The 51,622-nt window shown below is 52.0% G+C and carries 46 protein-coding genes and 1 tRNA gene (1 of these 47 running past the window's edge); 9 read left to right on the top strand and 38 right to left on the bottom strand.

Features of this window, described 5'->3' with window-relative positions; all coding sequences use genetic code 11:
* Positions 1 to 402 precede the first annotated feature (402 nt).
* The 10 genes from DQG13_RS04670 to DQG13_RS04630 all read right to left on the bottom strand — a co-directional run bounded on the left by DQG13_RS04670 (position 403) and on the right by DQG13_RS04630 (position 10,715).
* Entirely contained in the window at positions 403 to 2,727 is a 2,325-nt protein-coding gene (locus DQG13_RS04670) for a peptidase G2 autoproteolytic cleavage domain-containing protein (protein WP_181592577.1), read from the bottom strand.
* Between the two features lie 99 nt (positions 2,728 to 2,826).
* Complete coding sequence (locus tag DQG13_RS04665) at positions 2,827 to 3,222, bottom strand: phage tail fiber protein (protein ID WP_113018569.1); 396 nt, start codon at positions 3,220 to 3,222, stop codon at positions 2,827 to 2,829.
* A gap of 2 nt (positions 3,223 to 3,224) precedes the next feature.
* On the bottom strand, positions 3,225 to 3,770 hold the full coding sequence (locus tag DQG13_RS04660) for a distal tail protein Dit (RefSeq protein ID WP_113018568.1): 546 nt from the start codon (positions 3,768 to 3,770) through the stop codon (positions 3,225 to 3,227).
* A 2-nt stretch (positions 3,771 to 3,772) separates the two neighbouring features.
* On the bottom strand, positions 3,773 to 7,852 hold the full coding sequence (locus DQG13_RS04655; protein WP_181592576.1) for a phage tail tape measure protein: 4,080 nt from the start codon (positions 7,850 to 7,852) through the stop codon (positions 3,773 to 3,775).
* A gap of 4 nt (positions 7,853 to 7,856) precedes the next feature.
* Positions 7,857 to 8,072, bottom strand: coding sequence for a hypothetical protein (locus DQG13_RS30660; RefSeq protein WP_181592575.1), 216 nt, complete (start codon positions 8,070 to 8,072; stop codon positions 7,857 to 7,859).
* Between the two features lie 77 nt (positions 8,073 to 8,149).
* Positions 8,150 to 8,539 carry a hypothetical protein gene (locus DQG13_RS04650; protein WP_113018566.1) on the bottom strand — a complete coding sequence of 130 codons (390 nt, stop codon included), beginning with the start codon at positions 8,537 to 8,539 and terminating at the stop codon, positions 8,150 to 8,152.
* A gap of 65 nt (positions 8,540 to 8,604) precedes the next feature.
* Positions 8,605 to 9,132 (bottom strand): hypothetical protein, encoded by a 528-nt coding sequence (locus tag DQG13_RS04645; RefSeq protein ID WP_113018565.1) that lies wholly within the window; start codon positions 9,130 to 9,132, stop codon positions 8,605 to 8,607.
* A 21-nt stretch (positions 9,133 to 9,153) separates the two neighbouring features.
* Complete coding sequence (locus DQG13_RS04640) at positions 9,154 to 9,528, bottom strand: minor capsid protein (RefSeq protein WP_113018564.1); 375 nt, start codon at positions 9,526 to 9,528, stop codon at positions 9,154 to 9,156.
* Positions 9,529 to 9,690: 162 nt separating this feature from the next.
* Entirely contained in the window at positions 9,691 to 10,302 is a 612-nt protein-coding gene (locus DQG13_RS04635) for a hypothetical protein (protein ID WP_113018563.1), read from the bottom strand.
* Positions 10,299 to 10,715 (bottom strand): sigma factor-like helix-turn-helix DNA-binding protein, encoded by a 417-nt coding sequence (locus DQG13_RS04630; RefSeq protein WP_113018562.1) that lies wholly within the window; start codon positions 10,713 to 10,715, stop codon positions 10,299 to 10,301. The genes DQG13_RS04635 and DQG13_RS04630 overlap by 4 nt, the downstream gene beginning before the upstream one ends.
* Before the next feature lie 669 nt (positions 10,716 to 11,384).
* Between DQG13_RS04630 and DQG13_RS04625 the strand changes: the two genes are divergently transcribed.
* From DQG13_RS04625 to DQG13_RS04615, 3 genes are all read left to right on the top strand, one after another.
* Positions 11,385 to 11,470: transfer RNA gene (locus DQG13_RS04625), tRNA-Leu, on the top strand.
* Between the two features lie 358 nt (positions 11,471 to 11,828).
* A complete protein-coding gene (locus DQG13_RS04620; protein WP_258525456.1) occupies positions 11,829 to 12,494 on the top strand; it encodes a tyrosine-type recombinase/integrase in 666 nt (221 codons plus the stop codon).
* A 181-nt stretch (positions 12,495 to 12,675) separates the two neighbouring features.
* Positions 12,676 to 13,533 (top strand): Rpn family recombination-promoting nuclease/putative transposase, encoded by an 858-nt coding sequence (locus DQG13_RS04615; protein ID WP_113018561.1) that lies wholly within the window; start codon positions 12,676 to 12,678, stop codon positions 13,531 to 13,533.
* 508 nt (positions 13,534 to 14,041) lie between these two features.
* On the opposite strand, the gene DQG13_RS30655 is transcribed toward DQG13_RS04615, so the two are convergent.
* Positions 14,042 to 14,206 (bottom strand): hypothetical protein, encoded by a 165-nt coding sequence (locus DQG13_RS30655; protein ID WP_181592580.1) that lies wholly within the window; start codon positions 14,204 to 14,206, stop codon positions 14,042 to 14,044.
* 71 nt (positions 14,207 to 14,277) lie between these two features.
* On the opposite strand from DQG13_RS30655, the gene DQG13_RS04605 reads away from it, so the two are divergent.
* On the top strand, positions 14,278 to 14,643 hold the full coding sequence (locus DQG13_RS04605; protein ID WP_113018559.1) for a VOC family protein: 366 nt from the start codon (positions 14,278 to 14,280) through the stop codon (positions 14,641 to 14,643).
* A 143-nt stretch (positions 14,644 to 14,786) separates the two neighbouring features.
* Here the strand turns inward: DQG13_RS04605 and DQG13_RS31725 are convergent, their stop codons facing one another.
* The 4 genes from DQG13_RS31725 to DQG13_RS04580 form a co-directional block, all read right to left on the bottom strand.
* Positions 14,787 to 16,247, bottom strand: coding sequence for an NTTRR-F1 domain (locus tag DQG13_RS31725; protein WP_146767103.1), 1,461 nt, complete (start codon positions 16,245 to 16,247; stop codon positions 14,787 to 14,789).
* Positions 16,248 to 16,422: 175 nt separating this feature from the next.
* Complete coding sequence (locus DQG13_RS04590) at positions 16,423 to 16,626, bottom strand: hypothetical protein (protein WP_113018558.1); 204 nt, start codon at positions 16,624 to 16,626, stop codon at positions 16,423 to 16,425.
* A gap of 134 nt (positions 16,627 to 16,760) precedes the next feature.
* Entirely contained in the window at positions 16,761 to 17,723 is a 963-nt protein-coding gene (locus DQG13_RS04585) for a 2-hydroxyacid dehydrogenase (RefSeq protein ID WP_113018557.1), read from the bottom strand.
* Positions 17,724 to 17,817: 94 nt separating this feature from the next.
* Positions 17,818 to 18,420 (bottom strand): GNAT family N-acetyltransferase, encoded by a 603-nt coding sequence (locus DQG13_RS04580; RefSeq protein WP_113018556.1) that lies wholly within the window; start codon positions 18,418 to 18,420, stop codon positions 17,818 to 17,820.
* A 585-nt stretch (positions 18,421 to 19,005) separates the two neighbouring features.
* Between DQG13_RS04580 and ybaK the strand changes: the two genes are divergently transcribed.
* On the top strand, positions 19,006 to 19,512 hold the full coding sequence (gene ybaK / locus DQG13_RS04575; protein WP_113018555.1) for a Cys-tRNA(Pro) deacylase: 507 nt from the start codon (positions 19,006 to 19,008) through the stop codon (positions 19,510 to 19,512).
* A 139-nt stretch (positions 19,513 to 19,651) separates the two neighbouring features.
* Here the strand turns inward: ybaK and DQG13_RS04570 are convergent, their stop codons facing one another.
* A complete protein-coding gene (locus DQG13_RS04570; protein ID WP_113018588.1) occupies positions 19,652 to 20,488 on the bottom strand; it encodes an AraC family transcriptional regulator in 837 nt (278 codons plus the stop codon).
* A 173-nt stretch (positions 20,489 to 20,661) separates the two neighbouring features.
* On the opposite strand from DQG13_RS04570, the gene DQG13_RS04565 reads away from it, so the two are divergent.
* Positions 20,662 to 21,762, top strand: a complete 1,101-nt coding sequence (locus DQG13_RS04565) for a glycoside hydrolase family 88/105 protein (protein ID WP_397333927.1) — start codon at positions 20,662 to 20,664, stop codon at positions 21,760 to 21,762.
* 86 nt (positions 21,763 to 21,848) lie between these two features.
* Here DQG13_RS04565 and DQG13_RS04560 read toward each other — a convergent pair whose 3' ends face one another.
* From DQG13_RS04560 to DQG13_RS04515, 10 genes are all read right to left on the bottom strand, one after another.
* Positions 21,849 to 22,760, bottom strand: a complete 912-nt coding sequence (locus tag DQG13_RS04560) for a class I SAM-dependent methyltransferase (RefSeq protein ID WP_113018554.1) — start codon at positions 22,758 to 22,760, stop codon at positions 21,849 to 21,851.
* 109 nt (positions 22,761 to 22,869) lie between these two features.
* Entirely contained in the window at positions 22,870 to 23,286 is a 417-nt protein-coding gene (locus tag DQG13_RS04555; RefSeq protein WP_113018553.1) for an RrF2 family transcriptional regulator, read from the bottom strand.
* Between the two features lie 250 nt (positions 23,287 to 23,536).
* Positions 23,537 to 25,138: a stalk domain-containing protein gene (locus DQG13_RS04550; RefSeq protein WP_113018552.1), complete on the bottom strand. Its 1,602-nt coding sequence runs from the start codon at positions 25,136 to 25,138 to the stop codon at positions 23,537 to 23,539.
* Positions 25,139 to 25,378: 240 nt separating this feature from the next.
* Positions 25,379 to 26,599 (bottom strand): MFS transporter, encoded by a 1,221-nt coding sequence (locus DQG13_RS04545; protein WP_113018551.1) that lies wholly within the window; start codon positions 26,597 to 26,599, stop codon positions 25,379 to 25,381.
* A 113-nt stretch (positions 26,600 to 26,712) separates the two neighbouring features.
* Positions 26,713 to 28,032, bottom strand: coding sequence for an APC family permease (locus tag DQG13_RS04540; RefSeq protein ID WP_113018550.1), 1,320 nt, complete (start codon positions 28,030 to 28,032; stop codon positions 26,713 to 26,715).
* A gap of 303 nt (positions 28,033 to 28,335) precedes the next feature.
* A complete protein-coding gene (locus tag DQG13_RS04535; RefSeq protein WP_113018549.1) occupies positions 28,336 to 29,985 on the bottom strand; it encodes an extracellular solute-binding protein in 1,650 nt (549 codons plus the stop codon).
* 35 nt (positions 29,986 to 30,020) lie between these two features.
* Positions 30,021 to 30,920, bottom strand: coding sequence for a carbohydrate ABC transporter permease (locus DQG13_RS04530; RefSeq protein ID WP_113018548.1), 900 nt, complete (start codon positions 30,918 to 30,920; stop codon positions 30,021 to 30,023).
* Positions 30,921 to 30,934: 14 nt separating this feature from the next.
* Positions 30,935 to 31,894, bottom strand: a complete 960-nt coding sequence (locus DQG13_RS04525) for an ABC transporter permease (RefSeq protein WP_113018586.1) — start codon at positions 31,892 to 31,894, stop codon at positions 30,935 to 30,937.
* Between the two features lie 265 nt (positions 31,895 to 32,159).
* Complete coding sequence (locus DQG13_RS04520; protein ID WP_113018547.1) at positions 32,160 to 34,436, bottom strand: AraC family transcriptional regulator; 2,277 nt, start codon at positions 34,434 to 34,436, stop codon at positions 32,160 to 32,162.
* A 330-nt stretch (positions 34,437 to 34,766) separates the two neighbouring features.
* Positions 34,767 to 35,072 carry a hypothetical protein gene (locus DQG13_RS04515; protein ID WP_113018546.1) on the bottom strand — a complete coding sequence of 102 codons (306 nt, stop codon included), beginning with the start codon at positions 35,070 to 35,072 and terminating at the stop codon, positions 34,767 to 34,769.
* A gap of 175 nt (positions 35,073 to 35,247) precedes the next feature.
* On the opposite strand from DQG13_RS04515, the gene DQG13_RS04510 reads away from it, so the two are divergent.
* A complete protein-coding gene (locus DQG13_RS04510; RefSeq protein WP_113018545.1) occupies positions 35,248 to 35,502 on the top strand; it encodes a helix-turn-helix domain-containing protein in 255 nt (84 codons plus the stop codon).
* A 304-nt stretch (positions 35,503 to 35,806) separates the two neighbouring features.
* Here the strand turns inward: DQG13_RS04510 and DQG13_RS04505 are convergent, their stop codons facing one another.
* Entirely contained in the window at positions 35,807 to 37,033 is a 1,227-nt protein-coding gene (locus tag DQG13_RS04505) for a glycoside hydrolase family 130 protein (RefSeq protein WP_113018585.1), read from the bottom strand.
* A 129-nt stretch (positions 37,034 to 37,162) separates the two neighbouring features.
* Here DQG13_RS04505 and DQG13_RS04500 point away from each other — a divergent pair, with 129 nt between their 5' ends.
* Entirely contained in the window at positions 37,163 to 37,993 is an 831-nt protein-coding gene (locus tag DQG13_RS04500) for a helix-turn-helix domain-containing protein (RefSeq protein ID WP_113018544.1), read from the top strand.
* Positions 37,994 to 38,001: 8 nt separating this feature from the next.
* Here DQG13_RS04500 and DQG13_RS04495 read toward each other — a convergent pair whose 3' ends face one another.
* The gene (locus tag DQG13_RS04495; RefSeq protein ID WP_113018543.1) at positions 38,002 to 39,507 is read right to left on the bottom strand and encodes an FAD-dependent oxidoreductase; all 1,506 of its coding nucleotides are present in this window, start codon (positions 39,505 to 39,507) and stop codon (positions 38,002 to 38,004) included.
* Between the two features lie 108 nt (positions 39,508 to 39,615).
* Positions 39,616 to 40,524 (bottom strand): helix-turn-helix domain-containing protein, encoded by a 909-nt coding sequence (locus DQG13_RS04490; protein WP_181592574.1) that lies wholly within the window; start codon positions 40,522 to 40,524, stop codon positions 39,616 to 39,618.
* A 161-nt stretch (positions 40,525 to 40,685) separates the two neighbouring features.
* Between DQG13_RS04490 and DQG13_RS04485 the strand changes: the two genes are divergently transcribed.
* The gene (locus tag DQG13_RS04485) at positions 40,686 to 42,215 is read left to right on the top strand and encodes a sulfatase family protein (RefSeq protein ID WP_181592573.1); all 1,530 of its coding nucleotides are present in this window, start codon (positions 40,686 to 40,688) and stop codon (positions 42,213 to 42,215) included.
* A gap of 142 nt (positions 42,216 to 42,357) precedes the next feature.
* On the opposite strand, the gene DQG13_RS04480 is transcribed toward DQG13_RS04485, so the two are convergent.
* From DQG13_RS04480 to DQG13_RS04435, 9 genes are all read right to left on the bottom strand, one after another.
* A complete protein-coding gene (locus DQG13_RS04480; RefSeq protein ID WP_113018540.1) occupies positions 42,358 to 43,374 on the bottom strand; it encodes a hypothetical protein in 1,017 nt (338 codons plus the stop codon).
* A gap of 103 nt (positions 43,375 to 43,477) precedes the next feature.
* Positions 43,478 to 43,678, bottom strand: a complete 201-nt coding sequence (locus tag DQG13_RS04475) for an immunity 17 family protein (protein WP_113018539.1) — start codon at positions 43,676 to 43,678, stop codon at positions 43,478 to 43,480.
* A gap of 395 nt (positions 43,679 to 44,073) precedes the next feature.
* Positions 44,074 to 44,805 (bottom strand): YwiC-like family protein, encoded by a 732-nt coding sequence (locus tag DQG13_RS04465; protein WP_258525453.1) that lies wholly within the window; start codon positions 44,803 to 44,805, stop codon positions 44,074 to 44,076.
* Positions 44,806 to 44,873: 68 nt separating this feature from the next.
* Positions 44,874 to 45,884 carry a GTP 3',8-cyclase MoaA gene (gene moaA / locus DQG13_RS04460; RefSeq protein WP_113018537.1) on the bottom strand — a complete coding sequence of 337 codons (1,011 nt, stop codon included), beginning with the start codon at positions 45,882 to 45,884 and terminating at the stop codon, positions 44,874 to 44,876.
* 21 nt (positions 45,885 to 45,905) lie between these two features.
* Positions 45,906 to 46,391, bottom strand: a complete 486-nt coding sequence (locus tag DQG13_RS04455) for a molybdenum cofactor biosynthesis protein MoaE (RefSeq protein ID WP_113018536.1) — start codon at positions 46,389 to 46,391, stop codon at positions 45,906 to 45,908.
* 44 nt (positions 46,392 to 46,435) lie between these two features.
* Positions 46,436 to 47,116 (bottom strand): respiratory nitrate reductase subunit gamma, encoded by a 681-nt coding sequence (narI, locus tag DQG13_RS04450; protein ID WP_113018535.1) that lies wholly within the window; start codon positions 47,114 to 47,116, stop codon positions 46,436 to 46,438.
* The gene (gene narJ / locus DQG13_RS04445) at positions 47,116 to 47,778 is read right to left on the bottom strand and encodes a nitrate reductase molybdenum cofactor assembly chaperone (RefSeq protein ID WP_258525452.1); all 663 of its coding nucleotides are present in this window, start codon (positions 47,776 to 47,778) and stop codon (positions 47,116 to 47,118) included. Before narJ ends, narI begins: the two co-directional genes overlap by 1 nt.
* A gap of 33 nt (positions 47,779 to 47,811) precedes the next feature.
* Positions 47,812 to 49,281 carry a nitrate reductase subunit beta gene (gene narH / locus DQG13_RS04440; RefSeq protein WP_113018534.1) on the bottom strand — a complete coding sequence of 490 codons (1,470 nt, stop codon included), beginning with the start codon at positions 49,279 to 49,281 and terminating at the stop codon, positions 47,812 to 47,814.
* Positions 49,271 to 51,622: the 3' portion of a nitrate reductase subunit alpha gene (locus tag DQG13_RS04435; RefSeq protein ID WP_113018533.1), read on the bottom strand. 1,329 nt of this gene lie beyond the right edge of the window; only the last 2,352 of its 3,681 coding nucleotides appear in the window; the start codon falls outside the window, past its right edge; the stop codon is at positions 49,271 to 49,273. The genes narH and DQG13_RS04435 overlap by 11 nt, the downstream gene beginning before the upstream one ends.

The following is a 51,622-nucleotide window of genomic DNA, read 5'->3' as shown; positions in this document are numbered from 1 at the left end:
AATAGTACACTCAGTATCTCATGGTGTTCTACTCTTTTGAAGGTGGTCTCAGTTTGACGCTTACGTTAAATGCGGATTGTCCAAAGGCACTACGGTTAAACATTTGCGCTCGTCTCCTCGAAAAAAGATAGCACCCGGATACCCATCCAGGGGCATAAAAAATACGCCTATGCGGCGTGGGCCTTACTCGGCATCCGGGATAGGATTTCCGTCTTGGTCCAGGTCCAGCGACAAGAGATAAGCGGGGACGGACTCTTGTTGTCACCCCCCTCCAAAGGAATGGGACCCAATGGAGTAGCCAATCGGTTACGCATGGAGCGCTGCTTAAAACTGCTGGAGGATCAGCGCTGCCCTTCCGGCTACGTGTAAGCAGCCCAGGCTACGCAACTTTCGCTCACCTACTCACTTAATAAGCACTTGTATAATGTTTTCGGAAACACGCTTCAACACACGGTATCCTTTTGCAGAAGCGGTGGCTACACCCTCATCGTTGGAGGATACACGTCCATTTACTTGTGCAGTTCCATCATCGCGCACAAGCAGCTTTCCGATCATTCCGACAGGGGCCCATTCTGGTCTGTGTTCCCGGCTAACATACTCTTGTTCAGGATTCCAATCAGGATTAAGGACGGGGACGATATCATAGTGCTCCGGAGAAACTTCGATTTCCTCCTCCGTTTCATTCCCTTCGGAATCAATATTGGTAATAGTGTTTTTGACAGCAGGGATAAGAATCTCTTGATACTGAATCCGTCCCCACTCGTCAGTTACATACTTTTCCTTCCATGCTTCATAGGCATCACCTATGATAGCAGGGGTGGCGGACACAATCCCCAGGATATCGTCATCCTCAGATGTCGCTTTCCGGATATTTTCTCCATCCAGGGCAACAAAGAATCCTACGCGATCTTCTTCCTCAGTATTACCATCTAACCACTCGAAGTATTCCGCGTAGTCAGCACCAGTGGAATTGTAAGCTCCATCTGCGTAAGTTGTTCCGTTGAATAAGACTTTAAAGGCATTACTTTTTGCGTATATTGTACCATTGCCTATAATTAATGCTTCTCCAGAAGCATTGTATGCAGTATCTGTTATTGTAGTTGATCCAATATTGAATATACCAATAGCAGTTTGTGCATATCGTGCCTCTGTTCCAAGTCCACCTGCATGAGAGTAATTTCCTGTTGCTCTTGTAGAACCGTTTTGAGCATGAGAAGAAATTCCTGATGCGACTGAATTATCTCCCTCTGTATGAGAATTTGACCCAGAAGCTCTTGTTGAATCGCCTTCTGAATGTGATCTATGACCTAATGCCTCAGAAAAATTTCCTTCTGCATGAGAAAAGTTACCATATGCTTGTGTATAACTTCCTTCTGCATGTGATGCTGTTCCTAACGCCTTACCTCCACTTCCTTCTGCGTGTGACCCCCATGCAGAAGCTAGTGTATAACTTCCCTCTGCGTGTGATGCTTCCCCTCTAGAGGTAGTCAATATTCCTTCTGAATGATTTGCAAGTCCTAATGCAATTGTCGTTAATCCTTCGGCATGAGCACCTTTTCCAAATGCTCCGCATCCCACACCTTCTACATGTTGACCTCTTCCATTTAGATAATCATAAGATTCGTTATATGGTATTATGATCCCATATCCACCATCAGCATTTGCATTTGGTAGTCCATCAGCAATAATTACTGTATTGTCTTCTGGAAATGATACTATTGTTGTTCTAATACACGTAGCAATTGGATCAAATTCAGAAAGATAAGTTACTACAACATCTTGACCAATTGTGTATCCTTGTACTTTATAGGTGTCTTCACCCACTATAGTAAGATAACATTCATTATAGGCATTACCAATCCTTAAAGGCTCCCCTATTTCTCCATTTGCAACTATATTGGCTGCACCTTCTGCATGAGAAGAATGGTCATTGATATAATTTCCTGTACCTTCTATATGAGAATATCCACCGTTAATCTCTACGCTATTTAAGCGTCCCTCTGCATGGGTGGCGGTTCCTTTATTAAAATTAAACCATCCTTCCGTATGAGAATACGGGCCTGTTGATATATTTCTAGACCCTTCCACATGGGAAGCTTCTCCAATAGCTTGGTTATCCGCCCCTTCTGCCAAAGAAGCTGCTCCTGACGCTATATTATTAGTCCCTAAAAGAGTCGAATTGGCGCCTGTTCCCGAAGGGACTCCAGCAGCATATTGAGTAATAGCAGCGCGAACAAAAGCAGCTGACGCAGCGGTGGTATCATTTGTGGATGTACCAGCTGTGGGCACTTTAGGGGAGCCAGTGAAAACAGGAGAATCCAAATTAGCTTTTACACTAAGGGCGCTTTGTACAGATGCATCGACATAGCCCTTATTGGCAATATCGGTAGCATCTGAAGGAGTTGCTGCCCGGGCCCGGCCGTTGGCGTCTCGTTTGACCAGCGTTCCAGCCGTTGCTGCGTTGGTGGCTGCATCGACTGGAGCCAGCCGCGCTTCATGATCTGCAATATTTCCGCGGAAGGCGTCATGGTCATAGGCGGTGAAGTACCGCGCCACTTTCGTTCCCGGACTCCATGCTCTTGCTGTTGTTCCGTTGAAGCCACGGGTGACCCCGGTCAAGCTGTTGCCGGATTTGCCCGTATACAGGATGGTTTCCGGCATTTCATCCGTTCCGATGGTCGCCAGATTCGGAGCCGCAGGAAGGAGAGCCGCATTCACTACATCCATTGATCCGTCCGTTTCCGTAATCGCCGCGCTTAGTTCCGTCCGCGGACTGTTCGGTATTGCCGAATACATCGTTGTTTGCGCCATGGTTCAATGCCCTCCTTAACTAAGCGTCAGTGTCAGATTATTGGCTGATACGGTCAGTCTATCGTTTGTCAATATAGTTCTTGGGTTATCAACGGCGCCGAAAAATAATAAATTTCCGCCGGTTGCCGCATCCTTCAATCCGATATGTGTCACTGTTCCCCAATCCGCCGACGCAATCCCAAACTGTACTTGTGTGCTGTTTTTGAGAACCTGCTTACCCCCTTCAGCTGTTGGGGCAGCGAAAGTAACCGCAAGTCTTGCATAGCCGCCTCCGCTTAGCTCAGTGCCGGTGTCTGCCGCCGTAGGATTGGACGTATATAACGCCACATAGACTGTAGACGGCCGTGTGTATGCGGTGTTCCGAAACACTTGATTCAGAAGCGCAGAAGCCAAATAGTTGGAAATATTCATTGTTACTCCACCTCATATTCGTTTGTTATGGTAAAGCCTGCGAGAGGGCTTGCGCTGATATTGGTCAGCTCGTAAATGGGCGGAGTGGCCTCCATGCCGTCGGATTCAGCGTTGATTACGAACGGAGACGCCGTTAGGACCGTCTCGATAATCCGTTCGGGCCCATAGGCAAACGGATCGGCACATTTGAACGTCAACGTAAATTCTCCGTACCTGCCGAATTGCTCAGCGCCCAGAGAGCCGGTTATTTTGGCATAATAGGTGCGGTCCGGCACATCCGAAAAGATGAGCGGAGAGTATCCAATGGTCGGCTTCAACCAGTTATATATAGCGGATTGGCGTTTTTTGAACGGATCATTGTCCGGAGTAACATCAATGCGCAAGGTAAGGGTACGTTTCCTCCACTCGGTGCCGTAATCAATGACACCCGGCCTGCCGTCTATGTCCTCTTCTGTCTCTCGAAGCTCTGGAGAACCAACCGCATAGGACAGCAAATTAACCCCGAAATCCGTACATCTGCGCGACCGGTAAGTAAAGATATACGCCATGCTTACGCCCCCCCTCCGGTTAGTTGCTTGCGCAGCAGCTCGGCAGTTTCAAACCCGGATGCGCGGACAGTCTCTGTCCAGTCGGTGCCGTCCTCGAATGTTGCGCCGTTCATTTCGATGATTTTTCCGATATGCACCGTTGTAGGGCCAACGCTGGTGCCGGAGCTTACCACTTCAATCAGCGATTTAACCTGCGCCGGCGTCAGCGTTACCTCACCCTGGCGGAGTATGGCAGTCAGTTCATCGGGCATAAGCGTTAAAGCGCTGCGGAAGCTTTGGATGCCGGCAATGCCTCCGCTATGGAACAGCGGCATACCGTTTTTGTACCATGCTCCGTCTACGTAGACTGCGCCTATTTTTGCCCCGAGAGCTTGAGATTCCTTCTGTAAAACGAGCTTCTGGTTAGCATCGGCAGTCCACCAAGCGCTGGCATTTGCTTTCATTTGTGCAATTGCCCCCACCTCTGAAAACGGTACAGTCTGCGTCAGCATGCTGTCAGCCACAGCCATCTCCTGTTTAAAACGCGCCATCTCCGCCATGATCTTGGCATTTGTCGAGACAAAAGCGGCAAAACGGACATCTTCGGTGGCGGCATAGATGGATTGGACATCGCCGTTAAATCCCTCAATGGTCACCTTGATATCGTTATACCAGGATTCAATGTCGTTTTTGCGCTGCTCCAATTTGTTCAACTCCGCGTCACGCGCTTCTTCCAGTGCGGATTTCTGGTCTTCCACGTCCATCTTGCGAAGCTCTTCCGTCAATTCTGCATACCGCTTCTGACCGGCTTCACTTGTTGCCAGATGGTATTTCTCCGCTTCGGCCTCTAATTCCGAACGGCTGCGCTGGCGTTCCGACGCTTCGATTCCTTTGAGCCGCTGATCGTAATAGCTGGCTACCGCCTTTTTTTGCTCATCCAGAGCGTCAAGCTCGGCTTTTTTCTGCTTATCTATGTTGTCAAGCAAGGTCTTGGTGGCATTCCGCGTGCGCTCCTGATGCTCCTCTTCAGCTTCCTTGGCGGCGGATTCCGCCTCCTTGATCAGCTTCATGCGGGCATCATACATAGCCTTATCCGCAGCTTTATACTCGGCGGTATCCTCTTTATAACGGACTCTGACGCGAGTCCAGGCATCAAGCTGCATCTGCGCGATCTCGGATTCAGCCGCTCCTTTTTCCCGAAGACGGCGCTCCTCCATGTCGATCCAGTTGGCAGACACGTCGTACTCAGCCTTGGCTGCCGCTTCTTCATCCTTCAGCTGTTGCACATGAAGCGCCTTTAACTGAAGCTGAAGGGAGCGTGCGTTATCAATACTCTCTTGCAGATATTGTCCATGCTTTTCTTTAATCTGCTGGAGCGCTGCAATTTGTTGCTCTGCAGACTGGTCATACATCTCCGCTTCAAACCGCATGGTGGTCATAGCGGCCTCAAACTGTTCTTTTCGCAGCTCGGCGGCAATTTCTTCCGGAGTTTTACCCGATCCATTGGGATTCAGATTATTGTCCGGTATGGGTTTGTCTGCTTTTGTCGGGAGCTTAAGCTCCTTGTATGTGCCCGATGTGATGGAAGCAATTAGACGGTCAATATCTGCCAGTGTGGTCTGCAGGGTCATTTGCTCATTGACTGCTTCTTCGATATTCTTGTTGGCGCGGGCAAACTGCTTCTCGGTTATGAGATCGTCCACAGACAAACTGCCGGACTGGGCAATCTGGTCCATAGCGGTTTCCAAGCGCTTATAGGAGTCAACCCGGGCTTGCACATAGACAAGCTGCGCTGCTGTTGTATTCCGCAAGTTTTCGAGAAATGCCTTGTTGGAATAGGCGGCAACGGTCACAAGCTCCTTTTCCGCCTCAATCTGCTGATTGACGATACTCATATTGTTGATACGGACCATGCCTTCTTCATCCATTTCGCCAATCAGGCTTGGATACTCCGCTTTTAACTGCTTATAGATCGACAGCGTCTCTTCTTTTTGCGAGTTGTTCAGGGACTCTATGTTCGACAGCTCAACATACCTGTCCCGCAGCTCCTCCATCCGGTCAATATGCTGCACCTTTGCCGACAACGATTCCAGCTCCGCCCGTTTTTCGGACAAAAGCGCAGGCACAGACTCTTCAATTGCGCGAGTCAGCTTCACAATTGCTTCCTCCGCCTTCTCAGCGCCCTGATAGCCCATATCCCGAAGCTTGGCATCGGCCTTCTCCAATTCTTTGTCGAATTCGCGGAGTTCGGACATGGCCATTCCCATTGCACCTATGCCAATCCCTTTCGGCTTAAACGCGTCAATCTTTGCCTGAATATTCGCCCGTTCCTGAAGAACCTGCGTCGTTTCCGAAATTTCCGCACGCATTTCCTCAAGGTCGCCGGCTGTCCGTTTGAGCGGGGACTCATTGAGAGAGTCATTTAATGCTTTATTGGCTTCGGCAAAACGTTTTGTCGCTTCCGCAGCCTCCTGATATTTGCCATGCAAAACGGCAGCCCCTGCGGCCAGTGCGCCGACAGCCAGTGAAATTGCGCCGATAAGCGGAAAAGCGGCATTCGTTGCAATTCCCAACCCCGTTATGGCTACCTTTGCAGCCTCCAACGCCGTCTTCAGCGCCAAAAACGCCACCACTCCCCCGGCAACCAGCGGAGCTATCGTCGTAAAGGCGATAATGGCGCTCTGCAACGACGGGCTAAGAGAATTAAACCCTGACAATATGTGCGTCACGGCCTCTGCTGCCATGCGAATCGCCGGAGCAAATTGATCGCCTACTGTAATGCCGACGCTCTCCAGCGCCCCCTGCAATTGCTTGGTCGACCCCGACAATGTGTCCATCTGGGTTCCGGCCACCAGCTTGGCCGTCCCTCCGGCATTCTTCAAGCTTTCGGTATAGCTGTCAAAGGTGGTGCGTCCCTGGTCAATCAGGGCGATCAAACCGCCGGCGGCGGCATGCCCGACAAGAGTGGCGGCGGCATCCTCCTTCTGAGCTTTCGTCAGGTTGGCAAATGCGCTCTGCAATTGCCCAATCACATCGCCCAGCGGCCGAATGGAGCCGGAGGAATCGGTTGCGGAGACATGGAGCTTTTGCAGATACTCCGCCGCTTCCTTTGACGGCGAGGACAGCGACTCCAAAATAGAGCGGAGAGAGGCGCCGGCGCTTTCTCCCTGGATTCCCGCATCCGATAGTTGTCCGATAGCCGCAACCGCTTCTTCAAGGGATAGCTTCGTGGTCGCAGCAACAGGGGCCACGTATTTAAGCGCCGTTCCCAGGCTGGTTACATTGCTGTGAGTGTCCAGCGACGATTTCGCCAGAACATCCGCTACACGCGCCGTATCTTCCGAAGCTAACCCGAAGCCCTTCAGCGCAGCGGAGGTAATGCCCGCAGAGAAGGCAAGATCGGTTTGGCCGGCAGCGGCCAGGGTCAATACACCTGGAAGGGCAGCCACTACATCCCGGGTCTTCAGTCCGGATTGCGCCATAAGCGCCTGTGCTTCCGCCGCCTGTCCCGCCGTAAATTTCGTGCTTGCTCCAAAAGCAAGCGCCTGATTCCGCAGCGCTTCAAACTCTGTGCCGGTTGCCTGCGAAACTGCCTTGACCTTGGCCATGGATTGCTCGAATGCGGCGGAGGAGGCTATGGATTTTTGGATAAGCGCTGCCATTCCTTTGGCCAATGCCGTATAAGCCTCACCCAAGACGTCGACTTCCGTCCTTATCTTGGACAGGTTTGCCGCCGGCTTTTCGAATTCCTTCATTAGTGTGGCTATATCCCCCTCAGTGGCGCCAAGCTTGCGCATTTCTGCGGTTACATTGGCCAACTGGGCGCGCAACACCTCCGGATTTGCCTTAAGCAAGGCTTCATTGATCCTGTTGATCTGCGCGGCTGAAGCACCTGTGGCAGCCAATGCGGCATTCAGCTTGTCAAACGATGCTGCAGTCAGCGCGCCGTTCAGCTTGCCAAACGACAGCGACGCTTCTTTCCCGGCAACGGAAAGCTCGCGGGCCTTGGTTTTCGCCTTTTCCATACTGGCAAGAAACGAGTTGATATCCCGAAGGACCTTATCCGTCAGCTTTTCTATATTAATGATTTCCGTAATGCTCACCTCCCTAACGCAATGCCCTCCGCAACGCCTCAAAGCCCTCCTCGTCAAACTCCGTCCTGCGGGACTCCGTTGCGATTCCTGCACGCTGCTGGACGCTTTCGGTAAATCTGCACAATGCGGCGGCATCCGCCCCGTTGGACAAAAGGCCGATGCTTAGCTCTTCCAGGGTTTTGCCAGCTTCCATGCGGTTATGGGCTTCGATGACATCGAAGATATCCATAATGTAATACTCCGATTCAAACACCATTTGCGATTTGCCCAATTGGACCGCAGTTTGAATAAAGAACATATCAATGGTTATTGGCTGCCGGCGTCCGGCTTCGCCGGATTGATTCCCAACGGACCCAAGACGCCGCGCACGTTTTTTAGGAGCTCCGCAAAGTTATTCACCTTCGCCGTCTCCAACAGAAATGTGGCAAGCTCATCAAGAGCCCCATTCTGCTCAATCCATTCTTGCTCCAACCCTGTGAGCAGGGCGGTTATGCGTGTTACATCTTCAAGGGATTCCCGAACCGCCACGACAAAATATCCGGCCCGCTCCGACTGCGGCGCCGACAAAACACTGATGAGCAATTGCGGGAGCACATTAATAGTGCTGAACAGCTCGCGCCACTGCGCTATGGTAATTTTGCGCACCGGCACACGTTTCCCTCCGATGGTTACCGAATCCGACCGTACAAAGCGCATAGCTTCCTCTCCTCATGGCAAAGGGAACGGCAAGCCCGTCCCCTCTACGCTGATCTTCATGTGATTTAAGCCTGGGTAATGGTTTCGTCGCCCAGAATCAGAACAATGCCGTTCTCATCCGGAGTGGACCGGAGAGTAATGTTGGTGATGCGTTCATTTTCGTTATTGTACGTATAGGACAGGTCCGTCTCGGAATAGGCAAGGGGAATGGTGACCCAGTAGTCCTTGTCGGTCAGTCTGGCGATGGGCTTAATAACCGCCTTCTTCGCCGTATCCACAAGATTCAGGCCAACTCCCGTATTGATCTGGACCTTGGATTTATCGGCGTTGGTGACAACCGATGCGCCAACCATGATCTTCGGAATGATGGACAGCTCGTACTCCCCAAAGGGAATGGTGACGGAGACATTCCGCCCGGTAATCCGCTTGCCTACAATGGTTTCTCCCGTTTGATCCGTTTTTTGATCACGGTAGGTGGTTTCACTGGTCAGCACAACGCCGCCAATGGTCGTTTCAAACGATACCTTCTCGGCTCCTTCGCCATATTCTACAATACACGGTCCAAGTTCAATCTTATTAATATCCTGTGCCATTTCAATGGTCTCCCTTCGATTCTACATGGTTATTAAAGTAAAATTCAGCGAATACATAATGCGGTTGCTTTCGTCCTTGCCGGTATACCCGGGCGCGGATTGTTCCGCGGTGCATTTGACCACCCGCACTTCGCCAAGCATAAACTCCGACTTGCCGTGAAGTGCCGCATAAACGGCGTTCGCTGCCGCTTCAGCCGTAGCGGTGGATAGAGCGCGCACCACAATTTGAATGCCGGGCTCGGCTTTTTTCGTCCATTTGCTGGGAGCTTTGCCGCCCAATATTCTTGTATACGCACATTCCTCCGGACTGGCGGCGGCAAAATCATTGTCAACAAAGGCAATTTGCGGGACCTCTGTGCGCAAGTAAGAATTTATTTCCTCCACTGTCAACGCCATTTTATCGCCTCCCTGTGACAGCCTCTGCCTTAACGCTTTCTATGCCATCTGCTCACCTCCCTTCGCGCCTGCAATCGCAGGATCACACGCTTTGTCTCGGCAGGGCCGATCCGGCCGTGTCCCTCTCATAACGTATAGGCGCGAGACGGAGGAGAATATCGGTTATGTAGACAAAAAATTATTCAGTCGGCTTACATGGTAGATCACCATCTCTCCGGGGGTTGTATCCCGCATATATTGCGCCGATTGCCTCCGGTTGTGCTGATGGGCCTCCCGGTCACGAAGGCCGATATCCCGCTGGGGTCGCCGCTTCCGCGTAGGAAGTCGATAATCATGTCCGTCAACGCCCCTTTCCTCGGCAATTTTCAGAGCGAGTTCGCGTCTTCTGCGCGCCCGGAATTGAGTTTCCGAGAGGAACGGGTATTCCGTATGGGACACTTTGTACTCGTTCCTGTCCGTAAGCTCCTCATCCAGTATGGCGTTAGCCAATGCCTCCAGCAGGGCGGCATCGCCAGGCAGCGGGCGCGGCCGTTTGCCTTTGCAGCCATTTTGCATCCACTGCTCCATAGCGGCGGATACGCACGCAGAGTGGATCGCCGCGTAATCGGCTGTAATGGCGCGGATCACGCTTATGCGCTCCTCGCGACTGGCTATATCATAAGCTGCACCCTGATACATAAACCGGATCGTGTCGTCGTTCTTGCGCCGCTTCAAGATTTTTTGCAGTGCGGCGGCGGCAAGCTGCGCAGATTGGGCTGTATCATCCTGTGTCATATCGAAGCTTCCCCTCCTTCCACTTCGTTCCAAGAGGCGGCATGGACAACCACCAACTCCTCATAATCCCACCGGCGAAAAGAAGCGGCAATCCGTTCCAACGCCATATCCAGCAGCTCGCTGACGGTATTCTGGCGCACTCCCATAACAAGCGCCGCTTCCTTCTGCGAAAGCTGCCGGCTTCCATATACATAGGCCAGCGCCTTGGTTTGCCTCTCCGTTAGTCCCGCGGACCGGATCGCGCTGTCCAGATCAATGAGAATATCACTGGCCGCAGTATCGCCTTTATACCGTCTGCTGGCAATATGATACTGGTCACAAAGCAGCTCCCGGACGCCGGTTTTATCGTTTAACGCATACCTGGCGGATAATTTGCGCTGATCTTTTTCAATATCCACTTTTACCAAACCCATGACCTCATCTCCCATTGTGCAGAATTTGGATTCCACGCTGCGCAATTCATAAAAAATATATATTGCGCGTATTCACTCATTCTCTTAAATTTTACTCCGCATGGGAATGTATGTTCTGCTTTTTATAGATTCATTCTACCACGCTTGTATTTTTGCGTAAATAGCAATTTTTGCTGAAATGGCAAATGAAATTTGGGATTCTTGGAGGACTACTGCTCGCTCTTACTGCTGCTGCATCGGACTGGTCAAGAGAGGTGTTCGCCTCTGCTTCCCCGACCAATCTCGGTATAATCATATTTGCGGATACACTCCGCCCAATCCCCGCCAATCTCCTCGAAACAGGGATGCAAAAAATCCCACGTAGAGATTACGTAGGATTTGTGGTAAATAATGTGATAGGTAAACGTGTGGCTACGAATCCCTTGCGGATAGTTAACGCGGCTAATTTGACGGGATTTGTATGGCAAAGCAACGTGGAGATGCGAACGCTTAACAAATCGTTGACATATCGCGCCAGTTTATGATACGATATCAACCGTTGACGCTTACGAACAGGATTGAAACAATTGCGCAGCCCTTATAACCGCTGGCTTTGCGTTGTCAGACCGTATCCTGTGCGGTGATACGAATAAAGCGTAGTGAGAAGCGGTGAAACTCCGCAACAGCCAAGCCGGGATGGCGGAATCGGCAGACGCACAGGACTTAAAATCCTGGGGTGGGTGACCACCGTGCGGGTTCAAGTCCCGCTCTCGGCATACTTGATTTTCTTGGGTTCTGGAGGCTTTGACCAAAGTTGAAGCCTACCTGAACAGCCTATGGTTCTGTGTACCTGTAAGCTGCTTTTACGAGCGATTTCACTGCACAGAACTCCCTTGGAACGACTCCTTTTCAGTACTTGTCAAACACAAGTCTGAGGAGGAGTTTTTTCGTGGTACGGGTAAAAAAGATTAAGCAAATGACCGCGGTAAGCTGGCAGGATGCGTTAGGGCAGTTCCTGTTTTTTAAGAAAGCGATTTAAAACAAAACCTGTTTCAACACTTGGGGCAGGAAGATATCAAGCCCTGCACCTTTAATAACCGATTGGTCTATCTTCGGACGTTTTTCAACTGGTGTTTGGAACAGGACTACATTAGTGAAAACCCGCTGTTATCCATCAAGAAGAAAAAAGATGAAGGTCGAATCGTCAATATCCCTGCGGATGTTCTTAAGCATTTGCTTGAGCTGCCGGATAAAACAACCTTCGCTGGCTTGCGTGACCTCGGCCTTATCATGCTGACCATGGATACCGGTTTGCGTCCCAAGGAGGCTTTATTCTTGTCCATCGTTGATTTCAATCCAACCGCTCATGAAATCTACATTACTGCCGCTAACGCCAAAACAAGAGTGTCCAGAACCTTGCCCATTTCGTCACAAACTGTAAAAGTAATACGCTCACTAATCCAAGTCCGTCCTTTAGAATGGAATGAGGCGGTACCCATCTTCTGCTCCTGTGAGGGAAAAAAACTGAACAGGCATACGTGGGGTGACCGTCTTGAAAAGTACAGCGAGATGCTGGGATTCCACATACGCCCCTACGATTTGAGGCATTCATTTGCGTTAGAGTATATCCGCAATGGAGTCAATGCACTGGTACTGCAAAGGACTCTGGGTCACAGTGATTTAACAATGACGAAGCGGTATGTCGCATTAACCAATAATGACCTAAGAGAACAACATGCCGCTGCTTCTCCTTTAAGCAAGTTGCTTCCTGAAGTATCCAGAATTAAAAAGCTTAAGTAAGTCAGGTTCATTCCTACTACAAATTATTGCCGCGGCACAAATAGCCTACCTGCAAATGTGCCGCGGTCCTCCCTGCTTCCCTTCGCGAGACTCTATCCTCCTATCATCCCTAATCACTTAAACATGAATACGGCGTATATAAAGTATATAAACAATACGCTGCATGATATAATGAACTTGAATGGAGTTGATAACCATGGAATTTGAATTGCTCGATCCAAGAGTAGACGTAATTTTCAAGCGAATCTTCGGAAGCGAACATAACAAAGACGTATTGCTGGCGTTCTTGAACAGCACCTTTCGGGAAGCCGGGGAGCCGCCGCTGACGGAGATCGTGCTGCTGAATCCGTATTCGGAGCCAGACAGTCCTGGCGACAAATTGTCCATCATGGATATTAAGGCCAAGACGGCGAACGGGCAGCTTATTAATATTGAACTCCAATTGTTTAACCCGTACCATATGGAAAAGCGGACACTGTTTTATTGGAGCGAAATGTACTATCATCAGATTCCAAAGGGACACAATTACAATACACTAAAGAAGTGCATCACCATTAATATCTTGGATTTCACTCTCCTGAACAATGAGCGGTATCATAGCATCTTTCATCTGCGGGAGGATCATACCGGGATTCCGCTCACCGATGATATCGAGATTCATGTCATTGAATTGTCGAAGCTAGACGAGCATTCTGTGCCGCTGGAGGAAGGCGGACTGGTCAATTGGCTGCTGTTTTTGAAAGGCGTGGACAAATCCAATTGGGAGGTGCTGGCGATGAATGAGCCGATGCTGAAGAAAGCCATGGATACGCTGGAGTTCTTGAGTCAGGATGCCGCGGCCCGGATGGAGTACGAGGCCCGGATGAAGGCTCTAAGTGATGAGAAGTCGCGAATTGAGGGTGCAAGGCTGGAAGGCCAACGTCAGAAGGCAGAAGAAATGGCCCGTGAGTTGCTTGCTCTTGGAGTAGACATCTCTGTTATCTCAAAGGCATCCAAGCTTGTAGAGCAGGAAATCAGGAAGCTTATGCCGCTTCAATGAGTAAACCAAGAGTAGTTGCATTGAAGAAATGAAAAATAAGGGAGCTTCCCAATGCGGAGCTCCCTTGCTATTTCCCCCTCCGGAGATTTCTTTGGTGATTCCATATGGACAGGTCTTCACCAATAAATTTTTCGTAGACAGTCTGATTGAGGGTAGCGGATGCAATGATCGTTTTGATTTTCGGCAATTCCCGTTTGGAGACAAAGAAGATTGTATTACTTCCATGATAGTCTGATTTCTGGAAAGCTTCGGTCTCACGAGTCAGAAAATCAATAACCTTTGATTCAATCTTTACCTTGCCGCAGCTAACGAGTTCCAGCAAATCATCAGCAATGCCACTGTAGTTATATAGAAGGCATGGGATCGAAATATTCATTTCCGCATTCTTAATCATTGTGATTAGACTACTTAACGAATCTGCCTCCTTCAAGCAATAAGACTTCGCTTTATCCCCAAGTGTCTCCAGGTCAGTCAATTTGAATATAGAGCTCCAAGCAGCAGTAACCACTCACAAGCTTTGAGCGATATATGTAATCTTTTGAATGATGGACTGAATTTCATTGCTGTCTTTAATTGCAAACAAATAGTCCGCTTCGCCGCTTGTTGGCGGCAGCACAAATGTTGTTTTCCCGCTATGTGTTTTACCGACTGTAATGATGACTAATCTTTTCATAAGTGCAACTCCATTCTTACCTTAATGATGATATACTGGAAAAAACGGTTATTTATAAGGAGAGCGAAAGAATGATTGGCGAAGTAAGCTTGCTGACGAATGATGTGATTGCTCTCGCAAATTTTTATAAAACGATTCTGCAGATCGACAATGGCAGTAACGACCCTGTACATCAGTTTATCATTACTGAGGGAACTGCACTAACGATTTATAATGATGGAATCCATAGAGCCAAACATAACTCCAATATTGCATTGGCATTTACAGTGGACAATGTTGATGCCGAATACGAACGTTTAAAAAATAATCAAGTGGAGATTATTGAGCCGCCTACCACACGTCCGTGGGGAGCCCGCAACATGCACTTTGTTGACCCTGACGGCAATCATATTTACTTTAGAAGCTTTCCAACCCGTGACCAGGAATTCGACGTTTAAGACGTAAGCGGCTTATTGCTAACACAGCGGGATGAAATCGTGACATGGAAAAAAGCAGTCTCTAAAATGGACTGCTTTTCGCCAGTATGATTGAATTGTATCGGATGATGCTGGCGCTGAGTGGATAGAACTTATATATAGTATTAACGCTGGTCACTGATAGTTGCGCTGTTATTATACTGTGACAATGCCGTGGTGGGATCGTAAGGCGCTCCGGTTGGAGTGCCTACCAGCAGCGCAATATCTACCGCATTTTGTGGAATGCCCCAGGAATTATCCGAGAAAACGAAGATCGCCCGATCCACTACCCAGCCCCGTGTGTTATACACGACGTTATTCATAATTGTCCCTGTAGAGTTGGGATTCAGATAAGCGGATTGCCGGAGAGAATAGAACAAATTGTTTATGACGATTAAATTTGTCACATTGCCTTGGGTGACAAATCCGCGGTTAACCACCCAATCTGTGGAAGGACCGGCTTGGGGAGGGCCAAACAGGACGCTATTTTTCAACTGGTGATTGGAGCCGGCAAACTGAATAAACTCCACAGCGTACGGTAAATTACTGGTGATGGTCAATCCATCCAAAATAACACCTGTTCCTGTTACCAAAAAAGCTCTAACCGCGGCGAGCAGCTGGATCACCGTATTGGCGTACCCCTTCACCGTTATATCCGCTTTATTGATGGTGATCGAGGCCGTAATGGGATAAGTTCCCTCCAGTATATGAACGATACCTGTAGGTGAAACAGCGGCAAGCCCCTCCTGGATTGTACCGAATGGACTCGCCTGGGTTCCGTTGCCGCCAGTAGCTCCTGCCTGGACATACACATTGAACGGATTGGGTTCAAATACTCCTGTTGCACCGGTTGCTCCCGTGGGACCCGTATCGCCTATTGGCCCTGTTTCCCCTATTGGTCCCGTTACCCCAGTCTCTCCTGTTGCTCCTGTAGGCCCTGTATCGCCTGTTGGCCCCGTTGCCCCTACTGTGGCCCCTGTTGGTCCAGTCTCTCCCGTCGCTCCGGTTGCTCCTGTCGGACCCGTATCGCCTGCTGGCCCTGTATCCCCTGTTGCTCCGGTAGCTCCTGTTTCCCCTGTGGCACCCGTTGCTCCTGTTGCTCCTGTTGCTCCCGTGGTTGAATCGAGGGCTTGCATCAGGATTACCTCATCCAGCAGCGTACTGCTGGTACCTGGTGATAGAACGTTGCTGAAGGAGAGTTGTGCGAATGCAGCATTGTCGGGAACTGCTTCCGTAACCCCTTCATACGACTGCCAAAATGTATTCGATAGCGTGTGGGCTGGCACGGCCAGAGTAAGCCCCGTCATCAGGAAGGCAAAACTGGCATTGAAGAAGTTGACCGTCACCATAATCGATTGACTGGGGAGTCCCTGTGCATTTTTCAGCGAAAATGCAAGGTAATACCCTTGCCCCGGAGTCACCGGTACTCCCTGCTGCAACGATGAGGGAGTCGCACCGCCTGCCATTTCGGCACAGAAGGCCCCATCCTTGGCGCCATTGCTGATGGAGCAATTAACTGGAAACCAATTGCTGAAGCCTGCTTCGAAATTGGGATTGACCAATCTGTTGTTAAGCTGAATAGACATTTTCTCTTCTCATCTCCCTTTTCCATAAGATGTTGTTTTCATAGAATTAAAATATCATATTCAATTCTTCCTGATGTTCTACAGAAAATCAGCGGATCTCCTTGCACAAAAAATATCCCCCTGGGCATCACCCAAGGGGATATTCTTCCTCTCCATGTAACCCGCCGTCAAGGCCTTACCGTACACGGAATTCATAAGTATGCCGGGGATAATGCTCCCCGTCGTCGTAGCCGAAGTATACCTCGTCCTCTGTCAGCTTGGTGATGGAGCCGCCGCAGTCAACGAACTTGCCGTCCTTCCATATTTCCACCGCGACCGCAAAATATAAAGCATTGTCAAAATCGACGGACGCCGTCAGGACATCTCCTTTTTTAAACATAAGCCCCATATCCCCCTCGCAGAATTTCTCTCATCATAGAACAGAATGCGCACTTTTATCAATCATTCCTGGCAATGTTCTTAAAAGCTTTGGATTTGACCCGATTGTGAACCGGAACCGGCCCTTCAAACTACCTACCGGATCAGGGTAGGCGGTGTTTTCCCCTGCACGAAAGCCGTCAGGTTCTCCGCGGCCAGCATGGCCATTTTGAATCGTGTTTCCCCGGTGGCCGAGCCGATATGCGGGGCCAGCACCACATTGTCCAGCTTGGTCAGCGGATGATCGCCGGACAGCGGCTCTTCTACGAACACATCCAGCCCCGCGGCATGGATCACCTTCTCCCGGAGGGCCTCCACCAGCGCCTCTTCGTCTACCGTCGCTCCCCGGGAGCCGTTAATGAAGATGGCTGACCGCTTCATCAGGCTGAACTCCCGCTTGCCCATCAATCCGGCCGTAGACGGGGTCAGGGGAGTCATGAGGCACACGAAGTCCGCCTCCTGCAGCAGCTCCTCCAGCCCGCAGTAACGCGCGCCAAAACGCTCCTCCACCTCAGGCTTGCGGCTGCGGTTGTGGTACAGAATGTTCATGCCGAAGCCGAACTTGGCCCGCTGCGCAATGGCCGCCCCGATGCCGCCCATGCCGATGATTCCCAGGGTTTTGTGGTGCACGTCCACGCCATACCAGCTGTCAGCCGGCTCCGTTCCCCATTGGCCCTTGCGGACAGCAGCATCCAGCTCGGGAATTCTCCGCGCCGCAGCCAGCATCAAGGCGATGATAGTGTCCGCCACTGTTTCATTCAGCACCTCGGGCGTATTGGTTGCCGCAATCCCCCGCTTTTTCAGCTCATCCAAATCCAGATTATCGTAGCCTACCGATGTATTGCAGACAATCCGAAGCCGCGGCGCCCGGTCCAGAAGCGCCCGGTCCACCTTCAGCCCGCCGCCCAGAAGCCCCTCCGCCTCCTTCAAGGCGTCCAGGAAGCTGGGATAGACCACATCCGTCAGCTTTTCAAAATAGGTAACGGTACAGGTTTCGGATAAATAATCCAGTACAGCGGGGTCCACTTTTTTGTAGACAATGATGTTGGGCTTGGTCATGCTCTCCACTCCTTTGGGGGATTGTCTTTTATGTAAAGTAAAAAGCACCGGCTGCCACAAGGCGCCGATGCCTCTTATTGCTGCAGTCTAAAGTTTAATGCCGTCCGGACCCGTGACTGTCCATGGCTCCAGCATGAATTTCCGGATAGGTGAGCAGGTTTTCATCATGATAGGTTCCAGGCACTTCCGCCAGCCTGTAGTCGCTCCACTGGTCTACAGTCAGCTCATACAGAGGCAGCAATCTGCCTTCGATGCTGGAATCCGCCTTGGCGATAAAACGGGCGCCGAACTTGCGGTAGAAGGACTCCGCATGGGGATCGGCGAAGAAATACAGCCGCGGAATGCCCAGCTTGCGGCATTGCTCCAGGGCATGCTCCATCAGCTTGGTGCCGATGCCTTGCCCGATATATTCCGGCCGGATATAGTTGTGCTCCAGCCAATAGCCTTTATGGATAAACACTCTTCCCGCCCAGTAATCCTCGTCGGCCTTCACAATCGCATAATAACCAAGTATCATGCCGCCGGTCCGAGCGGTGTACACCAAATTCTTGCTGATATAGTCTTCCGTTATGGTCAGTTCGTCCCGCCAGATTTCGTAATACCGGTCAGGATAATTGCAGTACCGTTTCGAGCGAAAAGTAAGATCCGTCAATTGCATATGATCCGCTGCATGGGCTTTTTCAAAGGTTATCGTCATAAGAGCTCCCTCTCTATTATTTTCCCTTTAAGCTTTCAGCGCCAACTCCAAAATGATTCATTTTCAAACACAGGTGCATGTTTAAGAGGTCATTGGCTTGTGATAGGTATGAGGTTTTTTGAAAACGGATGAAAAGGGTGAGGTTTTTCGTGAAAGAGAATTTGGAAGAGGAAAAAGCAGTGAGATTGTGAAGCCTGATCCCGGGTTCCCCTATGTCAGCTCCTTTCTTTTATAAATAACAGTGTTCCCCAGGCGGGGTCTTACGCGGCTTTTTTTCGAGTCTCCGGCGTGATGCCGCCGAAAAGCTCCCTTACTCCATTATATGCCGGAGACAGCGGAGAAAACCCTTCCGGATTGGTGCTTTCTGTGAACAAACTCCCCAAATCGCACCCTCCATGCCTTACTCCTTCTCCATTGCAGGCGGGTTTTCCTCTATTTTCTGAAAAAAAGCTTCATACCTCTATTATAACGGAATATTCAGAAAATTGGCAAATGAACTTTGGCGAATAGTGGACCCATTTTTTCCGTTCCCCGGTTTGGCGGCAAAGAGTTATAATGAGGATGCCAAAGAAAGGATGAACCAACATGTCTACACCGAAAACCAATGCTCTGCGCATGCTGGACAAGCACAAAATTACCCACACTGTCTTGGAATATGACCATGAGGACGGGCAAATTCACGGAACGGCGGTGGCCCATAAGGTAGGCCGCCCTCCTGAAGCGGTATTCAAAACGCTGGTGGCCCACAGCGGGAGCCGCCTTTTTGTATATGTGATTCCCGTAGGCGATGAGCTGGACCTGAAGAAGGCGGCCCGGGCTGCCGGGGAAAAGAAGATAGAAATGCTTCCCATGAAGGAGCTGCAGCCCTTGACCGGCTATATCCGCGGCGGCTGCTCGCCGGTGGGCATGAAGAAGCTGTATCCCACCTTTATCCATAGAAGCGCGGAGACGCTTGAGCGGATGGCGGTAAGCGCCGGACAGGTGGGGCTGCAGATGGAGCTTGCCCCCCGGGAGCTGGCCGGGTTGGTGCGGGCGGTATTTGTGGAGTTGGTTAAGGAAACAGACGTGCAGGAGCAGATAGTGGAGGAGTAGCTGATGGGGGAGTGTTCAGTGTGCGCTGACATTATGGACCATCCCTTTTCAGACTAATCCGCTCTTTATCCCGGCTCCGGCCTGTTGAATTGGAAATAGAGGAAGGGGACTGTTCGTCCCCCCCCTTGCCCCCTCCCCGTCACAACTGCTTCCGGTAGAACAGCGGCGGATGTCCCGTCACCTGCCGAAACACACGGCCGAAGTGGGTCACGCTGCCGAAGCCGACCTTCCTGGCGATGAGACTCGCCTTCATGCCGGTTTCCTCCAGCAGCTTCATCGCCTCCTTCACCCGTACGCTGTTCACATACTCCACAAAAGCGAAGCCCGTCACCTCCTTGAAGAACCGGCTCAGATAATACGGGCTGATAAAAAACCGCTCCGCCAAGAGCTGCAAGCTCAGTTCCTCCATATAATGCTCGTTGATGTGCCGGACCACAGCGGAAATCCGCTCATGCATGGGGCTGGGATACTCCGGCTGCTCCTCCCCCTTCTCCGCCATCCTGCGGCAGCTGAACAAGAGCAGCTGCTGCGCCAGCGTCAGAGCAAACATCTCAAATCCCGGCTCCTTCCGCTGCACCTCCCCGATAATCCTCCTGGCCAGCTCATCGGTATACAGCCGCTCCTGCAGACTGCACCGGACAATCCGGTAATCCGCCCCCAACAGCGGAGCCAGCACCTCCTTGCCTCCCTCCTGGCTGGGCAGCATCAGATCCCGGTGGATATTCAGGATCAGCCGCTCATGCTGGGGCTCCGCCGCATTGGTAGTACGGTGCAGCACATTGGGGGAAACAATCATCACATCCCCCTCCTGGATCACCAGCGTCCTGTCCCGGATAAAAAACTCCCGTTTGCCCGATAACAAATAATAGATTTCATAAGTGGGGTGAAAATGGCTGGTAGCCATATGATGGGACAGCGCCTGCCGGTGGGTCAGGGAAAAGGTCCCCTCCCCATTCTGGTAAGTCAAGTCTTCCACAGCCATCCCCTCCTGCTATTGGCGTTCATCAGAACCTTTATTTCCTTATGGTATAATTTTGCACGCATTCCCGCAAGATATAAGAAGAATTATCGCCATTCCGCAAATAATGTGCATTTTCATATGATATTATCATGGAAGAAGAGAATGAATCTCAAGGAGGACCATCCATCATGGCAGAAAAAACAACACTTACCCCCATCGGCTGGGCAGAAAAAGCCTGCGAAGCCCTGATGCACAAATTTGAGCCCGAGCAATTGCCGCCGGACCGCTTCCACTACCACCAAGGCGTATTCCTCTCCGGCATGGAGAAGGTTTGGCAGCAAACCCATGAGGACAAATATTTCACCTACATCAAGCGCTGGGTGGATTCTCAGGTGCAGCCGGACGGCAGCATCAAGAAATTCAACCGCGATGAGCTGGACGATATCCAGCCGGGCGTGCTGCTGTTCAACCTGTACAAGGAAACCGGCGACGAGCGCTACAAAACCGCTCTTTTCACCCTGGTGCCCCTCCTGAAAAGCTGGAACGTCAACGAAGAAGGCGGCTTCTGGCACAAAGGCCGTTATCCCAACCAAATGTGGCTGGACGGACTCTACATGGCCGGACCCATTGCCACCATGTTCGGCAAAACCTTCGGCGAGCCGGAATATTTCGACATGATGGCCTTCCAAGCTCTGCTCATGCATAAGCATACCTATGATGAAAAAACCGGTCTGCTTTTCCACGGCTGGGATGCCAGCAAGCAAACCCCTTGGGCCGATCCGGTAACAGGCCGGGCGCCTGAGTTCTGGGGACGGGCTATCGGCTGGTACCCGGTTGCCCTTCTGGAAATGTTCGAATACATGCCGGAGGATCACAAGGACAAGGCGCGGCTGGTGGAAATCACCAAGGATCTTCTCATCGCCCTAACCAAGTTCCAGGACCCGGCTACCGGCCTGTGGTACCAAGTGGTGGATAAGACAGACCGTCCGGACAACTGGCTGGAAAACTCCTGCACCGCCCTGTATGTTCATGCCATTGCCAAGGCTGTCCGCTTCGGCTATCTGGATGAAAGCTACATGGAGTATGCCTGGAAAGGCTATCAGGGCGTCATTGACACCCTGAAATTCGATGATGAGGACTTTGTCCGCATCGGCAACATCTGCATCGGCACCGGCATCGGCGACTATGCCCACTACATCGCCCGCCCCACCAGCGAAAACGACCTGCACGGCGCAGGCGGCTTCCTCCTCATGTGCGCGGAAATGAACCTGGCCAAGCCCCGCGGCTAAGCTTGCACCTATATGCCAACAGACCGCCCTTCCGATAGTATTAATAGCGGAAGGGCGGTCTGTTTCTTCTTATCACACGGAATGCATTACAGCTTCTCATTCCGGCTATACATACTCTCCTTCTGTACCCGGATCAGCACCTTGCCGAAACGGCCGCCTTGGCTGACCGGCACCGGCCCTTCTCCGTAGGTCGCCGCTACATAATCGGATACTATCCGCCGTGTGGGATGATCATCCCGGATACGGCTGTGCTTGAGCAGCGACATAACCTCGTCGACAGCCTGCTCCGGGCTGTAGTCGGCCGACTTCATCTCCCAGGTTACAATCGATTCATAGGCGAAGCCTTTCAGATAAAGCAAATGAAGCAGATACCCCATATCCGGCGCTCCTGCACCTTCCCGCTTCCCCCCGCCTCCGACAAGCGGCAGCACTTCGTTCAAAAGACTATGCTCACGTTCTCCCGCCGAAAGGCTGATGTAGCAATACCGGCGGGCGCAGGCAAGCACCCTCTCAACACTCTTCCAATCGGCAATCGCCGGGCACATGGAGACAAATACGAGATCAAAGGCCTGTTGCCAGCCTTTTGCGGCAATATCAAGCTCCTCGAACGCCTGCGGAACAATGTCCACCCGCGTATGCTCCCGGTTCAGCTCCTCCGTGTTCTGCCGCAGCAGCTCCACCAAGGGCAGGCATGGTTCAACAGCTGTCACAACCGCTCCGCGTTGGGCGAAGGGAACTGCGAAGCCTCCCGAGGCCGCTCCGATGTCCAGCACACGGAGCCCCTTCAAATCAATGTTCTGCCCTTCGATCCAACGGATAATCCGCTCGCTGCGCCGCCTGCCCCCCTCGCTGAATACCTCCCGGTTAAAGCTGTCCGCCTTGCCGTCGAAGCTGCGGGTCATATCAATTCCCGCCTGCTTCATCCGGTTGGTTTGGGCCATCGGGTCCTCCTCCCACGCTTGCTCCCATGCTGCTGCATCAAACCATTCCTTTTTCATAGTGCCTTCATCCTTTCCTTGTCATGTATAACCGGCGGTAATTTCCGGTTAGATAAAGGTTATTGTAGACTATTAATATCTACGATTGGGCAATTAAAACAGCGGAGCGTTACTCCGCCGGTATCGTCTGTGCGGTATGCGCCATTTGGGCCACATCGGCAATTGTCTTCCCCTTCAGATACTGCTCCATCAACTGCTCCGCCTGAGCCACCACCTGCTTGACCACACACCCGCTTCCATGCGCCAGGCTGCATTCAAAAATCGAGTTCGTCCCTTCAATCGCCTGAATAATGTCGAGGAAGGAAATGTCCTCGCCCCTCTGCTTTAACCGGTAACCCCCGTTAACGCCGGATACGGATTGAATCAGTCCCGCCTTTACCAGTTGGGTCATCATCTTGGACAGATAGGTGCGGGAAACGCCCAATTTATCCGCCAGCACCTGTACGCCCACCGGCTTGTCAGGCGGAGCCATCACAAGATGAAGCATGGTATGCAGCGCATAGTCCGTCGCTTGCGAGTATTTCATCTTCCTCTCCCCTTCTGATTTCGTTCATGCTTTTAATTATCGACTTAATGAGTCTATAATATCCTTAAAAAGAGGAAATGTCAATGCCTTCAAAACATCCATTTAACTGATTCGCCGGTCATAAACCGTGACGGATCATGTAGGCATCCGCTCCGGATTTGTCGCAATGCGCGATTGCCCAAGAAATAAAAAACCGGTTCTGTCGCAGATTCACCTGTACAGAACCGGTCCTTTGCCGCCGCGGCGCCGGTTAAGGCTGAGCCAGCTTGTTCACGTACCATTTGGCTACGGGAGTGTTTAATGTCCCCCGCGGGAACGTCAGCAGACTGTTCAGGGTAATCCGGTATACGCCGGGTTCTTCGGGAAGCGGAACATCCAGCTTAAACGCCGCGCCTTCAACCGGAACGGCGAATGTGCCGACAGTCTCATCCGGGTTGTCCTCCCTGGTTACCTTCACACTCAAGCTGCCTGTGACGTCATTGGTCACGGTTCCGCTTATAGTAAACGTACTGCCGGCGGTTTCCGCATAGGCTTGTGACGGGTTCACCCCGCTTACACCCACAAAGCTTCCCGACACATTGGAGGTATCGACTTCAGGCTTAACATTGCGGTAAGTCAATTCCGCCTGAAATTTTTTTATATATAACGGACGCCTGCCTACCTCTACCCTCACCTCCAACTCATTCAGTCCGATATCCGTGCGGGTATTGCTGATATAGGAATAATTGTACAGCTCCTTAAGCCCCTCCCTATCATTAAGAGTCATGGAAGAAATGGCATAGGCCCGATTCTCACCATTTATCCGGTTTTCCGCCAGAATCATAGGAAAATCATATCCCGAAAGATTCCCGACCATACGAACCGTATAGTCATAGTTGTCTATGGACTCCGGAATCCCATAATCCTCCACCTGATAAGTCCTGTAGGTGATATCCAAATCCCTCGTTTCCGGACTCCACACCGTTTCGTAGCCCAGCATATCCTTCAAATCCACTTGGTACGCATACAGCAAGCCGTCCTCCAGGACAGGCGCCTGATACTGTTCAAAGGGCTGAAGCGGAAGGCCGAACCAGCTCCTCTCCGCCTGTTTCTCGCCGGGGTGCAAGGTCAGCTCATAGTTTCCATCCGTTAATCTGACAGCGCCATTTTCATCCTTTTGCGCTTCATATCCAAGCTTCCCGGCAATCCACTCCACAGATAAAAACGGCATCCCCTGCTTAACCACTCCAACGTTTGCCCCTTCGTAAGCGACCCCTTCCGCGCCAATGGCAATACCGCTTAGCTTTATGGCTTCCTGTTCTTCAACAGCAAGCAGCCCCTCCATAAGCCTCCTCTCCGCCCCGGCAGGCTCCGGGATAAAGAACAGCTTGCGCGCCGCTTCGTTCCAATCCAGCTTGCCGAAGGAAGCCAGGTCGTTGAGCACAATGGCCGTTTTTCCGCCAATATTGAAGGAACGGATAGATTCGCCGTTATATGTAGCCCGGATATCGGTAAAAAACACCTCTCCTATCTTCTGCCCTACCGGCAACTCCTGTCTGGAACCAACATCATGGGGATGTACGGGTTTCCCTGCAACGGGAACAATCGCTACCTCCTTGCGCTGGGGAATCCAGGCCACATCAAACCCGTAGCTCCGCAGATCCTCCGCCACCACTGCCGTCAAGCCATCGATATTCATAGAAGCAATAGCACTGCCGTTCACCTGAGCTTCAATATCGGTAGCCAGGACCTGGCCAACAACATCTCCCACCTGCGGAGAGGCTTCCGCTCTGGCAGCCCCTGCCACAACGCCCCCCGCCAGCATTGCACAAACCGCCAATCCTGCTGCGAGCTTTTTAATGGAACCAATCATTGGGTTTCACTCCTTGTTTTTGGGGCCGGGAAACTTAAAGCCGCCCCATTTCTCAGCTACAATATAGACGCCAGCTTTGGCAGAAAGTTCCTTAGCCGTCCGTGTGCACCTTAAATAGGGACGTTGTAAAGAATGTAAACATTCTGATGTGGTCAAAAAAAGCTGCCCCCCAGGTACTTGGAGACAGCTTTCCGTATGGCGGTTATTTTCAATATGTTCCTCTTGTAAGCCAAATCTTGTTCAACGTCCGAACGTCCGCCGCTGCGACACAAACTCCGTAGCCAAGAACGCGCAGCCTGCCAAAAGCGACGCCGCCGCGGCGAACCAGTATATGCTGGGTCCGCCATAGTTGTCGAACAGCCATCCTCCTATCGTTCCCCCGGTCATGCCTGCCAGCCCCAAATACACCATGGACAGCAGGGATTGGCCGGTGGAGATCAACTGCTTGGGCAGCACCCGGACGGTGTAATAGACGGCGGTGAGCCAGAATACCGCATAGGTAACCGTGGCTCCCGCCTGGAGCAGCACCATAACCCACGGCGCGGTTGCCAGCGCATAGCCGGTCCAGCGCAAGGTATACAAGAGGCAGACCAGCCCGAGCAGGGTAAGCTCCCTTACCTTATGCAAATATTTGTTCAGAAAGGCAAACGCCGGGATTTCAAACAGGGCATGCAGCGCCCAGGAATAGCCGACCAGAGCTTCCGAGCCTCCGGCATCCCGGAGATAGAGACTGAACATCACATCATGCATCCGGTGCGGCACCGACATAATGAAGACCAATAGCAAAAACCACAGAAATGACCCTTTGGTTAAAATCGGCTTCAGCGAAGCAAGCGTCATCCGCTCCCCTTCGGTTGGTTCATCCCTAAGCCGGAGCAGCAGAAGCAGGGCGGGAATCCACAGGGCCCAGAAGAGATAGGACAAATTCCCGATCCCAACAAAGGAACCGAACAGTAGTCCTGTGCCAATCAGAATCGTCATGTAACCCATAGACCCGAACAGCCGGATGCTTCCGTAGGAAACGCCTCTTTTTTCCGTGGCCTTAATGGTAATGCTGTCCATCAAGGGCAGCGTGGGCAGCCAGAAGAAATACACCATCGTGGCAAAAAACAGCGCACTGCCGTAGCCCGAGCTTTGGAACAGCCCAATGCTGGCGAGAATGGACATCGCCCATAGCCCGGCAATGATCTTTTTGACCGTGCCCAGCTTGTCGCTTAAATATCCCCAGAAGGGCTGGAACAATACGGCAAGCAGCGGTCCCAGCATCATCATGGTGCCGATCTGGGAGGAAGTATACCCCTTCGCGGAAAAATATACCGGCAGATAGGGCGACAAAATATTGGTGGCATACAGCCAGAACTGCAATCCCCGCAGTGTAGGAAGCTGCTTGTCGCCGGAGGTTGTCCGGGATGATTGGTCTTCATTCTGCGGAAGTGTTTTGTGTGAAATATGCGTTGTCATTGTTAAGTGGCTCCACCTTATAACCGGATGACTTCAGTATAAGAGCCCTTTGCCCGAAACACCATATCCATTTCTGTTCAATTCGGGACAGATTGTGTCTTTTTGCGGATGGATCAAACGCCGGCTTGCCGCTTTCGTTTCCCGGCCATGTAATAGTACACGGGCAGCCCGATCAATGTGATTCCGATACCGATAAAAGAGCGGGCCGGCTCGGCCATAATGGTGCTCACAATGATGTATCCGCCCCCGATAACCCCGACCAGCGGTGTAATGGGATAAAGCGGCACCCGGTACCGCCCGGCCTCGGTTTTCTGGCGGCGGCGCAGCAGGAACACCCCGAATACGCCCATGGTGAAGAAAATCCACAATACAAATACCAGGAGGTCCGTCAAGGTATCGAAGGTGCCGGAGAAGATATACAGCACAGCCAGCGCCGCCTGGAAAATCAGGGCATTGGCAGGTGTCTTGAACTTGGGATGGACAGCGCCCAATACCCGGGAAAAAGGAACCTGCCCTTGTTCGCCCATGGCTTGGGGCACCCGCGCCGCCGTCATCAGGTAGCCGTTCAGCGCGCCCAGCACGGACACAATAATACCTGCGGTAATAAAGGCTCCGCCGCCGTTGCCGAAGAGAGCATCGGCCGCATCGGCGCCGGGGGTTTTGGAATTGACAATGGCCTCAAAAGGAAGCGCGCGGAAAATGGCCAGGTTGAACAGCACGTACACAACCATCACAAACAGAACGCCGCCAAGGATGACCCGCGGCAGCGTCCTGGCCGAATTCCGGATCTCCCCCGCCATATTGGTCACGCCGATCCATCCGTCGTATGCCCAAAGCGTCCCCAGCACTGCTGCGCCGAAGCCCGCCGCAGTCGCCCCCGAACTGATCCCGGCGAAGCCAGGCGCGTCGCCGCTTGCCAAACCAACCGCGATAATCCCGATCACCGGCACCAGCTTGCCCGCAGTGGCAACCATCTGGATAATACCCCCATATTTGGTGGACAGCACGTTCATAAGGAGAATAAACAGCAGAATGCCAACGGCCACCAGCTTTTGCACAAAGCCGCCCATAGGCAGAAAGTAGCCGGAATAGGTGGCGAAGGCGATAGCCAGCGCCGCAACGGAGGCGGGATAGGAAATGACCGTCTGCACCCAGCCCAGCAGAAAGCCGAAGACACCGCCGTACAGCTCTTCCAGGTAGGTGTACAAGCCCCCCGACTTGGGAATGGCGGCAGCGATCTCCGCTACAGTCAGGGCAGAGGCCAATGTAATTACACCGCCTGCAACCCAGGCGAAGATGCTCATCCATTGGGAGCCGGCATGCCCCAGCACAATAGCGGGCTTCAGGAAGATTCCCGACCCGATGATCATACCTACCACAATAGCCAGCGCCTCAATGGTCGTAACCGATTTCTTTAATGTTTCCTTTGACATAACGAGAATGACCCCTCTACGGTGAATTGACCCAGCGATTGACAGACAGATAGTCAAATTATACGGGAAGGGGTTAAGCCTGTCTATAATTTTTTATTAAGAAAAAGAACAGATCGATAGAAAATTTTTATGTAGCAATCAAAGCGGCTTTTATGCCTGCATTGGGGTTGCAAAATGTCCTTATAGTTCCGGTGGCGGCCCCCATCCGATTCTCCTGAATGCCGATGTGGAGCGAGGCGGGCGGTTGAACGGGAAAGACGGCCACGCTCCACCATTCGAGCTGTGACCGTCTATTGGACTTTTTTACCGGAACTGGTTGGCGTCTATCGCCTTTTGCTTTTCATTCAGGATTTCCTGGTAACCCGCATCCAGGAACTTCTTCTTGGCCTCCGCATACAGCTTGTCAAATTGGTCGGAGGGGGACATCACAATCTTCAGATACAGCTCCTGGAAGAGAGCGTTCAGATCGGCCTTATGCTCGCTGACCTTTTTCAGCACCACAGTAAACAACGGATCGGGGATGCGGTACTGGGCCCCGTCATTCCAGTTTTTCAGCAGCTGGTCGGTCAAATGCTCCTGTCCGGCAACTGTCCAGTTAATCCGGTTCGCCTTGTCCGTCAGCTCCGGAGTGGAGAATTCCGCGATTTCGGTGACCAAAGCCCAATAGTCCTTGTTGTTGTTATTGGAAAGCTTGGATTCACCCTTGAAGTCCGCTACTTTTTTTGGCAAGCCATTGGCATCCAGGGTATAGTTCTGGCCCTCTACGCCATTCTGCAGGAAGAAAAGATTCTTCGGCTGGCTCATCCATTCCAGATACAGCCACACTGCCACACGTTCCTGCTCCGTGGATTTATGGTTGATGCCCATGATCAGACCGAAGGGCCAATCGGCACGGCTTGGCGCCTTGCCGCCTTTCGGCACTCCCGCTTCAGGAGGAATCACGGCAAAGGTGGCTCCCGGATTATTCTTCAACGTGGCGTTGAATACATCGGAATTGCTGGTTAGATAGAGCCCGTATGTGCCTGTTTTGCCTGCGACAAATTCAGCCTTGAGCTTGTTGTCGTCGTCACGGAGATAGAATTCTTTGTCGATCAGACCGTTGATGTATTGGTAGTTGAGGTTTTTCAGCCAAGCTTCCGTAGCGGGAGAGGTGAAGTCCGCCACCGCCAAATCGGAATACAGCGCATGTTTCTTCGGATCAACCGGCCACTCCCGGAACGCATAGCTGTAATTGAACACATTCCGCGTCAGCGAAGCTCCCCCAACGCCGAGTCCGGCTTGCTTCCATTTGGCCAGCATCTCATTGTACTTCTCCAGAGAGGTCAGATCCTCCACCTTCATGCCCACCTTCTCCACCCAATCCTTCCGGATGATGCCCACCCAGTTGCTGTAATTGGGCCGTTTGGCGAACACAAACATGTTTTTCTGATCCACATTCCCGTATTGCTCAATGGTCTTGCTCATGTTCTTCCAGTAGGTGGGCGCATACTTCTGGATTTCCTCCAGCTTCAGCGGCTGCAGGACCTCTTCTCCGTAGTAGGTCAGAGCTTGCGGCATATCATAGTGGAAAATAATATCCGGCGCTTTGGCGGCAGACAAGAGCTGTTCAAAGTCCCGCACCTCGTTGGTTCTTGAGATGGGCACAAAATTCACCTTCACATTGTGCTTCTCGCCGAACTCCTTTTGAATCCAGCGTGTATAATAATTGTCCGCCACGTTCCAGCCCTCGAATGCCCGGTCGTACACCGGAATATCCAAGGTGACGGTCTGGGGGAACTTGTTGTTTGCATCCAGCAAACCGGGATTGGCGCTTGCACTTGCGCTTGGACTGGCTGTGCCGGCAGATGCCGACGGCGATGCTGCGCTTCCGCTTTCCTTGTCATTGCAGCCAACCAGCATACCTGCGCTGACTGCTCCGGCCAGCAGTACGGGAACCCATTTCATTTTGCTCATTGAATCTCCCCCATAATTAATTTTTATAAGCGAGGCTATTCCTTGACCGCCCCAAGCATCGTGCCCTTGACGAAATACTTCTGGATAAACGGGTATACACAAACAATCGGCAATGTGGCAAACACCACAACGGATGCCTTCAGCACCTCCGGATTGCTGAGCTGCACATTGACGGATTCAAGCTGGAAGCTTTCGGAGGCTTGAATAACCAGATAATACAGCTTCAGCTGCAATGGACGCAATTCCGTATTATGCTTGATATAAAACAGCGCGTCCTGGTACGCGTTCCAGCGGCCGACTGCATAGAACAGGGATAAAGTAGCCAGAATCGGCTTGCACAGGGGAAGGACAATGTTCCAGAGAATCCGGAAATGTCCGGCCCCGTCGATTCGGGCCGATTCCTCCAGGCTGGCGGGAATGCTGCTCATGATGGAGCTTTTCATAATAAGCAGGTTAAACGCGCTGAAGGACAACGGCAGTACCAGCGCCCATAAGGTATCCAGCATGCCCAGGCTGTTCATCAGCATGTAATCCGGGATAATTCCGCCATGGAAATACATGGTAAACACGAAGATAAAGGTGAATACGGTGCGCCCCTTCAGCTGCTTCCGGGATAACGGATAAGCTGCGCAGACCGTGACAATCATGCCGAGAATGGTGAACAGCACCGTGACCAGGACGGAAATATACAAGGATCTGAGGATGCTGGCGTCGGCGAAGATTTTCTCATAAGCCCCCAACGTAAAACCGGCAGGCCAAAGATAGACCTTGTTAGCGATTACATAAGCATCCTCGCTGAAGGATTTGGCAACGACATGAAGGAACGGCAGTGTGCACGCCAGGGAGGCGAGAATCAGCACCAGATGGATCAGCACATCCCAAATGTCATAACGGTGTCTCTTTTTTGCGGCGTAGGTGCCGGCAGATGGTTTCATGGTTCGCCTCCTTGCTAGATCAAGCCGTCCTCGCCCAGCTTCTTCGCAATCCGGTCCGCTGTCAATACGAGGATCAGCCCGATGACGGATTGGAACAATCCCAGCGCCGTAGCGCGGCTGAAATTGCCGCTTTCAATCCCCCAGCGGTAGACCAGAACCGGAATCGTCGTGGTGAATTCGGTGGTTGCCTTATTTTGCAGCGCCATAATCCGCTCGAAGGAGCCCCCCATTACGCCGCCCAAGCTTAAGATCAGCAGGGTGACGATGGTCATCCGGATGGAGGGCAGCGTCACATTCCACATTTTGCGGAGGCGGCCTGCGCCGTCCACAATAGCGGCCTCGTACAGCTCCGGATTGATGCCGCTCATGGCGGCCAGATAGATGATGGTTCCCCAGCCCATACTCTGCCACACCCCAATGGCCAAATAGCTGATCAGCCAATTGCGGTCTTCCTGCAGAAAAGGGATGCGGCTGCCGCCCAACTGTTCAATTACATTGTTCACCAGCCCGCTGCCTTCGCTTAACAGCTGGTAAGCAATAGCCCCGATAATTACCCAGGACAGAAAGTGGGGCAGATAAAGCAGGGTCTGGTTCACACGCTTAAACACCAGATTCTTGACTTCATTGATCAGAAGCGCCAGTACAATCGGCATGGTGAAGCTGAACATCAGGTCCAGAATATTCAGAAGCAGCGTATTGCGGATGGCTCTGCCGAAATCCGGCTTGGCGAAGATATCCTGAAACACCTGAAGCCCTACCCAGTCGCTTCCCCAGAAGCCTCTTGCAACCTTGTAATCCTTGAATGCAATGGTCAATCCGAACATGGAGGCATATTTGAAGGTCAGCACCATGGCCAAAGGAAGCAAAAGCAGCATATACAGCTCCCAATCCCGGCGCAGATAATAGAACATGCCCCATTTTCGCGTCTTTGTTGCAGATAAAGCGGTTTCATGATTGGGATTAGAAGCAGCCATTCCTTTCACAGTTTCACCTCCTCCTTAACGAAAATCCCCCGGCTACTGCTTCATCCGGTCGGTTCCGAGCTTAGCTTCATCATACCGTTCACCGGGCTTTTCCGTAAATCATGAGGTTTGATTATACCCGTCATTTTTGATAACGCTGCCGGGAAGGGCTTATCCCAGAGGGCCCTGATGATCAAAAATGACGGGTAGGAGCAAAAGTAAGCTGCCCGTTCCGGCTTGTGGACCGGAAAAGACAGCTTACGGAGTGCCTGCAGCTTCACATTTCCAAGGTTCGGGATTTGGCCGCTTTATAGCTGCTGGGGGGCATCCCCTCGAATTTGCGGAAAAACCGGTTGAAGCTTTGCACATTCATGTAGCCTACCTCCAGGGCAATCTGCGAAATGGACAGCGTGGATTCCAGAAGCAGCCGTTTGGCATGTTCGATCCGCAGCTGGTTGAGATAATCGATCAGGCTCATGCCTGTCATCTCATAGGCAATCTTCCGCATATACGAATAACTGATCCCGATTTCCTTGGCCATATCCTCAAAGACAATATCCTCCTGGTAATGCTCATTCAAATAGTGGATCATCCGCTCGCCGTAATTGGCGGTTTCCCCCGGCGTACGCGCCAGATGCTCCACAATCTCGGTGTAGAACTGGCGGAGATACGCCTCCAGCTCATTCAGCGTTTCGATGGAGGCAAGGACGGCATATACATTGCCCCTCCCCACAAAAAAGCGGGCCGTGTTCACATAATTCTCCCGCAGATGCTTGATGGTCACACCGGTGAGCTGGTGGTAAATAAACAGAATATTATCGTAGGAAATGTAATCCGCAGAGCGGATTTCGCCACTGATCACATCCAGCTCCTTGATAATGCTGTCCAGCTGCCCATGATCCAGGAAATTCAGAATGCGCCGTTCGCTGTTGGCGGGATAAATATACCGTTTTTCGATACCATCCTGTTCCTTCCAATAATGGATGCCTCCTCCGCCGGCAATCATGCGGTGCTTGATGCCCTCCATGGCTTCAATGGCGCATTCCGCCACACGGTCGCTTGATTCCGTCGCGCTGCTGACTCCGATGGTTACCGATTGCCCCAGAATCTCCGCCGCCTTGTCCCTGATTTCGCTCAATGCCGCGTCCAGCCCTGCGTTGTCGTGTTCGTACTCCGCATTCCCGTAGTTGATGACAATGGAGAAGCAGCTGTTGCCCTGATACACGCAATGGGCATGAACCCCGCCGGAAAACAGGCCTTCGCAGTGGGAAATCAGTTGCTGGCGGTGGTTATGGCGCGTCTCCTGGTCATTTTCGCTTACGTATGACCTGTATCCGTCAATGGAGACCACCGCAACCAGAAAATACCGGGCCGGAAACATAACCGCCGCCTGGGGCGTCAATTCTCCGCGGAGCAGGCTGTGGACGGCATGGCTGCTGGCATCCTTCTCGCAGACATGGAGCAGTCCATGGAGCGCCTCCTCCTCCTCCTGCATCCTCTGGAAAGCTGCATTCAAGTAGGTAAGCTCATTCCGGTCCTTCACTCCCAGATGCCCGCGTTTGCGCAAGGCCCGGACCAGCTCCCGGGCAGGCTTGGACAGCCAGGTGGCGAACAGCACTGTCAGCACCGTTCCCACAAAAATAATCACCGCCGTCAGGAGAATAATATTCTTCTGCATGGAATGGGTTTTGCTCATCAGCTCATTGACGGAGGAGATATTCACATACATCCAGCCGTACCGCTCCGAACGGGACCAGGTGTAAAGCTGCCGGTCCCCGTCATATTGGCGGAACACATAGCCTTCCGTCCTGTTTTTGTCCATCAGCCCGGCAATGTACGGGTCCTCCATGCCGTTGGTAAGCAGCAGGCTTTTGTCCTGGCTGGAGATCACCGTTCCCTTAGCATTCATGAACATGTATTTATGCTTGCCCCCGTCGGATGAGCGCATGTCCTGCTCCATCTGTGTTTCCCGAACATTCACCACGATGGTGCCGCGGGTAGTGGTGGAAAGCCGGTTCAGCGACAGCACGTAGGAAACCACGTTGACCCCCGATTCCAGCTTGCGGGGATACCAGATGCCCGTGATTCCGCTGCGCTGCGTCAGGGCCTCCTTCATCCATTCCATATCCTCATAACGGTCCAGCGTGGTAATGCCCTTGTCCGTGGAAACCACATAATCCGAGTCGCTCAGATGAAAGAAGGAGGAATAGATGCCGTCTCCGATCTGATTCATATTCCGCAAATCCGTTTGGACCGATAAGGCGTTCAGAACATTCTCGTAATTGGAGTTCATCTCGTCGAAGGTTTCGTAAGAGCGGATCTTGTCAAAAATATGAGTCGCCGCCAGACGTATCGCGTTTTCCGCCATAATATCCAGCGTATTCTCATTCAGATTGCGGCTGGCAATCAGACCGGCAAGGGCAGATTCCGCAATGGCATGCTCCGAGTTCTCCAGAATCTGCGACCCGCTGTACCAGGTCAGCGTCGCCGTAGGAACCGCCATAACACAGAAGAGAATCAATATTAACTGAAGCATCATGGGAAACCGCTTCATAAAGCCCCTCCTATAGTTCGCTATGTTAGCGTTTGCACAACGTCAGCTTATATATAATTCGCTTCAATCCGGCATACTCCTTTTTATGGATGTGAGAAAAACTCGGCGGACACAGGTTCCGTTATTCCGCCAAAATTGGCCTTTTTTACTCCGGAGCGGACACAGGTTCCGTTAAATGTGAACAAGCAGGGGGTTTCTCTACCTCTGGAGCGAAATAGCGGATCGTCTGTCCGCAAGAATCTAAAAAGAGGCCAAATGAGGAAAATAACGGATTCTCTGTCCGCGACCGATACGAAATTGGAGCTTCATTCGCCTCTGTCGGCATCCCCATCAGTTGTCCCCTGGTTCAGCATCATGCTCCGAAGCTTCATTTAATAGCGCCACAATCAACTGTACGCCGTCCCGCATCCCCTGAACATAAAGCATCTCACTCTCCATCGCCCGCCTGAAGTGATGCTTATCCTCCCAATCCATAAACTCCGGGGAGTGCGCCTTGTCCGTCCCGGCGAACAACACTTTCCACGCTTCCTCTTCCTCAGCCCGAGAGAAACGCAACTCCGTATGCCGTTCAATCCTCGCCAGCACCTCAAGCATCCGCTGTTCCATTGCGCTCTGAAACCATGTTGGCAGTTCCATGAATGTTCCTCCTCCTCATCCAGGAATCTATTGTTCTTTATGCTTTCCACAGCCATTAAATTGATAGCCGCTTCGGCTTAATGCGAATATCGGTTTATTTAATTTTAATGCGAAATTCGCATTAAAACAACAATAACTTCGCATACAATTTGGATGAAATGCGAGGTGACAGCAAATGAAGCACCGGAATGAACCGCCCGGCGACAAAAACATTATAGGCACCAAAGTTGTAGCAATCCGAAAAGCTAAGCGGATGAAGCAAAAGGACTTTCTCGCCAGACTGCAAACCTTCGGTTTGGACATCAGCCCCACCAGCCTGTCCCGTCTGGAGGGACAATACCGGCTTGTTCAGGACTATGAGCTTGTCGCCATTGCCAAAGCTCTGGAGGTTTCCGTGCAGGAATTGCTGGGAGAGAAAAAAGAGCAATGAGAAAAACTCGGAGTATTTCGAGGATGAGCGACCGCGTTTAAGCGGAAGTTTTTATCGCCAATCAGAATGTTTGCCTTACGCGCTTTAGCGCTGTAAAGAACTTAAACATTCTGATGTGGAAAAAAGGCTTCGATCGAAGTATTTCGGGGAAGCGGGTTCGTCTTTAGTGGAAGCCTTTTATGCTCTCCAAGAATTTGCTTTTCGGCATGGCCGAAACTTATAAATTCTTTACATGTAAAAAAATGGCAAAGGAGCCCAAGCTCCTTCACCATTTTTTAAGTCATTTTTATAAACTGGAGGCCCCTTACCCGATTCGCCTTCCCGTCTCATCAAATTTCCGAATATACGCCACCAATTCAGCGAGGTTGACCCAGGAAATTCCCACCTTTTGATCCGCCGCGCCATAAGATATGATTAAATCCTCACCCATGACAATTCCTCCCGTACTAAACAGGCACGGTGTCGGGTAATCCGATGGCATTTCCCAATCCCGCTCGGCAAACATCAGACGCTCGGAGCAGCGGTGAACCACCGCCGGGAAATCATCTTCCTGCTCCCGAAGGATCATGAAGGATTGGGTATATCCGAACTCCACATCTTTCTTCGCATGGTAAGGCACCAGCCACTCCTTATTCCCCAAGGCTATCGGCGGCCAGCTGGCGCCAACACGGTTCTCCTCCCAATCAAAGATAGGGTAAGCCAGAAGCCGGTGGGCCGCTTTAGGCGAAGCAAAATCTGCTATGGATTCCGCTGCCGCCAAATAAATGGAAGGCTTTTTAACCTTTTCTCCCCCTTCAAAGGGAAGCACATTCATCGGCCGATGCAGCATGAGATATTGCTTCTTGCCTGCAATCATCATTTTTTCGGGAAATAAGAACACATCGCGGTTATCGCTGACATGTCCCTCGGTGAGCGGGCCCACATACTGAAAGGCGCTTTCATAATCCCGACGCTTCAGCTTCCCCAAATTCAGCTTGTAGAGAACCGTGACCGTATCATTGGACCGGGCTGTCTTCATAAACGGATCAGAATCATCCCCCGCAAACACCCAATCCGGAACGTATTCATAACGGGTTTCCACCGGAGGATGCTGACTGCTAAGCCAATAGGGGCCAGGGGGAAACAGGCGGCACGCAACGGTTACATACAACTCGCCCTCTACATAAAAGATACGCGGGTCTTCCACACAGCCGTTGGCATAATTCCGCACCTTATTTCCGTCTATATCCGTGATATACAGCTCGTGCTCCTCATACCCCAATGCAGGAGCCAGAGCAGGCCTTGAAAAGTCCGCATCCCATGTTTCTCCCGCGTCATTGCTTTTGGCATACCCCAAAAAGATCGGATAGGGATCGTGGCAGCCTTCCCTTCTTTTTTGCGGCCATGGACCCGTTGCCCGAAAGAGCATATGAATTTCATTGGAGTCAGGATCTTTAATAATAGCCGGATTCAAAACCATTTTTTCCGCCCAGTCACAGCCTGGTACAGGCTCAAGAACCGGTTTGTTCAAATAGCGAAAGTTTGGCTTCATATGTTCCTCCTGTTTTACATCATAAAGTACGTTGCGGTCGCGCATGAAACGGACCCTTCCCCTGTCAATCTCTTCGAAGAAGCTATATAATCGGAGCAGAATCGTATCTCCAGGAGGAGAACCTTACCTATGACGAAGTCAGTTCCACCCCAATCCTGCGTCATGTATGCGAATTATTTCGCGCACACGGAGCCCCACTCCGTTAAATATAAAGACGGGCCGAACTTCTACCTGTTCCGGCTTCAGGCCGAAGGAACCTGCCGCGCGCTGGTAGCGGGGAAATACGAGACCATCATCCCCGGGGACCTGCTCATATATGCCCCCGATGATCCATACGAGCTGAACGTGCAGCCCCGAAGCGTTCCGGAATCGGATACGGTGCAGCCCGTGGGAGACTACTACCTGATCGGCAATGGCGAATGGCTGGACTCGTGGTGGAAAAACAAGGACCTTCCGGCCAAAACGAATATCGGCTTCGACGATACGGTCATTACCTTATGGAAGCATATTATCAGCGAAAAGAATAAAGTGATGCAGAACCAAGAGGAGATCATGGACTATCTCCTGCGGGCGTTTTGTCTGACACTGGAGCAAGTGATCCAGCTCAAGCAGCGCACCAAGGGAGCAGATACCGCGTACAAGCTGAAGCTATTCATCGAAAATCACGCCCATGAGCCTCTTAGCCTGGAGCAAATATCGGCCTCCGTCGGATTAAGCGTTTCCCGCTGCTCCTACCTGTTCAAAGCCGCTTTTGGCCAATCGCTGTTCGCCTACTGTATTGATGTCAGGCTAAAGCTTGCGCAGCAGCAGGTGCTCTACAGCAATCTTGCGCTGGAGCAGATTGCCGAAAAAACGGGCTTCCAGAGCTACCCTCATTTCTGCCGGGTGTTCCGTGAGCGGTTCGGACATCCTCCGGGAGAATACCGGCGCAGCTTCGGCTTCCGGTTTAATCATGATTGATCCTACCCTTAGGCGTCTGTATACAACACCTGATTTTCCTGAGCGAGTATGGAATGCAGCTGCTCATACTTGACATGTTGAACGATGCCGTCCGCATCAAGCGCCAGTGAGGCTGCGGCCGCTGCCGATTGCCCCAGGATCATAAATACGGGCTCCATCCGGATCGAGCCGTAGGCGGCATGGGTAGCGGAAACGCATACCGGTACGATGAGATTGGTGCACTCCGTTTGTTTCGGCACAATCGCCCGGTAGCTGATGGGATAGGGCGCTTTCAATTTTACATAAAATCCGCCCTCCGTGCTTACATGCCCGTCCTCGTTCACATAGTATTGGGTGTGGTGCGAGTCCATGGCATAGGAGCCCATTCCAATGGAATCCGGCACCGGGTCTTTCAGTCTGACCACATGCTCCGTCACCACATAATCGCCAATCATTCTGCGGGATTCCCTGACGTACAGCTGGGGAGTCCAATGGCCCGTTTCCGTAAATTCATCGAGGGGCAACCCCCACGGCTTGTAAACCGCCCGGATCTCCTCCGGCACCCGGGGATGGTTCTGGATGGTCCAGACATAGCCTTGCTGGTAAACCAGGTGTTCTTTCCAAATCTGTTCCCGCGTGCGGTAATCCGCCTCGGGATAGCTATGGTTCATCCCGTTGTAATCCGTAGAAATGCCGCTGTTGTTATTGGAATCCGTCTTATCCGCGGATACCATATTCAATTTAAAGAACTTGGAGCTTTGCCCTTGCTCGATGGCCCGGAACAAAATTTCATAATCGGCTTCGTTATATCCCTCGGGCTTCTCAATCTCCAGGCGGTTGGCCGGATTGTTCGTCAGACACATGCGGAAGTTATAGGCCTGAACCTTGTTGTCCCCATCGCCGATGTTGCCGCCGCGGCGGGGATTGACGCGCAAAAGCAAGCCGCTTGAAGGCACCCCTTTCACCACATAAGGGTCGATTCCGGCAGGCAGTTCATTGAGTTCCAGGCCGGGTTGAATGCCGTTTAAGGTCTCCCCGTACTGCGAATTTGACTCCCGGCCGACAAAATAGGAGACGCCGGATTTGCCCATCAGATCTCCTTCATAAGTAGCGTCAATAAACACCTTGCCGCTAAAGACGCGCCCGGATTCCATACGGATGGAGATGATTTTGGAGCCTTGTTTGGTCACCCCGTCCTTGAGCTCAAGCCTTTCCCCGTAAACGACTTCGATGTTGTGTTCCGCCACAAAATCCTGCAAAACCTCCAGAGCTACCTTGGGCTCAAACAGCCAGCAAGCCCCGTTCTGCGAATATTTCCGGGCCACCCGCCGGTAGAACTCCAGGGACAAGCCCCCGATGGCCTCCTTCATCCCTACGTCTGTATCTCCCAGTCCTCCGGTGGTCAAGCCCCCGATCCGCCGGCTAGGTTCGATCACCACCGCGCTTTTGCCCATTATGTTTGCTTGAACAGCCGCCATAATGCCTGCAGCCGTTCCTCCGTAGATGACAATATCAACCTGTTTCTCCTGATCCACTTTGCCCCTCCTCCATCATGATTCCGTTTACAAGCCTTATTATAAACCGCTTGCCGACGGGGCGAGAATGATGGATCTTCCTTTTTCATTTGATGAATCTTACTGTTTTTATCCCTGTACGATGCCATAATAACGCTTGCGGTATTCAGTAGGGGACATGGACTCATACTTTTTGAACATCCGGCTGAAGTGGTTCAGCGTCTGAAAGCCGGAGCGCTCTGCGATCTCCTTCAGGGGGGAGGCTGTGTTGGCAAGCAGCTCCTTCACCCGCTGCAAGCGGAGCTGGCACAAATAATCCGAGGGGGAGATGCCCATTGTTTTGCGGAACAGGAGACGGAGATGGCTTTCGCTGACATATACATATTGAGCCAGATCGGACATGGTCAGCCTTCTGTCCAGGTTCGCTTGCATATAGGCGCACAACCGGCTGATCCGGGGGTCGATTTCCTGGGGCTTGTCAGCCATGTGACCCAGCATCATATGAAGGAAACGGACGATCCAGACGTTGAACGTGGCGTTGACAGCAAGCAGCGCCACTGTCTCGTTGGTATTGACCTTGCCGATGATAAGCTGCGGCTGATCCACGGCATGGAGCGCCCGGATCACTTCCCGGGCTTGCGCCAGCAGCTTTGCGGTAAGCGCCGCGATATCTTGAAAGGCTGCTCTATCTTCTTCGATTCTCGTTATGAGAGGGAGCTTGTACTGCTCCACGAAGTGTAAGGAACCCACTTTAAGATCGCAGCCGATGGTATAGTAATGAAACGAACCGTCAGCCAGATTATTGGGCAATACAATTCGGGGGGTTTGCGGCGGAATGACGACAACATCGCCGGCCTGCACATGATGCCGGGCACCGTCCACCTCGATGGTTCTCGCTCCGTCCAGGACGATCCATATAATCGTATTTGGATAGCTGGCCCGGGGAAATTCCGTTTCGGCTGCCACCACATTTTCGATTACCCATGCCAGCCGTACAAAGTAATCCTCGATAAATCTGATTCTGCTTAGAACGGCCACCCTTGTCCTCCTCCTCATGCTTCTGCAGCCGGTAATCGAATATGCATAAAGGTTAATCGGCTCTCCAGCAATCTCTTATGCTACTATTTGATTGTAGCACACTCGTTCAACAGCTTCATGATAGCGTTGTGACAACGGTATCGCTAAAAAGGAGAATCGATATGCACAACAAACCCAATCTATTGCTGATCCAAACCGACCAGCAATCGGCGGAAACTCTCAGCCTTTACGGCAATCCCGCCTTAAAGACCCCCGCCCTTGAGAGCCTGGCCGAACGCGGCGTTGTCTTTGATTACGCATTCTGCAATTACCCTGCCTGCGCCCCCTCCAGGTCATCGATGTTTACGGGAAGATATGCGTCTACTATCGGAATCCATGCCAACCATATGATGATTAATCCCACGGAGGTTACATTGCCGCAAGTGCTTAAGGAGCATGGATATCAGACGGCGATCATCGGGAAGAATCATGCTTTTATGGAGAACACCAAGACCTACTATCCCGGTGAGGCCGCCGACTCCGAAAGGGCCAGCGTGCTGAGGCAAGTATTCGATTATGTCCGGCTGGCGGATCACGGCCATATGGTTGACGGCTACCGGGATGATCCCGAAGCCAAGGCGGCCCATGAGTGGTCCCATACCTGCTGGGTGAGCCCGCTGGGGCATGGAACCAATCCTGCCCGTCCAGAGAAATGCGGCACGCATCTGCTTGGGGACACCATGGTGGATTATCTTGAGCATCGGCGCGATCCGGAAAAGCCCTTCTTCGCCTGGCTGTCATTCCCGGACCCGCATACGCCTTATCAAGCGCCGGAGCCTTACGCCAGCATGATTGATCCGGCGGATGTGCCCCTTCCGCCCAAAGACAAGCTGGAGGAAAAACCGGAGCGGCAGCGGGTGGCTTATCTGATGGATGCCATGGGCACAGCGGATGATGAGCTGATCCGGCGGGTACGGGCCATTCATTACGGTATGATCCGTTTTATCGACGATACCCTCGCCCGCGTGTTCACGAAGCTGGAGGAGCTTGGTTTGACCGGCAATACGGTCATCGTCTTCACGTCCGACCATGGGGATTCCATGGGCGCTCATGGGCTGATTCAGAAGCATAACCTGTTCTATGACTCTTTTACCCGGGTGCCCTTCATTGTCGCGGCTCCGGGCTATCAGGGACCGGGGCGGACAGACCATCTGGTGGAGCTGGTCGATCTTATGCCGACCTTGCTGGATTTGGCCGGTATCGCAGTTCCGCCTGGTGTACAGGGAAGGAGCCTGGCCCCGTATCTGGAGGGCAAGGACTATACGCCACGTGAATATGTAGTCATGGAAAGCGGCGAGGATGGAGAGCCGCTGCGCGTCTCCGATATTACCGTCCGTCCGGAGCATCCCTTCGATGACCGTTATTTCGTCTGGTGCGCTTACCGTGAGGCGTGGATCGGGAAAGGAAAAAGCATCCGCACCCTGGAGTGGAAGCTGAACATTTACGCCAACGGCGAAGGCGAGCTCTATGACCTGGCGGCCGATCCGGATGAGCTGCACAACCGGTTTAATGATCCAGCTTTGGCAGGCATCCGCTCGGAGCTTGAACGCAAGCTGCTACATTGGTCGATGGCCAAGGAGGACCCCCTTCCTCTCAATACAACCGTAAAGCTGAATTATGCCGAAGTGAAGGCGAAGCAGGAAACGCTTTGAGCAACGCCCGCTCCATCGTATAAATCAGGAAGAGGCCATCCCTCTGTTCATGACTTTTGGGACGGCCTCTTCTCAATAGCGAATTTTATTGTCAAAACGATTGCCAACCAGGATTATCCTATCACCTTTGGAACATAAGTGATTATGTTGGTTTGGGGGTTACCCTCTCTTCTACACTGAGCAATGGCTTGCTGATCGGTTCTCCTCTCTCGTTCTTCGTCACATATACAACACGTTCGTGATCAATAATGTAAATTGCTTGTTTACGATCTTCATCAAGGAAATAAATTTGGAGACGAATCCCGCTGCTACCTTCCCAATCTGGCGCCCCTGTAATTTTGTTAAATCTCTCCGCTATGCCGTCACTGCCTTCGTTTTCCTTCAGAATGTCAATTGCTTCATCCAGCTTTAAACGTCTTGCTTGAGGAGGCAACTCGCCGATGATCTTCAAGGATTCTCTCACCCACTCCCCTTTACCAAGACTGGTGTCTTTCTGCAATTTCAATAAAGCATCTTTTTGCTCTTGCGTTCGGGCCTTCCTCATCCATTCTTCCGATTGGTAACTGATTAATGAGCTTCCTGAATTTTCAACATTCCAGTAGCTTGTAATTGGGTATTTGGCAACCCAGTAATCGGTTAGTTTGGACAAAATGTCAGCTTCACTTAATCCGGAATTTTTAAATAGCGCATACCACTCTTCAAAATCCGTTTTCGTCACTCCAATCCACCATAAATTATCCATGCCAGGTCGTCTTGTTACACCCACAAAGATAATGTCCGCGGATAGAAAGGGTTTTCGTGCATTAAGATAGATCCATATTCTCATGGCTTCTCTGATAGAGTGGGGTTCTCGACCTTGTTCATCCATGGAACCGGGAACAGTACCAACTACACTAATTGCGGTTCCAATAGGCTGTTCGATTTGTAAATCTTGAAGGGTTGAAGCAAATTGATGTTCGAGATTGTGCCAAACCTCAACCCGTTTAACTTTCATTGGCTTTTGGATAAGTTTAAATATATCCTGAGTCATTTCCTTCTCGCTTACAATGGCACCTACGGGGGCTATTTTATCCAAACTATTTCGTTGAATAAGATAAAGACTGGAGGCCAAAAAAATGATTACGCCAATCGTAACAGAGAAGATCATTTTTTTAGACATAATCGCTTCTCCCCCCCCAAAGTTTCCCAGATTCATCCATGGCGAAATGCGCAAAGACTAAAAAAGACACCTTCCCCTCCGGAATGTGTCTTCTGCCGCGTGGTCACATTGCTTTGAATGCTACGAAAAAGAGAAAGATGCCAAGTATGCCGTAAAACACTCTTGCCCCGGTTCTGCCAAACATTTTCACAAAAATGTATGCCCGCCTGTTGTTGAAGAACCAGCTCCAATTGAGGATGGCCGCAAGGATACTGAACAATCCTGCTCCCAAACCTATTAATACAGCGAACGTATTGCTGCCCATTCTATCCCCCACATTCTTTGAAAATTAGTAAACACAGGAATTAAGTCGAATTATAGGGGAAATTATGGAATCTTTCAAGAAAAAGTTTGATGTTCGATTCACATCGGATTACCTGGTCCATTACCAAAAAGATGACGGTTGGTTCGGATCATTTTTTGTAAACCACTTTCCCATCATCGGTATATCCGGTCATGGAATCGAGGGTCACGTGATACTTCGTTTTCCCTTCCGGATTTTCGTTTAACGGGAGGCTGCCTCCGCCGCAGTAATTGGAATATGATTGATCGAATACCAGGCCAGTGTGTAGGTTACTTCCATCCGTCATAAATAGTACAATTCCATCTTTGGCCTCGCCTTTCGCAACAATTATAGGCATTCTGACGCATTTATTCTATTCAAAAAACAACCCACGACACAGCGATAAACTGCACGGAACCGAATATCTCCAGAATCCCGGCCTTCATTGGACGCATTTGTTTGCCGGCGAATAGAAGGGTACGGATCAGCGGGAAGACGAAAGGCAGCGTCATCCAGGGATACCCGCAGGCCCATGGCACAACAAGAATCAGCACATGGTAGAGATATGCCGCAGTCCTCCATTTGGGATTGCCCCGTTCGCGGAATAGGGTTTTCACAAACAATGCCGTCCCCATAAAATATAAGAAGTTAAACAGCGTCACTGTCAGCATTACCTTATCCCAGCCGCCGCCTCCGTACAAATAAGCAGCCGCTCCCCCCAAGGAAAAAATCAGAATCGCGCACAAGTCATTGACGATAGCCCGCTCCGATTTCCGCTTCACATGCCAGACATTCACAATCAACAGGAGCACAAAAGGGATGCCAAAGTAGTATAACTCCGGTTTCTGGATGAGGGGATACAACAATGAAGCCAGTGCAACAACCCCGTAAATTGCCGACCATTTCAACAGATGTCCCCGTTGTCTGCCCCGTTTCAAAGCTTGCAGGAGAGGATATGAGGCCAAATAAAAGAACAACCACGCCATGAACAATAACAAATGGCTCCACCGGGGAGTCCCGGCCATCATCCCGAAGAGAAACGGTACGCTGACCATCGCCCAACCGCCGTGCTCATGGGGAATCACAATGCCGTTATTTTTAGCATCCAAATCGTTCACCGCCTCGCTGATTTGACTCAAAACGCCTTATATGTTCTTCCCCAGGGTTTGCACACTCCCTAGCCGCCAATTTGGGACATTCTGCGTGCAGTCGGCGTGTGGGAAACCGTTGCATCAGCTTTCAAGAAATGCGACATTTCATGATGCTCCGGTTTTGTACGAAGCGCATCCATCAGCATCCGGCGCATGGCCTCATCATCCCCAATGACACGCCTGATATGAAATTGCTCTGTCCAGGCCAGACAAGGCTTGATATAACCGTCTGCAGTAAGCCGCAACCGGTTGCAGGTCTGGCAAAAATGGCTGCTGACCGGGTGAATCAAGCCAAAGCTTCCAAGCGCCCCGTCTATGCGGTAATTCTCCGAAGGGCCGGTTCCTGGGATGGCAGCAACCGGCTCAACCTTCCATTGCTGCTCGGAACAGACCTCCATGACCCGGGATAGCGGCAGGTACAAGCTCTTCCACGCCGCATCGTTATGTCCGATGGGCATGTATTCAATAAACCGGACATGCAGCTCATGATCCCGAGTCAAACGGATAAAATCCGCGATTTCATCCTCGTTCAACCCCTTCATGAGTACCACGTTCAATTTAATGGGGCTTAAATCCGCCTTTGCGCAAGCCTCGATGCCCTCCAGCACCTTCCTCAGCTCTCCGCCGCGGGTAATCGCTTTGAAGCGGTCCGGCTGCAGGGAATCCATACTGATATTGACACGTGTAAGCCCGGCATCCTTCAACAGCTGCGCCTTTGGCGCCAGAAACATTCCGTTGGTCGTCAGCGCGATATCTTCTATGCCGGGTATACCGGCAATCATTGCTATGAGCTGCTCCAGGTTCTTACGCACCAACGGTTCGCCGCCCGTTAACCGGATTTTGCGGATTCCCATGCCGGCGCTGACACGCACCACTTCGGCGATTTCTCCGTACGTCAGGATCTTGTCCGAGGGTTCGAACTCCATCCCTTCCTCAGGCATGCAGTATACGCAGCGCAAATTGCACCGGTCCGTCACCGATATCCGCAAATAATGGTGCTCCCGTCCATATGGATCAATTAAGCGGGGAATGTCCATCCTTCCGCCCCCTCTTCAACGTTATGCCCTATTTTTCTCCGGTATGTCCGGCAGCAATGGCCGCCCCTCCGGATAGGCCTGCCCGTTCAACTGGTCGCCAATCCACTCCGAGCCGTCCTCGCCATGCTCCTTTTTCCAAATGGGCACAATCTGCTTGATCCGTTCAATGACATATTCATTGGCTTCATAAGCTGCTTTGCGGTGCGGCGAGGAGACCGCGATCACCACGGCAATATCCGATATCTCCAGCCGGCCTACCCGATGGGTCACCGCAACGGCGGTATCCGCCCACCTCTCACGCACCTCTTGCCCGATCCGTTCCAATTGCGCAACAGCCATGGCCGGGTAGGCTTCATATTCCAAGTATAAGGTCTTTTTGCCAAAGGTCAACTCACGGACTGTGCCCAGGAACATGGTGATTGCCCCGGCTTCCCTGCGTTTTACCTTTGCCGAGACTTCTTCCGGATCGATGGGCAGATCAGTTATCACAAACAGCGGACTATTCATGGGCAAACTCCTGTCTCGCCACAGTTTCTTGCGCTCACGCATATTTACTTGCGCTTCCGGTACACCACATAGCTGCGGAACAAATATTTGACCGGCAGGCTCAGCATGTGCACAAGTCTTGTAAAAGGAAATACAGCAAACAGCGCCAGACCCAGAATAATATGGATCTTAAAGATCACCGGCACAGTATCCATTAAGGTATAATCCGGCATGAACCGAAGCACACCGCGCATCCACGGTCCAATCGTCTCCCGGTAATCGAATTGGGAGCGTCCAGTCGCATTGAACAGCGTTGCAGCCATACCGACCACCACAATCAGCGTGAGCAAAATAATTGACAGCATATCGCCGAAGCTGCTTGTTCTGCGAATCCGGACATCCGAGAACCGGCGGATCACAAGGATGATGCATCCGACAAGAGTCATCAGTCCGGCAGCTGAGCCGATGGAGAGGGCCATCGTATGGTATAGATGATCCGAGACGCCCAGCGCTTCAAGCCACTGCTTGGGAATCAGAATCCCGCCCACATGACCGAAGAAGACGAGCATAATCCCGATATGAAAAAGATTGCTGCCCCACCGGAGCTTCTTCTTCTCCAGCATTTCACTGGATTTGGCCGTCCAGCCGAACTGATCCGTCTGATAGCGGTAATAGAGTCCCACAAGGAAGATGATGAGGATCAAATAGGGATAAATCACCCAGAGAAACTGGCTTCCCCACGACATTACGCATTCCTCCCTGCGTTCCCGTACCCGGCGGCAGCCCACATGGGCCCGCAGCCCAACGCGGGAGGTGTGCTTCCGGAACCGGCAGAGGCGATCATATCGAAAGACCCCTCCGTGAGGCCCGATTCATCGATGATCCACATGATGCCGTCCAGCACATGGCGGTAGGGGCTGCATGAGCGGTGAAGCGCCTCTTGAATCGTCACCATTGCTTTCCGGAAGGAGACCAGCAAGCGCATTCCCCGGTCCCCACCGGCAACCGCCGCATATTCCAACATCAACGGCAAATAATCCGGCAATTCATCCGTAGCAAGAACAATCTCCTCCTGCTCATAGATTTGTTTCAGCTGCAATAATACCGGGCCGCGCTCCCGGTCCTCTCCCAGCTGTCCGTAGGTCAAGTACAAATTTGACTTTTTGCCAAAATCAAAGGTCTTCACATACGCCGCCTTGATCGCCTCCGCATCCATTCCCGCAAGCTCGGCAAGACATTGGCCTGCAAGCTCTTGAAGCGGCTTAACCGCCTCGTCCTCTTCTTCGCCTTGAATGAAATGGCGCCAATTCACGTACAATTCGTCTGCCGTATCCTGCCAATCCGCCTCCGGATATTGCAGCAGCTGCGAAAATAACATCCAGTTGGAACGCAGCGTCAGCTCCTTCATGTCCCATCCCTCCTCATCCGATAAATAGCAAGCCTAACCGCCGCAGGGTCCCGGACCGCCCATCATATTGGTAAAGCCGCAAGCTCCCTGCTCCGAATAAAGATCGGCAAATTCCTCGCGGTGCGCTGCCGGAATAACAAAGCGGTCCTCATACTTGGCAATGGCCAACAGGCGGTACATTTCTTCCGTATCCCGGGCGGTCATCCCGAATTGCTCCAGCAAAGCAAGGTCAGGGGCCTTCTTCAAGTTCAGAGAGCGCATATGCGAACGCATTACGGCCATCTTTTTCAGCACATGGGTGATGACCTGGGTATTTCCTGCCGACAGCAGATTCGCAAGGTATTGGACGGGAATCCGCATATCGTCTATCGCGGGGAAAATATCCCCGGGCGACGCCGTTGCTCCTTTGCCCTCCACCATGTTCGTGATCGGGCTGAGCGGCGGAACATACCAGACCATCGGCAAGGTCCGGTACTCCGGATGAAGGGGAAGGGCGATTTTCCAATCCACCGCCATTTTGTAGATGGGCGAGCGCTGCGCATGCTCAATCCAATCCTCCGGAATATTCGCTGCACGCGCAGCGGCAATCACTTCAGGATCATGAGGATCGAGGAAAATGTCGAGCTGCGACTCGTACAGCTCCTGCTCCTCGGCAACAGAGGCTGCAGCCTCCACCCGATCTGCGTCATAGAACATAACGCCAAGGTACCGGATACGGCCGACACAGGTTTCCGAACAAATCGTCGGCAAGCCTTGCTCGATCCGCGGGAAGCACAGGGTGCATTTCTCCGCTTTGTTGGTCTGCCAGTTGAAATAGACCTTCTTATACGGACAACTGGATACGCAGAACCGCCATGACCGGCACGCATTCTGATCGACAAGTACAATCCCGTCCTCTTCCCGCTTATACATGGCGCCGGACGGGCAGCTGGATACGCAGGGGGGATTAATGCAATGCTCGCATATCCTGGGCAAATACATCATAAATACCTGCTCAAACTCCATCCGGACCGATTCTTCGATGCCCGCCATATTCGGATCGCGGTAGCCGGACTCATGCACCCCCGCGAGATCGTCCTCCCAGTTAGGTCCCCATTCCAAGTTCATATATTCACCGGTAATCTGAGATTTCGGACGGGCCACCGGCTGATGCTTGCGTTCCGGACTTTGCTGCAGCTTCTCATAATCGTAGTCCCAGGGTTCATAGTAGTCGTCGATCACCGGCTGGTCCGGATTGAAGAAAATATTCTTGAGCCGGTTGGCCCGGCTGCCGGAGCGCAGCTCCAGCTTGCCGTTCTTCAGCACCCAGCCGCCCTTGTATTTGTCCTGATTCTCCCATTGCTTGGGATACCCGATCCCCGGCTTGGTCTCCACATTATTGAACCACATATACTCCGCGCCTTTACGGTTGGTCCATGTGTTTTTGCAGGTAACGGAGCAGGTATGGCATCCAATGCACTTGTCCAGGTTCATAACCATCCCGATCTGCGCCTTAATCCTCAAGCCAGTTCACCTCCTCCAATTTGCGGAGCACCACATACAAGTCCCGCTGATTCCCTGTAGGCCCGTAGTAGTTAAAGCCGTAGCTGAGCTGCGCATACCCGCCGATCATATGGGTGGGCTTCACATGAATCCGCGTCGGGCTGTTGTGTGTTCCGCCGCGTGTGGTCGTCACATCCGTTGCAGGCACGTTGATGGTCCGGTCCTGGGCATGATGCATGTAGGCCATACCCCGGGGCATCCTGTGGGTGACCACCGCACGCGCCACAACGGCTCCATTCTGGTTGAAGCATTCGATCCAATCATTATCCGCTATCTCCGCATCGGCGGCATCGTCTTTGTTGATCCAGACGGTAGGTCCGCCGCGAAACAGCGTAAGCATGGGGAGGGAGTCAAAATACATACTGTGAATGGACCATTTGCTGTGCGGAGTCATGAAATTCAGGACGATCTCCTTCCCTTTGGCTGCCGGGCGGTTCTTGTTGGTATGGAAAGGCGCATGCTTCATGGTCGGCTTGTAAACCGCCAGATTCTCGCCAAATTCAGTCAGCAGCTCATGATCCAGGTAATAATGCTGGCGTCCGGTCAGTGTGCGGTACGGAATCAGCCGCTCCACATTGGTGGTGAATGGCGAATAACGGCGCCCATGCTGCTCTGAGCCGCTGAATGCAGGGGACGTAATAACCGTCTTTGGCTGTGTGGTAATCTCGTTGAAGGTAAAGCGCTCCTCGATGCGATCCTCCGCCAGATCCTTTAATTGAAGCGCGGTTTTCTTTTCCAGTGCTTCCCACGCCTTAACGGCCATTTTCCCGTTGCTGGTGGAGGATAAAGTAAGAATCGCTTCCGACATATGGCGGTCCGTAACCAGCTTCGGGCACCCTTGGCTAATTCCGGGTTCGGCCACAACGCCGTTCACCTTCTTCATCAATTCGTATTCGTTTGCCGCAGACCAGTTAATTCCCTTAATGCCGTATGGCTTATCCTTAATGTTCGGTCCAAGCGAGGTCATCTTCTTATACACCGCAGCGTAATCCCGCTCCACCACCACAAACTTCGGCATGGTCTTGCCCGGAACCGCCCCGGTCTCGCCTTTGCTCCAATCGAGAATTTTGCCGAAGGGCTGCGCCAGCTCATCGGGGGTATCATGCTGCAGCGGCACGGAAACAATATCGCGCTGCGGAGCGTCAAACTGCTTTGCCGCCATCTCCGAGAAGGTCTTCGCAATCGCCTTGAAGGTCTCCCAATCCGACTTGGATTCCCATAACGGCGGAACCGCCGGATTAAAGGGATGAATGAAGGGATGCATATCCGTGGACGAAAGATCGCTTTTTTCATACCAGGTTGCCGCTGGCAGCACGATATCGGAATAGACGGCGGTTCCCGACATCCGGAAATCGATATCCACCATGAGATCGAGCTTGCCTTCCGCAGCTTGGTCATGCCATTTGATTTCTTCGGGACGAAGGGTATCCGAGTCATCATTCAACAGACCGTTATGGGCGCCGAGCAAATATTTCAGGAAATATTCATGCCCCTTGCCGGAGCTGGAGATCAGGTTGGCCCGCCAGACAAACATCACCTTGGGATGATTCGTATCCGCATCGGGATCTTCAATGGCGAACTGCAAGGCTCTGTCCTTCAGCTGATCCGCCACATAGCCGGCAACCGCCTCAGGAGATTGGTGTCCCTGTGCCGCCGCTTCCTCCGCCAGGTCAATGGAGTTCTTATTAAACTGGGGATAAGAAGGCAGCCAGCCCAGGCGCGCAGCCAAAACATTGTAATCCGCATAGTGGGCATAACGGGTTTTGCCGCTTAGGGCTGACGTATGCCCGTCCACGGGATTGGATTCAAACCTCCATTGATTGGTGGCAAAATAGAAAAAGGAGGTTCCGTTCTGCTGCCGTGGCGGCATGGTCCAGTCTCTGGCGAAGGCAACATTGGCCCAGCCTTCCGCAGGGCGCAATTTCTCTTGGCCCACGTAATGCGCCCAGCCGCCGCCGTTGACTCCCTGGCAGCCTGTCATCAACACCAGATTCAGCACACTGCGATAAATCGTATCCGAGTTGTACCAGTGATTGATCCCTGCGCCGACAATGATCATCGACCGGCCTTCGCTGTCTACCGCATTCTGCGCGAACTCCCTTGCAATCTGAATGACGGATGCCCTGTCCACGCCGGTAATTTGCTCCTGCCATGCAGGCGTGTATGCGGAGTCGGCGTCATTGTAGTCGCTGCCATGCCGCAAATCGACGCCATATTGGGCCAGCATAAGATCGAATACAGTAGTGGCGCGATGCTCCACCCCGTTGGCATCCGTAACGGTGCGGTAAGGGATTAACCGGGA

Source organism: Paenibacillus sp. YN15 (assembly GCF_003285005.1).
GTDB lineage: Bacteria > Bacillota > Bacilli > Paenibacillales > NBRC-103111 > Paenibacillus_AR.
The sequence above is the reverse complement of the archived record's forward strand: the minus strand, read 5'-3'. Positions and strand labels throughout refer to the sequence as shown.

What these genes read in the sequence shown, in the direction of transcription:
- narJ (WP_258525452.1), bottom strand. Translation starts at nt 47,778, where the DNA reads ATGAAGGAGCTGACGCTGCGTTCCAACTGGATGTTATTTTCGCAGCTG.
- DQG13_RS04615 (WP_113018561.1), top strand. Translation starts at nt 12,676, where the DNA reads ATGGAGTTGATAACCATGGAATTTGAATTGCTCGATCCAAGAGTAGAC.
- moaA (WP_113018537.1), bottom strand. Translation starts at nt 45,884, where the DNA reads ATGGACATTCCCCGCTTAATTGATCCATATGGACGGGAGCACCATTAT.
- DQG13_RS04530 (WP_113018548.1), bottom strand. Translation starts at nt 30,920, where the DNA reads ATGAAACCATCTGCCGGCACCTACGCCGCAAAAAAGAGACACCGTTAT.
- DQG13_RS04630 (WP_113018562.1), bottom strand. Translation starts at nt 10,715, where the DNA reads ATGGGTTTGGTAAAAGTGGATATTGAAAAAGATCAGCGCAAATTATCC.
- DQG13_RS04520 (WP_113018547.1), bottom strand. Translation starts at nt 34,436, where the DNA reads ATGAAGCGGTTTCCCATGATGCTTCAGTTAATATTGATTCTCTTCTGT.
- DQG13_RS04535 (WP_113018549.1), bottom strand. Translation starts at nt 29,985, where the DNA reads ATGAGCAAAATGAAATGGGTTCCCGTACTGCTGGCCGGAGCAGTCAGC.
- DQG13_RS04650 (WP_113018566.1), bottom strand. Translation starts at nt 8,539, where the DNA reads ATGCGCTTTGTACGGTCGGATTCGGTAACCATCGGAGGGAAACGTGTG.
- DQG13_RS04605 (WP_113018559.1), top strand. Translation starts at nt 14,278, where the DNA reads ATGATTGGCGAAGTAAGCTTGCTGACGAATGATGTGATTGCTCTCGCA.
- ybaK (WP_113018555.1), top strand. Translation starts at nt 19,006, where the DNA reads ATGTCTACACCGAAAACCAATGCTCTGCGCATGCTGGACAAGCACAAA.
- DQG13_RS04670 (WP_181592577.1), bottom strand. Translation starts at nt 2,727, where the DNA reads ATGGATGTAGTGAATGCGGCTCTCCTTCCTGCGGCTCCGAATCTGGCG.
- DQG13_RS04545 (WP_113018551.1), bottom strand. Translation starts at nt 26,599, where the DNA reads ATGACAACGCATATTTCACACAAAACACTTCCGCAGAATGAAGACCAA.
- DQG13_RS04585 (WP_113018557.1), bottom strand. Translation starts at nt 17,723, where the DNA reads ATGACCAAGCCCAACATCATTGTCTACAAAAAAGTGGACCCCGCTGTA.
- narI (WP_113018535.1), bottom strand. Translation starts at nt 47,116, where the DNA reads ATGTCGTGGGGAAGCCAGTTTCTCTGGGTGATTTATCCCTATTTGATC.
- DQG13_RS04660 (WP_113018568.1), bottom strand. Translation starts at nt 3,770, where the DNA reads ATGGCGTATATCTTTACTTACCGGTCGCGCAGATGTACGGATTTCGGG.
- DQG13_RS04580 (WP_113018556.1), bottom strand. Translation starts at nt 18,420, where the DNA reads ATGACGATAACCTTTGAAAAAGCCCATGCAGCGGATCATATGCAATTG.
- DQG13_RS04555 (WP_113018553.1), bottom strand. Translation starts at nt 23,286, where the DNA reads ATGAAATACTCGCAAGCGACGGACTATGCGCTGCATACCATGCTTCAT.
- DQG13_RS04480 (WP_113018540.1), bottom strand. Translation starts at nt 43,374, where the DNA reads ATGTCTAAAAAAATGATCTTCTCTGTTACGATTGGCGTAATCATTTTT.
- DQG13_RS30660 (WP_181592575.1), bottom strand. Translation starts at nt 8,072, where the DNA reads ATGGATATCTTCGATGTCATCGAAGCCCATAACCGCATGGAAGCTGGC.
- DQG13_RS04635 (WP_113018563.1), bottom strand. Translation starts at nt 10,302, where the DNA reads ATGACACAGGATGATACAGCCCAATCTGCGCAGCTTGCCGCCGCCGCA.
- DQG13_RS04505 (WP_113018585.1), bottom strand. Translation starts at nt 37,033, where the DNA reads ATGAAGCCAAACTTTCGCTATTTGAACAAACCGGTTCTTGAGCCTGTA.
- DQG13_RS04455 (WP_113018536.1), bottom strand. Translation starts at nt 46,391, where the DNA reads ATGAATAGTCCGCTGTTTGTGATAACTGATCTGCCCATCGATCCGGAA.
- DQG13_RS04475 (WP_113018539.1), bottom strand. Translation starts at nt 43,678, where the DNA reads ATGGGCAGCAATACGTTCGCTGTATTAATAGGTTTGGGAGCAGGATTG.
- DQG13_RS04590 (WP_113018558.1), bottom strand. Translation starts at nt 16,626, where the DNA reads ATGTTTAAAAAAGGAGATGTCCTGACGGCGTCCGTCGATTTTGACAAT.
- DQG13_RS04550 (WP_113018552.1), bottom strand. Translation starts at nt 25,138, where the DNA reads ATGATTGGTTCCATTAAAAAGCTCGCAGCAGGATTGGCGGTTTGTGCA.
- DQG13_RS30655 (WP_181592580.1), bottom strand. Translation starts at nt 14,206, where the DNA reads ATGAAAAGATTAGTCATCATTACAGTCGGTAAAACACATAGCGGGAAA.
- DQG13_RS04525 (WP_113018586.1), bottom strand. Translation starts at nt 31,894, where the DNA reads ATGGCTGCTTCTAATCCCAATCATGAAACCGCTTTATCTGCAACAAAG.
- DQG13_RS04500 (WP_113018544.1), top strand. Translation starts at nt 37,163, where the DNA reads ATGACGAAGTCAGTTCCACCCCAATCCTGCGTCATGTATGCGAATTAT.
- DQG13_RS04510 (WP_113018545.1), top strand. Translation starts at nt 35,248, where the DNA reads ATGAAGCACCGGAATGAACCGCCCGGCGACAAAAACATTATAGGCACC.
- DQG13_RS04665 (WP_113018569.1), bottom strand. Translation starts at nt 3,222, where the DNA reads ATGAATATTTCCAACTATTTGGCTTCTGCGCTTCTGAATCAAGTGTTT.
- DQG13_RS04540 (WP_113018550.1), bottom strand. Translation starts at nt 28,032, where the DNA reads ATGTCAAAGGAAACATTAAAGAAATCGGTTACGACCATTGAGGCGCTG.
- DQG13_RS04565 (WP_397333927.1), top strand. Translation starts at nt 20,662, where the DNA reads ATGGCAGAAAAAACAACACTTACCCCCATCGGCTGGGCAGAAAAAGCC.
- DQG13_RS31725 (WP_146767103.1), bottom strand. Translation starts at nt 16,247, where the DNA reads ATGTCTATTCAGCTTAACAACAGATTGGTCAATCCCAATTTCGAAGCA.
- DQG13_RS04560 (WP_113018554.1), bottom strand. Translation starts at nt 22,760, where the DNA reads ATGAAAAAGGAATGGTTTGATGCAGCAGCATGGGAGCAAGCGTGGGAG.
- DQG13_RS04515 (WP_113018546.1), bottom strand. Translation starts at nt 35,072, where the DNA reads ATGGAACTGCCAACATGGTTTCAGAGCGCAATGGAACAGCGGATGCTT.
- DQG13_RS04485 (WP_181592573.1), top strand. Translation starts at nt 40,686, where the DNA reads ATGCACAACAAACCCAATCTATTGCTGATCCAAACCGACCAGCAATCG.
- DQG13_RS04640 (WP_113018564.1), bottom strand. Translation starts at nt 9,528, where the DNA reads ATGGCGTTGACAGTGGAGGAAATAAATTCTTACTTGCGCACAGAGGTC.
- DQG13_RS04645 (WP_113018565.1), bottom strand. Translation starts at nt 9,132, where the DNA reads ATGGCACAGGATATTAATAAGATTGAACTTGGACCGTGTATTGTAGAA.